Genomic DNA, 57,671 nt, shown 5'->3' with positions numbered 1-57,671 from the left:
GCGGGCGAACACCGGCAGGATGAAGGCGGCCAGCGCCGACACGCCGCTGTACACCGCGAACATGATGCCGACCCAGTTGCCGGCGTCCTGGTAGGCGCTCGATTGCGCATCGACCGTGCCGTAGACGTTGTCGGCGATCGCGGTGCCGGTATAGATCCACATCGCGAACAGCGCGATCCAGGTGAAGAACTGCACGAAGGCCAGTTGCACCATGGTGCGCGGCATCTTGCCGAAGCCGCCCAGGATCTCGACGAACATCGTGCCCACGCCGCGCGAGGCCTTGCGTTCCTTATGGAAGGCTTCCATGTCGGGCGGCGGCAGTTCGTCGGCGAACAGCACGGTCCAGCTCACGGCCAGGAAGAACACCAGGCCGCCGGCATAGAACGAGTAGCGTACGGTGTCCGGGATCACGCCGCCGACGGCGGCGTTCGATACGCCCATGCTCTCGAAGAAGGTCGGCAGCAGCGACGCGATCACCGCGCCGCAGCCGATGAAGAAGGTCTGCATCGCATAGCCCGCGGTCTGCTGGGCCGGGTCGAGCTTGTCGCCGACGAAGGCGCGGAAGGGCTCCATCGACACGTTGATCGCGGCGTCCATCATCCACAGCACGGCGACTGCCATCCACAGCGCGGTGGAATTGGGCATCAGGAACAGCGCGATCGCGGCCAGCACGGCGCCGATGAAGAAGAAGGGACGGCGGCGGCCCCATTTGGGGTGCCAGGTGTTGTCGCTCAGGTAGCCGATGATCGGCTGGACCAGCAGGCCCGTGACGGGCGCCGCCAGCCAGTACAGGGCCAGGTTGTCGGGATCGGCGCCAAGGGTGGCGAAGATGCGGCTGGTATTGGCGTTCTGCAGCGCGAAACCGAACTGGATGCCGAAGAAGCCGAAGCTCATATTCCACAGCTGCCAGAACGACAGGCGTGGCTTGCCCACGGTCGATTGCATATCCATTGTGTGTCCCCAATCTGGCCCGACGTCAGCGGGCTTTTCTCGTGTGTGATTGCATGGCCGCTCGACGATGAGCGTACCAAGAGTGCCTTGTGCAGGATGCAGCGCGAGGCCGGAAGGGACGAAAAGAAGCGACTACAGTCCGGCTAGCGTATCTGTAGCAAAATAACATGGAGGTTTCTAGGTGTCAATCGCGGCGTTCTCATAGTGAGGACGCCGCGACAGCCTACGGTAAAGACAGAATTTTGTAGTCAAACAACAGCTCTAGGCTTTACCGTCTGTCCGAATGAGCTCGCCGCCAACTATCACCGCGTCGTCGGCGAAGCCGTCAACCCTACCCTTTGCGATGCGGCTTCTTGCCGGCCGGCTTTTCGCCCAGGCGACGTTCGACGCCCTTGGCGGCATACGGCTTCTTGGCCGGCGGCGTGGCCGGGGTTTCGCCGTCGCGCGTGATGGCCAGCTGGCGGCCCGCGACCCAGATCGTCTTCAGGTGCTCGACCAGGTCCTTCGGCATATCGTCCGGCAGGTCGAGCGTGCTGTAATCGTCATAGATCTCGATACGGCCGATGTGCTTGGACGGGATATTGGCTTCGTTGGCGATCGCGCCGACGATATTGCCCGGCTTGGCGCCATGGGCGAAGCCGACTTCGATGCGGAAGGTGGCCATGCCCGGCTCGGGGTCGCGCATCACGCGCTCTTTCTTGATGCCCGGCTCGCGCGCCGGACGCGCCGGACGCTCTTCCCAGTCGCCGCGCGGTGCGCGTGGCGCGCGCTCCTGCACGCCGCCGCCAAATTCGCGCTGCGACGGCACGAACTCGGGACGCGCTTCACGATCGGGCTTGGTCAGCAGCAGCGGCTCGTCGCCGCGCGCCAGCTTGGCCAGCGCGGCCGCGATATCGATCGCCGGCACATTGTCGTCGCGCTCGATATCTTCGATCAGCGAACGGAACACTTCCAGGCCGCCTTCGGCCAGGGTAGCGCGGATCTGGTCCTTGAAGCGGGTGACGCGCACTTCGTTCACCGCCTTGATGGTCGGCAGCTCGAGCGGCGCGACCGGCTGGCGGGTGGCGCGCTCGATCGCCTTGAGCAGGCCTCGCTCGCGCGGGGTGATGAACAGGATCGCGTCGCCGCTGCGCCCGGCCCGGCCGGTACGGCCGATGCGGTGGGTATAGCTCTCGGGGTCGGACGGCACGTCGTAGTTGATCACGTGGCTGATGCGCTCGACGTCCAGGCCGCGGGCGGCAACGTCGGTCGCCACCAGGATGTCGATCTTGCCGTTCTTGAGCTGCTCGATGGTGCGCTCGCGCTGTTGCTGGGCCATGTCGCCGTTGATGGCGGTGGCCGCGAAGCCGCGCGCCTGCAGCTTGGTCGCCAGTTCTTCGGTGCCCAGCTTGGTACGCGCGAAGATGATCATGCCGTCGAATGGCTCGGCCTCGAGGATGCGGGTCAGCGCGTCGAGCTTGTGCATGCCGGCCACCAGCCAGTAGCGCTGCTTGATATTGTCGGCGGTGCCGGTCTTGGCGGCAACGGTCACTTCTTGCGGGTCGCGCAGATAGGTCTTGGCAATGCGCTTGATGGCCGGCGGCATGGTGGCCGAGAACAGCGTGGTCTGGCGGCCTTCCGGGGTTTGCTGCAAGATCTGCTCGACATCGTCGATGAAGCCCATGCGCAGCATTTCGTCGGCTTCGTCCAGCACCAGGGTGGTCAGCTTCGACAGGTCGAGCGAGCCCTTCTGGATGTGATCGATAACGCGGCCCGGGGTGCCGACGACGACGTGCACGCCGCGGCGCAGGCTCGACAGCTGCGGGCCGTAGCTCTGGCCGCCGTAGATCGGCAGCACGTGGAAGCCCTTGATGTGGGCGGCATAGCTCTGGAAGGCTTCGGCGACCTGGATCGCCAGCTCACGCGTCGGCGCCAGCACCAGCGCTTGCGGCGCGGTCTGCTTGACGTCGATATTCGACAGGATAGGCAGTGCGAATGCGGCAGTCTTGCCGGTCCCGGTCTGCGCCTGTCCCAACACGTCGCGCCCTTCCAGCAGCATTGGAATGGTGGCGGCCTGGATTGGCGACGGCGTTTCGTAGCCGACATCTTTCAATGCTTTCAGGACGGGCGCCGAAAGATTGAGGTCGGAAAACGATGGGATTGGGGTGTCGGACATGTAGAAGTTGCTCTTAAATAAGTAGAAACGAAAGCGATAGTTTACACCGTCGCCAAGCGCAAGGCGCTAAATAGAACTGGATGCGTACTAAACAGGCGCGGATCCGCGGCCAAAACCACAGAATCCGAAAAAGACGAAAGCCCTTGCAGGCAAGACCTGCAAGGGCTGTCAGCTGCCGTGGTGGGCGGCGTGCCGTAGTGCAATGCGGTACTTACAGCTTGTAGTTCAGGCCCAGCAGCATCTGGCGGCCGTACTTGCTGTAGCCGCGCGGACGGTCTTCGGTACCGGCGTAGCTGCGGAAAGCGGTGTCGGTCAGGTTGTTTACCTGGAACAGCACCGACAGGCCTTCGATCTGCTTGAAGTCGTAACCCAGTTGCAGGTCGACTACTTTATCAGCTTTCACGTAAGTCAGCTCGGTTGCACCGCCGATGCCGCCAATTTCACCCACGAAATCGCTACGGTAACGCTGGCTGACGCGGGCGGAGAAACCGTCTTTCTCATAGTAGGCAGTGAGGTTGAACACGCGCTTGGACAGGCCCGGCAGCGGGATCGCGAGGCTGCCGAAGCGCTGGTCGACGATCGAGATTTCGCTGCTGGTGAACGAGGCGTTGGCAGTCACGCCGAAGCCGTCGAGCATAGGGTGGATCATGTCGAGCGGGGTCGAGGCCGCGAATTCCAGGCCTTTCAGGGTGCCGCCTTCGCCATTCATCGGCTGGGTCATGGTGCCGATATTGGTCAGCGCGCCCTGCAGGTTGAACTCGGAGAAGTCACGCGGCACGGTCACGCTGTAGATATACGAGGACAGGTCCTTGTAGAAGCCGGCGGCCGAAATGTAACCCTTGTTGCCGAAGTATTTTTCATACGACAGGTCGACCTGCTTGGCGCGCCATGGATCGAGCTGGGCATTGCCACCGTTGCCCCATGGGGTGCCGGTGGTTTGCGCGGTCAGGCCCACTTCAAGGGCGGCGTTCAGCTGGTTCAGCTTGGCGCGCGCCAGGGTCTTGCCGGCGCCAAAGCGGATGAATTGCTGGTCGGGCAGGCTCCAGGCCAGGTTCACGCTCGGCAGGTAGTCGGTGTATTTCTTGCCGTCGGTCAGCGGCACCAGGTCGGCGAACGGCCAGGCGCGCAGCGTGTTCGCGGTCGAGCTCTGGTCGGTCTCGATGACTTGCATGCCGATATTGCCGCGCAGCGGCATCGACATCAGTTCGGTGTCGATGTTCAGCTTGGCGTAGCCGGTCTTGACCTTCTCTTCGATCGACCAGTTCTTGGTCGCGCCCCATGGCACCAGGACCGATGGGGTGAATGGGCCGAAGTTGTTGGCCAGCACCGAGTCGATGTCCCAGCTCAGCGCGTTCTGCAGCGCATAGAGACCCTGCGAATTGTTCAGTACGCCGGGCGCGAAGGTGCCGTCGCCGATCTTCGAGAAGCCGGTTTCCAGGTGTTCCTTCTCTTTTTCGCGCTTGGAGTGGTTGTAGCCGACTTCGAGGCTGCTGAACGGACCGTCGGCGAACTTGCGCTCGAGGCTGACGCGGAACGACGTCATCTTGTCGGTCATGTTCGGGGCGTTCACATAGCCTTCGCCGAACTGGCCGCCGATGGCGATCTGCGACGGATCGTCGTAGGCGCCGGACAGGGTCAGTTGCGGGATGGTGCCGCCGTTGTAGCTGTAGTCCAGGGTCTGGCGGGCGGCGCGGCCGGCGTTGATCTCGATCAGCTGTTCCTTGTGGTCGGCCTTCGAACGGCTGATGTCGACGATACCGACCCAGTCGCCCGAGCTGTAGCGGTTGTTCCAGCCGAAGGCGGTCAGCTTGTCGTCGCGCGTCATGCGGTTGTTGCGCACGACCGGATTGACGTTGTTGGCGGTGCCGGCGATGGCGGTGCCATTCACCACGGTCGCGTTCGAGAAGCGCACTTCGCCATCGTCCTTCAGCGGGATCTCGATGCCGCGGCGGATTTCTTCCTGGTCGAAGCGCGAGTGATAGACGTCAAAGGTCGAGCTGAAGTTGCGGTTCGGACGCCATTCCAGCACACCCATCAGGCCATCGCGTACCTGGTCGCCGGTGGTGGCCATCGACTTGATGCCCTTCGGCACTTTGACGGTCGAGCCCGGCACTGCATTGGTGTCGTCCACCCAGTCCCAGGTCTCGAACTGCTGGTGCACGTTCGGCTTGTCCTGGCGCGCGTAACCGATCGCCACGCCGATGGTGCGGTCGGCGAACTGGTCGATGTAGGAGGCGCTGATGCGGCTGCCGGTGTCGGGCGAGCCGGCGCTGATCTCGCCTTTCGAATTCTTCTCACCGCGCACATTGACGCTGATGGTGCGCTCGCGCAGCGACAGCGGCTTGATGGTCTGCAGGTTGACGGTGCCCGACAGGCCCTGGCCGATCACGGCGGCGTCACCGGTCTTGTACACGGTCACGGCATTGATCAGTTCGGATGGGTACTGGTCGTATTCGACGCTGCGGTCCGAGCTGGTGGTGACCTGTTCGCGGCCGTTGAGCAGCGCCGTCGACAGGTCGCCCGAAGTACCGCGGATGCTGATCTGCTGGGCCTGGCCATTGACGCGCTGGGCCGACAGGCCCGGCAGGCGGGCCAGCGATTCGGCGATCGACACGTCCGGCAGCTTGCCGATGTCTTCCGAGGAGATGGCTTCGACGATGCCGGTCGATTCGCGCTTGACGGCGATCGCATCTTCGATCGCGCGGCGGATGCCGGTGACGGTCACGGTGGTGACCGGCGCATCCGGATTCAGGGCGGCGGTCTCACCGGTACTGGCGGTTTGCGCATGCGCGCTACCGGCCAGGACCGTGACAAAGATTGCGCAGCCGGCGGCAACCGGGCTCAGCTGGAATGCGGCACGCTTGGTGGCGATGTTTTTCATGTGTCCCCTCAGAACGATGTGGTCCCGAAAACAGCGCATTGGCCGGACCGGGATCGGTTTTTTGCGACAAAATCAACCTTGGGCTGGATTCTGTATTAAAACTAGATGCACTGTCAACGGGAGTTACTTGTAGCAATGATCATGGCACGATTTTCGCCAAGTGGCTGTAAATCCAAGGGATTTGCGTTGTTTATGAGCTACATGACAATTTAGCAGTTCTGTAGTCGCGCTACAAATGCTCTGATAACCGGCATGATTTTGCCGTAATGCACCATTACGGTGCATGTCTTGTAGTAAATCGTTCAGATCGATTGAATCGCCACAACAACGCTGAAAATTTGCTACAAGTAAGCCGCTCCCCACGCAAGTTGCCGAAGACGGGACGAAAAAAAAGCCGCCCATCGGGGCGGCTGCCTGGCGGGGTCGGCCGTGGCCTACGGCTTGCGCGCCGCGCAATGCTTCGCAATGTACTCGTCATGCGACGGCATCACGTCCACGCATTTGCGGATGACGTCGCGCACGCTTTCCATGTACTCGGCAATATCCGCTTCGGACTGGGTATCGGCCAAGGGGTGGTAGCCGTCGATCGGCATGTTCTGCCCTTCGAGCACCTGCAGCCAGCCCACTTCGGAAAACAGCTCGTTATCGACCCGCACGATCTTGCCGCGCGAGCGGTACAGGTCCATCTTCTGGCGCAGGGTCTCGGGAATCGCCATGTGCGCGCACTCGGTCCAGTACGCCGAATCGGTGCGCTGGTTGAGGTGGTAGTGCAGGATGATGAAGTCGCGCACGCGCTCGTACTCGAAGCGCGACTGGCGATTGAACTCGATGCGGTCGGCTTCGCTGAAACGGCGGTCCGGGAAGAATTCGACCAGGCGCGCGATGCTCGATTGGATCAAGTGGATGCTGGTCGACTCGATCGGCTCCAGGAAGCCGCCCGCCAGGCCGATCGCCACCACATTGCGGTTCCAGGCCTGCTTGCGCATGCCGGTGCGGAACTTGATCATGCGCGGCTCGGCCAGCGCGCGGCCATCCAGATTGGCCAGCAAGGTGGCCGCCGCCTCGTCGTCGCTGATGAAACGGCTGCAATACACATGGCCGTTGCCGGTGCGGTGCTGCAGCGGGATGCGCCACTGCCAGCCCGATTTATGCGCCGTGGCGCGCGTAAACGGGGTCCTGGCCGGCACCGATTCGCAGGGCACGGCCAGCGCGCGGTCGGCCGGCAGCCAGTGGTGCCAGTCTTCGTAGCCGGTCTCCAGGGTCTGCTCGATCAAGAGGCCCCGAAAGCCCGAGCAGTCGATGAACAGTTCGCCGTCGACGCGCTGGCCGCTCTCCAGTTCGACCGCCTCGATGAAGCCATCCGGCTCGCGCTGGATGGCGCGCGCAATCTTGCCCTCGATGCGGATCACGCCGCGCGCCTCGCACAGCTTTCTCAGATACTTCGCATACAGGCTGGCGTCGAAGTGATAGGCATAGGCGATATCCCCCAGCGGAGAATTCGGCACGTCGGTGCGCGCCGGCATGAACTTGCCGGCCTTGGCAGCCATGCGCGTGATCGAATATTCCTCGAGCGGCGCGGCCTTGCCCAGCGCGCGCATCTTGTGCCAGTACTGCTCGAACGGCACGGTGGCCAGGTCCTGGCCCATGCGGCCGAAGCCGTGCATATAGCGCTCGCCCAGCTTGCCCCAGTTGACGAATTCGACGCCCAGCTTGAAGGTGCCCATCGTCTCGCGCATGAACTCCGCCTCGTCGATGCCGACCACGCGGTTGAAGCGCTGGATCATCGGGATGGTCGCCTCGCCCACGCCGACGATGCCGATCTCGTCCGACTCGACCAGCCGGATGTTGTAGCGGCCATTGAGCATGCTCGAGAGCGCCGCCGCCGTCATCCAGCCCGCGGTGCCGCCGCCGACGATGACGATGTCCTTGATTGCCTGGTTTTCCATATTTTTCTACCCTAGTCTCTTCCAACGAAAAACAACCCCCGGGGCCGGGGCCGCGAGGGTTGCATTGTAGTGCGATCCGCAGTGCCTGCTACATCAGAACTTGTAGTTGGCGCCGAACTGGTAGGTGCGGCCGTACTCGACGCGGCGGGTGATCGAATCGCTGCTGTCCGTGTACTCCAGGAACGGTGCATTGTTCCAGTTGTTCGCCTGGGCGAACACCGACAGGCCCTTGGCGAAGCCCGACTGGATCTCGTACGAGACCTGGAAGTCGACGATGGTCTCGCCCTTCACGAAGGTGTACTGCAGCGTGTCCGAGAAGTCCGGCGACTGGCCCAGGAAGTCCGAACGCTTGCGCGCCGCGGCGGCGATCTGGAAGCCGTTCTTCTCGTAGTACAGGCGCAGGTTGCTCACCTTGCGCGACAGCCCCGGCAGCGGGATGCTGGTCGCCGCGACCTGGACGTTGCCGAAGCCCAGGGCCGGCAGGTCGATCTTGGAGCGGGTATCCGAGTGGTTGGCCAGGACGCCGAAGCCGTCCAGCCATGGATGCACCATCTCCAGCGGCACGTTGATCGCCAGCTCGTAGCCGCGGATGCTGCCGCCCTCGCCGTTTTCAGGACGGTTCAGCACGCCGATGGTCGAACCGGCATTGGCGCCGGTGCTCGGCAGCGGCGTGGTCGAGGTGATCCACGGCGCGAAGTCGTACTCGGACGGGGTGCGCAGGATGAAGGTGTCGAGCTTCTTGTAGAAGCCGGCCACGCTGACGTAGCCCTTCTTGCCGAAGTATTTTTCGTACGACAGGTCGAAGGTCTTGGCCTTGAACGGCTCGAGCGTCGGGTTGCCGCCGCCGCCGCTCAGGAACGGGTTGGTCACGCCGGTGTTCACGCTGAAGCCGATGCCGCCGCGCAGGTCGTCCAGGCTCGGACGCGACAGCACTTGCGCCACGCCCATGCGCAGCACCTGGTCGTTCTTCAGGTCGAACGACAGGTTCAGGCTCGGCAACACGTCCCAGTAGTCGTGTTCGCCGATGGTGCGCACCACCGGGCAGCTGTCGGCGGTCTCGCCGGTGCAGTTGCCGCTGTTGTAGCCGCCGCCCATCTGCTTGGTGTGCACGAACTGGGTGCCGACGTTACCGCGGTATTCGAAGCCGAACAGCTCGCCGTTCAGGTCGCCCATGACGTAGGCGGTCTGCACGGTTTCCTTGACATCCCACATCTTGGTGAGGATGTCGGCATTGACCTTCGGGGCCAGTTCGTACACCGAGCCGAGCGAACCGAGCGGGTTCCAGGTCGAGATCGGGATGCCGCTGGTGCCGGCGGTGCTCGTGGAAGCGCCCGGCATCGGGACGGCGCCGAAGCGGTCGCCGCCGATGATCATCAGGCGGCCTTCGTCGCCGCTGCGGGTCTTTTCGCGATCGGTGAAGTTGTAGCCGAACTGGATCGCCGAAACCGGGCCCCATTCGGTGTTGCGCTTGGCGTTCAGGCGGATCGATTTCAGCTTGTCGTCGATATACGGCTGGGCCAGGTAACCGGCCTGGGCCAGCGGATTGTCGGCCGTGCCCGACCAGCCATTGACGTCGGTCAGCTGGGCGATGTTCGGGTCGGCGTAGTTCGCGCCGGTACGCCAGGCGATGTCGGTGAAGTTGCCGCCATTGAAGCCGGTCCACGAGATCGTGTCCAGGTTGGCGGCATTGCCCGGCAGGCCGGCGGTGGTCTCGTAGCGCGAACTCAGCTTGGTCGCCTTGGACCAGGTGATGTCGGCGCTGGTGTTCCATTCGCCCAGTTTCAGCTCGTTCTTCCAGCCGACGGTTTTCAGGTCGTCTTCGGCGGCCTCGATGTGGTTGCGGACCACGCCCTTGTAGTTGGTCAGGGTGCCGCTGGTGGCGATGCCGTTCTGCACCACGACGTCTTGCAGCACGCCGGCCGGGTCGTACAGGCCCGAGGTGTTGGCGCCGACCGCGCCTTCCAGGCCGCTGCGCTTGAAACCGGTTTCGCCGGCCGAGTAAAACACGTCCAGGGTCGAACGGAAGTTGCGGTTCGGACGCCATTGCAGCGAGGCGAAGGCGCCGTCGCGGTTGTGGTAGCCGGTCTCGGTGTCGGCCGTGAAGCCCATCGGCAGGATCACGTCGCGGCCCTGGTAGGGCAGCACCGAGGTCTGGCCGCCCCAGGCGTCGAACTTGCGCTGCTCGCCGCCGGTCTCGTCGTACGAGGTCAGGCCGACCGCCACGCCCAGGGTACGGTCGGCGAACTGGTCGATGTACGACAGCGAGAAGCGGTCGCCATCGCCCTCTTCGGCGGTGCGCACGCCCAGGCGGCTCTTCTTGTAGTTGACGGCGATAACGCGCTTGCCGAAGTCGAGCGGCTGCACGGTTTTGAGGTCGATGGTCGCGGCCAGGCCCTGGCCGATCACGCTCGCGTCCGGGGTCTTGTAGATTACGACGCCGCCCATCAGCTCCGACGGGAACAGGTCGAATTCAGGATTGCGGGCGTTGCCCGTCGAGGCCATTTCGCGGCCGTTGAGCAGGGTGCCGTTGAAGCTTGGCGACAGGCCGCGCACCGAGATCTCGGACGCGCGTCCCGAACCGCGGCTGCGCTGGGCGGTCACGCCCGGCAGGCGGGCGATCGACTCGGCCACCGAGGAATCGGGCAGCTTGCCGATGTCTTCGGCCGAAATCGCTTCGACGATGGAGTTCGAATTGCGCTTGACCGAAATCGCCGCCTCGATGCCCTGGCGGATGCCGGTCACGGTGACGGTGGAAACGCTCGGGGCCGGCGCCGGGGTGGCGATGACTTCGCTGGTGGCGGCGGCGGTCGGGGTGTTCGGTGCGACGGCGGTCTGCGCTTCGCTGCCCGATGCCTGCGCGAAGGCCTGACCAGCCAGTGCCGACAACAGGACGGCGCAGCCCGCGGCGAACGGGTTCAACGGGAATGCGGTACGCGCCGACTTGCCGGCGCGCCTGGTGGCGGTAGCTTTCATGTGTCTCCTCGGTGGAAGGCTGGTCCCGCAGCATGCCGCTGCCGGACTATTGCCTCAACAATTTTTATCAGCTCCGATCACACCTCTGTACTTAAACTAGATGTTGCAATCGAAAAACTGTGTGTATCGACAATAATGGCAGGTTTCAGAAAAAACAGTATCGCGCGCGTTGTAACTGAGCTACAGAAACTGCTATTTTTTTATGTAGCAGCACTACATCAACCCTATTTCTGAAGCAAATCTTAAGATTTGACCTGGGTGCAGGTTGTAGTCAGACTATAGGCCGCGCAGGGTGTATTGATTGTTCATCGCTAGTTTCTATAGTACGCTTTCGCCTACACAACAACTCTTAGTGCCTGTTTTCGTAGCCTTCTGAATGGGTTTGTAGTCTTACTACCTGTGCGGGCGGCGACGGCGGCGGCGCTCAATAATCATGAGACAACTCCTCGCCAGCATCGTGCTCGCCGGCGCTTCGCTTGCCGTCCACGCCCAATCCACCGACATCGCCCGCATGGAACCGCCCTTCTGGTGGGCCGGCATGCAGAACGAGCAAGTCCAGCTGATGGTGTATGGCGACAAGATCGCCGACCTCGACCCGTCGCTGGCGTACCCGGGCGTGCGCATCGCCTCGGTCACCCGCACCCCGAACCGCAACTACCTGTTCATCGACCTGGTGCTCGATCCGAAGGTCAAACCCGGCAGCTTCGACATCGCCTTCCAGGGCGCCGGCCGCACGGCCAGCTACACCTATCGCCTGCTCGAACGCGAACCCGGTTCCGCCGCGCGCCAGGGTTTTTCCAGCAAGGATGCGATCTACCAGATCATGCCGGACCGCTTCGCCAACGGCGACCCGTCCAACGACAGCGTCGAAGGCATGCCGGACAAGCGCGATCGCAAGGGCGGCCTGGGCCGCCATGGCGGCGACATCAAGGGCATCATCGACCGCCTCGACTACGTCGCCGGCCTGGGCTTCACCCAATTGTGGCCGACGCCGCTGGTCGAGAACAATATGCCGGGCTATTCCTACCACGGCTATGCAGCCACCGACCTGTACAAGATCGATCCGCGCTACGGCAGCAACGAGGATTTCAGGCGCCTGTCGCAGGAAGCGAAAAAACACGGCATCGGCATCATCCAGGACGTGGTGCTGTCGCACATCGGCAGCCACCACTGGTGGATGAAGGATTTGCCGGCGCCGGACTGGATCAACTACAACGACAAGTTCGTGCCGACCCACCACTACCACACGGCGGTGCAGGACCCGTACGGCTCGACGGAAGACGCCGACAACTTCACGCGCGGCTGGTTCGTCAAGAGCATGCCCGACATGAACCAGTCCAATCAGCTGGTGGCGAACTACCTCATCCAGAACAATATCTGGTGGATCGAGTACGCGGGTTTGTCGGGCCTGCGGATCGACACCTTCGGCTATTCGGACAAGCCCTTCCTGGCCGAGTACACCAGGCGCCTGATGGCCGAATACCCGAACCTGAACCTGGTCGGCGAGGAATGGTCTACCAAGGTGCCGGTGGTGGCCTACTGGCAGCGCGGCAAGCAGAACTTCGACGGCTACCAGGCCCACACGCCGAGCCTGATGGACTTCCCGGTGGCCGAGGCCATGCGCCGTGCGCTGGCCGATAAAAAAGGCGGCAACGTGTTCACCGACGTGTATGAGACGCTGTCGCTCGACTACCTGTACCCGGAGCCGGGCAACCTGGTCCTGTTCGCGGACAACCACGACATGTCGCGCATCTACAGCGAAGTGGGCGAAGACTTCGACAAGTACCGCATGGCGATGATCTTCATGATGACGGCGCCGCGCATTCCGCAGTTCTACACGGGCGACGAGATCCTGATGACCAGCGCCGTCGGCGAGCGCAACGACGCCACCTACCGCACCCCGTTCCCGGGCGGCTGGGCCGGCGACAAGGTCAACGCCTTTGCGGGCATTGGCCTGTCCAGCAAGCAGCGCACCGCACAGGATTTCGTGCGCAAGCTGGCCAACTGGCGCAAGGGCCAGCCGGTCATCCATCACGGCAAGATGATGCATTACGGGCCGCAGGACAACACCTGGGTCTACTTCCGCTACAACGATGAAAAGAAGGTGCTGGTCGCGTTCAACAACAACAGCAAGGAGATGTCGCTGGACGTCGGCCGCTTCAGCGAGATGCTCTCCGGCGTGGCCAGCGGGGTCGACGCCCTGACCGGCAAGACCCATGACCTGCGCGAGAAGCTGGTGCTGGCGCCGCGCGCGGCCATCGTCCTCGAACTGGCTGCACCGCAATGAAGCGCCGTGCCATCGCCCTGGCCGCCCTGCTCTCCTGCAGCGGGTTGCCAACGCAGGCCCTCGCGCAGGACGTCGACGGCCTGTACGTGCGCGGCGCCTTCAATGGCTGGGGCACCGCCAGCCCGCTCGCGGCCAGGGGCGATGGCATCTACCAGGCCGATGTCGAGGTCATGCCCGGCAACCACGCCTTCAAGCTCGGTACCGGCGACTGGAGCGCGGAGTGGGTGATCGATCCGGACAAGAGCACCAGCGTCAAGCCCGATACCGGCTATCGCCTGGAGCAGCAGTCCGGTCCCGAGACCTTCCTGTTCGTGCGCCAGCCGGGCACTTACCGCTTCACGGTCGATGCCCGCGACAAGTCGGCACCGGTACTGAAAGTGGCGCGCATCGCCGACGCCCGGCGCGATAGCGGCGTCGATCCGCATGCGGGCCACGCGGTCCGGGCGACCCAGCAATGGCCGACCTGGGACGGCAAGGTCGAGACCGTGCGCTACTCGACGCCAGACGCGCAGGCGCCCCTGCGCCGCTACGTGCAGTCGAGCACCATGCTGCTGCGCGATCCCGGTCCGCAGCACGTCGCGTATGCCGAAGAAGACGGCCTGCCGCGCGTACGCAGCGGCAATCTGGCCTTCGACGCCCTGTTCGCCATGGCGGGCCGCGAGATGCGCCAGAATTCGGTCAGCCAGATCAATGACGGCAACTACAACGGCGGCAATGCGATCGACTGCGCCTGCTTTGCCACCGGCGAAAAATGGGCCTATGTCTGGACCCGCGACCTGTCGTACGCGGCCGACCTGGGCCTGGCCCTGCTCGACCCGCAGCGGGTGCGCAATTCACTGGATTTCAAGCTCTCGGGCTGGCGTCCGGACATCACCGCCGCGCCGCAGATCCCGGGCACGCCGGACGGCCTGCAGATTGTGCAGGATACCGGCAGCGGCGGCAGCTGGCCGGTCAGCACCGACCGCCTGACCTGGGCGCTGGCGGCCGAGGAAACGCTGCGCACCCTGCCCGCTCTTGACCGCGCGCCGTTCGCCGCGCGGGCATTGAAGGCGCTGTCGAACACGATCGAGATCGACCGCGTGGCGGCCTTCGATCCGGTGACCGGCCTGTACACGGGCGAGGAGTCCTTCCTCGACTGGCGCGACCAGACCTATGCCGCCTGGATCCCGGGCGACCTGGCCTCGATGGCCAGCTCGAAAGCGCTGTCGACCAACGTCGTCTACTACCAGGCACTGAACCTGGCGGCGAAGCTGGCGCGCGAACACAAGGATGCGGACAAGGCGCAACGCTACGCGCGCTGGGCGCAAGAACTGAAGCGGGCGATCAACGAGCGCCTGTGGTTGAAAGACGCAGGCATGTACAGCAGCCTCACCGCCGGCCACCTGGACGGCGCGCCGCTGCACAAGTTCGACTGGCTGGGCCAGGCGCTGGCCATCGTCAGCGGCGTGGCCGACGACAGCCAGGCGCGCTCGATCCTGGCGCGCTATCCGCATGGCCCGCTGGGCGCGCCGATGATCTGGCCGCAGCAGATTGGCGCGCCGGTGTATCACAACCGCTCCAGCTGGCCGTTCGTGACCGCCTATGGCCTGCGGGCGGCTGCCCTGGGCAAGAACGCGGCGGTGGCCGACGTCGCCTATGCCTCGCTGATGCGCGGCGCGGCGGTCAACCTGTCGAATATGGAAAACCTCGAGTGGCTGTCCGGCCAGCCGCTGCTGCTCGACGAGAACAACCCAGGGCTGAGCGGCCCGGTGATCAATTCGCGCCGCCAGCTGTGGTCCGTGGGCGGCTATCTCGGCATGGTGATCGGGAATGTGTTCGGGGTGGAGACGCTGGACGACGGCATCGCGTTCAAGCCCTTCGTCACCGGGAAGCTGCGCCGCGAGACCTTCGGCGCCACGAACCAGATCGCGCTGCACGACCTGCGCCTGCACGGCAAGCGCATCGACGTGCGCCTGCAATTGCCTGCCGCGAGCGCGCAGGATGGCTATTACGCGGTCGAGCGCATCGCCCTGAATGGCAAGCCGGCGAAGGACACGATCGGCCTGGCGGAACTGGCCGCCAGCAACCGCATCGAGATCGTGCTGGGCAAGCTGGTGGCGGGGCAGCAGGACATCCGCCGCGTCAATGCCAACCCGTATGAAGAAGCGAGCGCGGTCTTCGGTCCGCGCGAGCCGACCATCGACAGCCTGTCGCGCGCATCCTCGGGCCCGGCCACCCTGCAGATCGGCGCCAACGGCAATGCCGCCAACGTCAGTTACCGCGTCTACCGCGACGGCAAGCTGGTGGCCGACAAGCTGCCGGCCGGGGCCTGGATCGATCGCGCGGCGGCTGCCACGTCGTGCTATGCGGTCGAGGCGCTGTTCACCGACAGCGGCAATGCGAGCCATCACAGCCAGCCGCGCTGCGTCGATGCGGGGATCGAGATTCCCGTGACCGATGCGCGCGTGCGTTCGAACCTGCAGGCGGCCGCGCCCGATGCACGCTTTACCCGGGCCCATTTGAAAGACTGGGGCAAGCCGGACGACAGCTTCACCGTCGAAGGCATCGCCATCGAGCGGCCGGGCGACTACCGGATCCAGGTGCGCTACCACAACGGCGCCAACCAGGTGAACCTGGGCATCAGCGGCGGCGTGAAATGGCTGGCGTTGAAGGATGCCAATGGCAAGGTCGTGGCCCAGGGCGTGATCCAGCTGCCGCATGCGCCGCTGCTCAAGGAAAACACGCCGAGCGTGTATTCCACGCCGCTGGCGGCGCGCGTCAAGGCGGGCAGCTACCGCCTCGAGATGACGGACTTCTACAATATGAGTTATCTCGAGAGTAACCGCAGCTTTACCGGGGCCGGTGGGGCGGAGCCATCGAACCGATTCGATATCTATGGCGTGCGCTTGTTGCGGGTGGAATGATCATTCCACCGGCCGCGGCTCGCCGCGCCCCTGCTCCGACACCAGCAACTTGAGCCGCCCTTCGAGCACCTTGAATTCGAAGGGCGTCGCCATCTTGCTCACCTCGCCGTCGACCGCCACCTTCAGGCGCTTGCGGCCATAGAACGACGGCGTCTTCACCGTCATGCGCTTGAACGGGAAGGCGATCACATCGTCGCCCGCACCGAGCTTGCCGAACGCCCCACGGATCAGCAAACCCAGTAGTCCGAGCTTGCCCATCGGCTTGGGCGCCAGTGCCACCAGCTGCCCTTCTTCGACCGCCTCGGTCAGGTCTTCCATGCCGACCTGCTCCATCTGCAGGCGGTTATTCCCCACAAACAAGGTCGTGGTGCGCAGGCGTTTTTCCTTGCCGTCGAGCTCGAGCGTGATGCGCAGGTGGCGGTGCGGGCGCAAGGCCATCTTGATCGCCGACAGGAAGGCGACCACACGGCTGCGGCCATACTCGCGCTTGTCGTGTTCGCGCTCCTCGAGCAAGGCCGGATACAAGCCCACGCTGGCATTGACCAGGAAGATCTTGTTGTTGAGCATGCCGATCTGGACCGGCCTGACTTCGGCGCGCAGCATCGCGTACACCGCCTCGGCCAGGTCTTCCGGGATGCCGTGGGTGCGGCCGAAATAATTAAAGGTTCCTTGCGGCAGGACGCCGAACAGGCAGCCGGCCAGCACCGCCTGGTGCGCCACCGTGTTGATGGTGCCGTCGCCGCCGGCGGCAACCAGCACGCCGCTGCTGGCGAGGGCCTTGGCGGCCATCTCGCGCGCGATGTCTTCCAGCCGTTCCGGCTTGTCCACCACTTCCAGGTGGCAGACCCGGCCCGACTTGTCCATGACCTCGCGGATCGTCGAGATGCGTTCTTCGGTCTCGGAATGCCCGGAACCCGCATTCAAGACTATGTAGAAATGGGCATCAGGGAGCAACTCGGTGGATGGCATCGCGGTTCGATTCGATAAGACAAGCGTTGAGGATGCGCCATCGTAACACCGTCAATACCGCGCGCAAGGTGCGCTACTCAACCATCGAGCTCGGCCAGGTAGACGTTGACCGGCGGCTGGTCGGGCGCCAGGCTGGCGCGGCGCTCGAAGCGCAGGCCCAGGCGCTGCAGGAGCGCGATCGAGGCCGTGTTGGCCGGCGAAGCGATCGCCGCCAGCTTCCGGATACCCAGCGCCGCCGCATGGCGCACCACCGCCTGCCCGGCCTCGAAGGCATAGCCGCGTCCCCGGTGCTCGGGCATGAAGGCATAGCCGATGTCGACGTATTCCAGCGTATCGCGCTTGACCAGGCCGGACAGGCCGAGCGGCGCGCCGTCTTCCAGCCGTTCGACCAGGTAGAGCGAGTGCCCATGCCGCGCCTGCATCGCGATCGGTCCTTCGCGCAGGCCGCGCAGGGCGGCGTCGACGGTGCGCAGCTTGCGGTCGCCGATATGCTCGATGAAGGCGGGGTCGTTCGCCAGCGCCAGGTAGAAGGGAGCGTCATCCTCGGTCACGAGGCGCAGGCGCAGGCGGTCGGTGGTGAGAATCTCAGTCATGACCGGGATCATACGCTTGCTTATTTACTTTCGACTACTCGTCCGCGGTCGGCCAGTGGTCGGGATCCTGCAGCAGCTGGTACATCACATAGGCGTCGACATAGCCGAGGCGCTGGTGGCGGAAGGCCTTGGGCAGCGTGCCGACGATGGAAAAGCCGAGCTTCTTCCACAGGCCGATGGCGGCGGCATTGGTGCTGACCACATGGTTGAACTGCATCGCCAGGTAGCCATGGCTACGCGCTTCGGCCAGGCTGTGTTCGCCCATCAGGCGGCCGATGCCGGCCCCTTGCGCCGACGGGCTGACCATGTAGGACGCATTGGCCACGTGGTGGCCGCGCCCGACCTGGTTCGGCACCAGGCGGTACATGCCCAGCACCCGGCCAGCCGCGCTCACGGCGACGAAGCTGCGCACGCCCTGGCCCAGCCAGTAATGGTGACCGGCTTCGCGCGAGGTCGCGATGGTGAACACATAGCTCTCACCGGCCACGATGTGGGCGCAAAAAATGGTCCAGATGGCCTCGAAGTCGGCTTCGGCGGCGGGGCGAATTTCAATATCTTTCACAACAATCAGTATGCAGATGCCATAACCCGGCGGTCAGTTATTTTGCCTGAAAACTCACAAATAATCACGGAGACCCCGGATTTACCGCTTTATTGCCCTGGGGCAGCCTAAAGTCGACCGCTGCGGGCCGTCCCTCCAGGTGCAGGCGGCTGGCGGCCGGCGGCGCTTCGGCCACCACCCGGCCGCGGCGCAGCACCAGCCGGCGCGCCGCGCGCAGGCGGATCGCCTCGACCGTCGAGCCAGCGTCGAGGATGACCAGGTCGGCATGGCAGCCCGGCGCCAGGCCATAGCCCTCGAGCCCCAGGATACGCGCCGGCGTTTCGGTGATCGCGCCATAGCAGGCCTGCATCGCCTCGAGCCCCGTCATCTGCGCCACGTGCAGGCCCATGTGCGCGACCTCGAGCATGTCGCCCGAACCCATGCCGTACCAGGGGTCGAGCACGCAGTCGTGGCCGAAGGCGACGTCGACGCCGGCCGCCATCAGCTCGGGCACGCGGGTCATGCCGCGCCGCTTGGGGTAGGTGTCGTGGCGGCCTTGCAGGGTAATGTTGATCAGGGGATTGGCGATCGCGGCCACGCCGCTTTCCGCGATCAACGGCAGCAGCTTGCTCACGTAATAATTGTCCATCGAGTGCATCGAGGTCAGGTGCGAGCCGGCCACCCTGCCCTGCAGGCCCAGGCGCTGGGTTTCATGGGCCAGCGTCTCGATATGGCGCGACAGCGGGTCGTCGCTCTCGTCGCAGTGCATGTCGACGTAGAGGCCGCGCTCGGCCGCGAATTCGCACAGCAGGCGCACCGACTCGGCGCCTTGCGCCATCGTCCGCTCGAAGTGCGGGATGCCGCCGACCACGTCCACGCCCATGCCGATCGCGCGCTTCAGGTTGTCGAAGGCGGTCGGGCTGCGCAGCAGGCCGTCCTGCGGGAAGGCCACCAGTTGCAGGTCGAGGTAGGGCGCCACCCGGCGCCTGACCTCCAGCAGGGCTTCCACCGCCAGCAGCCGGTCGTCGCACACATCCACATGGCTGCGGATGGCCAGCAGGCCGCGCGCCACCGCCCAGTCGCAATAGCGCAGCGCGCGCTCGACCAGCGCGTCCTGGGTCAGTTCCGGTTTCAATTCGCCCCACAAAGCGATGCCTTCGAGCAGCGTCCCGCTGCGGTTGACGCGCGGCAGGCCGTAGCTCAGCACCGCATCCATGTGGAAGTGCGCGTCCACGAAAGGCGGGCTGACCAGGTCGCCGGCGGCGTCGATTTCTCGCACGCCATGGGCGGCCAGGCGCGGTTCGACGGCGGCGATGCGCCCGTCGACGATGCCGATGTCGGTCTGCTGGCGGCCGTCGGGCAGCGTGGCATTGCGGATCACGAGGTCCATGGTGACTCCATACAAGGGAGGCAATTGTAGCAATTTCGGCAAATTGGCTTTGAAGCCAAACAAACAATGCTGCAACGCAATATTACCCGTTATAAATAAGCCATGATTGTGCATTGCAACACCCGCCAATCGTGGGTACACTGGCTGATATTGCAGCGCGCCATACTGACCGATAGGAAATCCAATGACTTCACTTCCCGAGCAATTGTCCGCAGCATCTACCAGGCAACTGAGCGCCCAGCTGGATGCGCAGTTTCGCTTCTTCAATACCTTTGCCACCCAGGCGCTCGACAATGCCAGCCGCATCGTCGCGCTCAACCTGTCGGCCTCGCGCGATTCGGTCGAGCGCTCGTCGCACACCCTGCGCCAGCTGATCGACGCAACCCAACCGCGCGACCTGCTGGTGCTGCGCACCCATGCCGAAGAGCAGGTGCGCAGCCTGTTCAACTACGGCCGCGAACTGATCAACATCGGCGCCAACGCCCAGCCTTACGGCCTGCGCACGATCATGCAGACAGCTGCGCCGCCGGTTGCCGCTGCGGCAGCGGTCACCGAAGCGCTGGTTTCCGAGGCGCCGCAGCAAGCCCGCGAGGCCTCGGTCGAGGCGACCGAAGTGGTTGCCGAACAGCTCACCGAACAGCTCACCAAGCAGCCCACCGAGCAGCCCACCGAGCAGCCCACCGAGCACGTCGCGCAGGCATCGGCGCAGCCGGCCGATCCGGCACCGGCGCCGGCGTCGGAACCATTCGTGGTCGAGCAAGCCGAGCCGGTCACAAGCGCGGCCGAGGTACAGGCGACCATCCTCCAGGAACCTGTTCCCGTGTCCGAGCAGAAGCCGATCGCCAAGGCCGTCGGCAAGGGCGCCTCGAAGGCTGCCGCGGCGGCGCAACCGCTTGCGGCCCCGGTCGAGGACAAGGATTCGGCCACCGTCACCCGCATCGGCAGCCCGCCCAAGCGCCGCAAATAGCGTCCCGAATCAGCGCCGAATAGGCAAAACGACTACACTAGCGGGCTCTGGCCCGCTTTTTTTTCGGGCGCATTTCCAAGGATTTCGAATGAGTTTGTCCAGGCTGATCGGCGGCTTCGTGCGCCGGCATTGGCAATCCTATGCCTCGTCGGCCTTCATGCTGGTCGGCGTCGCCATCTGTACCGTCCTCATCCCGCGCAAGGTCGGCGCCCTGGTCGACGCCCTCGCCGCCAACCGCCTCGGCCAGCACGAGCTGCTGGTCGGGATCGCCCAGTTGATCGCACTCGGCGTGGCGATCTACGTGCTGCGGGTCTGCTGGCGCATCCGCCTGTACTCGGCCGCCTACAACCTGGGCGTCGAGCTGCGCACGCGGCTGTACGCGCGCCTGGCGGCGCAAGGCCCGGCCTTCTACCAGCGCCAGCGCACCGGCGACCTGATGGCCCTGGCCACCAACGATATCGACGCCATCGAGATGGCCGCCGGCGAAGCCTTGCTGGCCGCCTTCGACGGCACGCTGACCCTGGTGATGGTATTGGGGATCATGATGCTGGGCGTCGACTGGCGCCTGGCCTTGGTGGCGCTGCTGCCGTTCCCGCTGATGGGGCTCGCGTTCTGGTATATCTCGACCCATATCCACACCGCCGAAGGCGATGCGCTCAAGCGCTTCTCGGCACTCAACGACCACGTGCAAGAGTCGCTGTCCGGCGTACGCACCCTGCGCGCCCTGGGCCTGGAAGGCCGCAGCGCAAACCAGTTCGGCGAGCTGGCCGGCAATGCCGCGCAAGCCAGCCTGACGGCGCAGAAATGGGAAGCGGCATACGAGCCGGCGGTCGGCCTCACCCTCACCGCCGCCACCGGCCTGACGCTCGGCCTGGGCGGCTACCTGGTGTGGCAGAACGAACTCACGGTGGGCGCGCTGACCAGCTTCACGATGTACCTGGGCCAGCTGATCTGGCCGATGTTCGCGGCCGGCTGGGTGCTGACCCTGATCGAACGCGGCCGCGCCGGCCTGGCGCGCCTGCAGCCGCTGCTCGACGCCCCGCTCTCGGTGGAAGACACCGGCACGGTCGAACAGGTCGGCCAGGGCCCGCTGGTGCTCGACAACGTTACCTTCGCCTATGGCGGCGCGCAGGCGAACCTGCAGCAGCCGGCGCTCGACGGGGTGTCGCTGCGCCTCGAGCCGGGCCAGACCCTGGGCCTGGTCGGGCCGACCGGTTCCGGCAAGTCGACCCTGCTGCGGGTGCTGCTGCGCCAGGCCACGCCGCAGGCCGGCCGCGCCGAGTGGGCCGGCCAGGCGCTGGACGCCTACCGCCTGTCGGCCCTGCGTTCGGCCACCAGCTGGGTGCCGCAGGAATCCTTCCTGTTCTCGGCCTCGATCGCCGAGAACATTGCGCTGGCCCGTCCCGGCGCCTCGCGCGACGAGGTGATGGCGGCAGCCCAAATGGCCGACATCCACGACGACATCCTGCGCTTCCCGCACGGCTACGACACCCCGGTCGGCGAAAAAGGCATCACGCTGTCGGGCGGCCAGCGCCAGCGGGTCGCGATCGCGCGCGCGCTCCTGGCTGCCAGTAACCTGCTGTTGCTGGATGACGCCCTGTCGGCGGTCGACACCGGCACCGAGACCCGCATCCTCGAACACCTGGCCGCGTTGCGCCAGGCGCAGCCAGGACGCGCCGCCATCATCGCCAGCCATCGCCTGTCGGCGGTGGTCGCGGCCGACCACATCGTCGTGTTGAAAAGCGGCCGGGTAGTCGAAGCCGGCACCCACGATCAACTGCTCGCGCTGGATGGCTGGTATGCCAGCCAGTGGCGTTACCAACAACTGGAGGCCAGCCTCGATGCAATCTGAAGCAAAGCCTGACAAATCGGTCGAGCGCGGCGAACTGCGCGACCAGGCCAGGCTGGCCACGCGCCTGCTGCGCCGCGCCGCCGCTCCCGAAAAACGCCACCTGGCCGTCGCCACCCTGTGGCTGATCCTGGCCGCCGCGTTCGAAGTCCTGGGCCCGCTGCTGGGCAAGGCCCTGATCGACGACCACCTGCTGCCGCGCCACCTCGACTGGCCGCAGATGATCCTGCTGCTGGGCGGCCTGGTCGTCACCGGCTGGATCGCGAGCTGGGTGCGCTACCTGCAGCTGATCCGGCTGTCGGGCCTGGCGATGCGCTCGGTGCAGCGCCTGCGCGAATGGGTCTATGGCCATGTGCTGCGCCTGCCGATGGCCTTCTTCGACCGCGCCATCACCGGCCAGCTGGTCAGCCGCGTGACCAACGACACCGAGGCGGTCAAGACCCTGTACATCCAGGTCCTGTACGTCATGCTCGACAACTCGATCGTCCTGGTCGGCACCATGATCGCGATGGCCTGGCTCGACTGGCGCCTGATGCTGATCGTGCTGACGCTGGTGCCGGCGGTGGTCGGCATCGTCTGGCTCTACCAGCGCCTGTCGGCGCCGGCCGTCACCCGCGCCCGCGCCCTGCGCAGCGACATCAACGCGCAGATGGCCGAATCGATCGGCGGCATGAGCGTGCTGCAGGCCAGCAATGCCGAACTGCGCTTCGGCGAGCGCTTCCTGGGCACCAACCGCAAGCACTACACGGCGCGCGTGGCCGAGCTGCGCGCCAACGCCTTCCTGCTGCGGCCCGCGCTCGACCTGCTCAATGTGGCCCTGCTGGCGCTGGTGATCTTCGCCTTCGGCCAGCGCCAGGTCGGCGCGGTCGAGGTGGGCGTGCTGTACGCTTTCGTGAGCTATATCGCGCGCGTGGTCGAGCCGCTGATCCAGATCACGATGCAGTTCAGCGGCTTGCAGCAGGCGGTGGTGGCGGCGGCGCGCGTAAACACCCTGCTCGACGAAGCGGGCGCGCCGGAACACGACCCGAAACGCGCGCACGACGACACTTCTTTCTCGGCCGATGCGCCGGCAGTGCGGGTGCGCAATGTCGAATTCGCCTACGTGCCAGGCCAGCCGGTGCTGCACGACCTGTCGCTCGACGTGCCGCAAGGCGCCTTCTTCGGCATCGTCGGCCACACCGGCAGCGGCAAGTCGACCTTGCTGTCGCTGCTGCTGCGCTACTACGTGGCCGATAAGGGCAGCATCGAGATCGGCGGCCTGCCGCTGGCCGGCATCGGCAACGAACGCTTCCGCAACGAGGTCGGCCTGGTACCGCAGGATCCGTTCATCCTGGCCGCCACCGCGCGCGAGAACATCGACATGGGCCGCGGGTTGCCGCTCGCGCGCCTGCAGGCGGCGGCGCGCGCCGCCCACGCCCACGATTTCATCTGCGCGCTGGAAGACGGCTACGAGACCCAACTGGGCGAAGGCGGCTCGCGTTTGTCTTCGGGCCAGAAGCAGTTGATCGCGATCGCGCGCGCGCTGGCGGGTGAGCCGCGTATTTTGCTGCTGGACGAAGCGACGTCGCGCATCGACAGCGCCACCGAGCAGATCGTGCAAGAGGCGCTGGAAGAATTGCGCGGCAAGGTGACCATCATCGCCATCGCGCACCGCCTGTCGACCATCCGCGAGGCCGACCGCATCATCGTGCTCAATCACGGCAAGATCACCGAGGCCGGGCCGCACGAGGAACTGATGCGGATCGAGGGCGGCTTGTATCAGCGGCTGTATCTGTTGCAGCAGATCGCCGTCTAGATTCGGCTCCAGTTGAAACAACCGGCCGGCGCGCCGCTGCCGCTGACCAGCAGCGCGCCGTGCCGGTACAGGTGCCAGCGGCGCGATTCGGGCACCGCCATCACGACTACGCCCATGGCGCGGTCGCTCCATACCAGCCGGCCGTCGACCGCGTCGAGCGCGGCGAACACTTCGCGCGGGCCGGCGCCGGGGTGGAATACGACGGTGGCCAGTTCTTGCCCCGGCGGCGGCATCAGCGCCCAGGCGCCGGCGCCGGCCGTGCCGGCGGCCAGCAAGGCCATCGCCGCGGTCGCGTTGCGCATCCCGCCGCCGCCGCCCTGGCGGCACAGCCAGCGCCAGCCCAGCACCAGCGGCACGATGCCGAACGCGGCCAGCCATGAGAGGTCCCACAGCAGCGGGTTCGGGCTGTCGATGCGGATACGGTGGATGCCGAGCAGCCAGTGCGACAGCAGCGCGTCGATCGCGTGCCAGGCGCCGAAGCCGACCAGCATCGCCCCCGCCAGCGGCCGGCCCCAGTCGACCCCGCCGCGCCGCTGCGCGCGCCACAGGCCAATCAGGCCGGCCAGGGCGACGATATACATCAGCAGGTGGAAGTAGCCATCCCACAGCACCTGCAGGCGCAGGTCGTCGAGGCCTGCGACCAGGCTGAGGAGATGGTGCCACTGCAGGATCTGGTGCAGCAGGATGCCGTCGAAAAAGCCGCCGAGCGCGAAGCCCAGCGTCGCGCCCCACCTGGCCCAAGGCGATCTCAACATGTCCCTCTCCTCATCGATGTCGTGCCTCCAGTATAGGAGGTGGGGTCAAACGACATCGCACCGTTCCCTCAACAAATAATCTGTGATTTAGTTATCGGCGGCATATGCGGATCGTTGACAATCCATCTCCTGACGACTGGATGGACAATGGCGCGTTTTGCCTGGATTGACGGGCTTTCTGGACAAACGGCATGGGCTTGGCCGACGGTCCCGAGCCTGTGTCATTTTTGTGACATTTAAATAGAAAGTGAAATTTCTACTTTGCAACAGCCATATAATGGGCCAAACAACTTCCGCCGGATTACACCGGCGCGACGAGAAACGGCATGTTGGCTGTCCTGCACTGCGCATTCGCGCGCTCCCGCTCCCACGCACTGACGCTGGCCCTGTGCGCGGCATCGGCGTGGGCGTTCGCCGATGACGTCGCGCCGCTGGACCAGCGCATCGCCGAGATCCGCGAACTGAACCGCTTCGTCCCCGAGCGCGCCCTGCCGAAGCTGGAAGCGCTGGAGCCCGAGGCCCGCAATGCGCCGCTGGCGCAGCGCATCGAGTTCCTGAACCAGCTTGCCGTGGCGCGCCATGGCCTCGGCCACCATGCCCAATCCTTTGCATTGGCCAATGAGCTGATCGCCATCGGACGCGAGCACGACCACCCTGGCGCGTTGGCCAAGGGCCTCCTGATGCAGGGCTATTCCGCCTTCGCCCAGCATCGTCCGGGAGAAGCGCACCGCCTGGTCTGGGAAGCCGAAAAGCTGGCCAATACAACGCAAGACATGGACCTGCGCGTGCGCGCAATGATCTCGTCCGGCGAGTCCCACGCGGAGGACGGCAACCTGCCGAGCGCCCTCGAGCGCTTGCAGGCAGCGGCCGCACTGGCGCGCAAGAATGGCGATCCGGTCCATATCGTCATGGCGCTCAATTCGCTGGTACGCCTGTATGCCAAGATGCGCGAGCCCGAAAAAGGTTTTGGCCTGATCGACGAAGCACTGGCTGCGGCGCAGAAAGCGAATTCCCCCGGCCGCATGGCAACCATCAAGAACGCCGAGTACTGGCTGGCGATCGATACCGGCCAGCGCAAACGCGCGCTACGCGCACTGCAAGAAGGACTGGCCCTCGAACGCTCGATCGGCGCCAACAAGCGGATCGTGGTATCCCTGATCAACTTGTCCGACTTCTATCTCAAGACGGGGGACTTCAAGAATGCGGCTTCCTACGCCGAGCAGGCGGTCGCGGCAACCGGCCCCTTGAACGACCGCGCGCTGAACGCGACCGCGCACTTGAACCTTGGCCAGGCCTACCTCGGCATCGGCCGCGTGGCCGAAGGCAAGCGCCAGATCGAGATGGGCATGGCCGGCTACGAGGAAATCGGCGACAAGCCTGAGCTGCAGACGGCCCTGGTCGAATACGGCAGCGCACTGGAACGCGTGGGCGACCTGCCGGGCGCGCTGCAAGCCTATCACCGCGAGCGCAAGATCTCGAACGAGCTGTTCGAACGCCGTCGCCAGCAGGCCATGCTCGAGCTGCAAGAGAAATACGAGACCGACAAGAAGCAGCGCCAGATCGAGCTGCTGCGCAGCGAGAACCTGATCAAGTCGACCGAGATCGACAACCGCCGCCTGCAGCAGCGCGTGTGGTGGCTGCTGGTGGCGGTGTTCGCGCTGGCCGCGACCGTGGTCGGCCTCTTGTACCGCAAGGTACGCCATGCCAACGCCCAGCTGCACGAAAAGAACCGCGAGCTCAAGCAGCAGAGCGTACGCGATCCGCTGACGGGACTGTATAACCGCCGCCACTTCCTGGAGTTTATGCGCACGCCAGCGCCGGCTGGGCAACAGGTCGACGGCGGGGCATTGTTCCTGCTCGACGTCGACCACTTCAAGAACATCAACGACACCTATGGCCACGCGGCCGGCGACGCCGTGCTGACCACGATCGCCGCCCGCCTGTGCGAGATCCTGCGCGAGACCGACATGATCGTGCGCTGGGGCGGCGAGGAATTCCTGGCCTACCTGCCGACGGCGCCGGCCGGCAAGGAGGGCCTGGACGAAGTGGCCGGGCGCATCCTGGCCGGCATCGGGGCCACCGTCATCGACCATGGCGGCACGGCGCTGAGCGTGAACGTGTCGATCGGTTACGCGCCCTTCCCGCTATCCGTGGGCAAGCAGGCCCTGGCGTGGGAACGGGTGGTGAACCTGGTCGACATGGCGCTGTACCTGGCCAAGTCGCACGGGCGCAACCGGGCCTATGGCGTGCGCGGTTTTGCCGACGACAGGCTGGCCAGCATCGATGCGATCGAGCAGAACCTGGAACATGCGTGGCGCGCGGGGCAGGTCGATTTGTCGACCGTGATGGGGGAGCGGGAGCCGTTGAGGGCGGCGAACGGTTGAGGTGTGTGCGTAGAAGACCGCAGTGATTTGCTGTCGGCAGACACGCTGGTCAGGGTCCAGTCCCCAAGCCGCGTAGCGCCGCGCAGATATGTTCATGGACGATGAGTTCTATTGTCATCCACGGCAAAAGGTTTTAATTCAGAAATGAGATCACTCCAACGGCCGCGCTCAAACACGGTAATGGCCTTCTGATCAATATCATTGTCGTGAAACCCGGTCAATGTGATACCTAGCTGGATGCGGGCGTGCTGGCGGTCGCGCAGCAGTTCTTGCAGATGCAGGAGGAGCGTGCCCATGCGGATTCCTTGTACGCATCATGACGTTGTTTGCATTGCAATCATGTCATGTGCGCACAAGCTGTTGCTGAGCCAGCTGGGACGAATCCCTCTCCCTTGTGCGGGTTCAATCGTGCGAAGATTTGCCGGCCGCAAGAGTGTCAACCCTCGCGGCCGGCGGGTGAGGAAAACCTCAGAAGGCGTACTGCACGCCCGCCGATACGACGTCGGCCTTGGCGCCCCTGTCCTTGTCCTTGCCGTAACGCTCATACTCGCCGACCAGCGATACGTTCTTGGTCAACGCGTACTGCAGGCCGACCGCGCCATACAGGCCGGTGTCGTGATCGGTCCAGTTGGTATTCCTGTAACCGCCCTTGCGCTCGTTATACGAGGCGCCCAGCTTGCCGTAGGCCGACAGCGCCCCGTTCAGCGGCAAGGTGTACTTGGCCGCGAGATAGCTGCTGTTGCTCTTGACGAAAGCGTCGTTCCCGCCCGCGCCCGAGGTGGCACGGTAATCCTGGCTGTCAAAGCGGGTGTGGCCGGCTTCGACCGCCCAGTTCTGGTCGAAGTTATAGCCGGCAAAGACCTTGCCGCCGGCCTTCCAGTCGTCGATGGTCTGATTCTTGGCGCCGGCAACGCTGGCGCCGACATAGACGCCCGCCAGTGGGTTGCCATTGGCGACGACGCCCTGGGCTTGTGCGGAACCGATGGCGACCAGGCTGGCCGCGAGAGTGATGAGCAGTTTGTTCATGATGTCCTCTGTATTTCGTCTGGTTCGCAATTCCTCATGAATTGCGTACTGGAAAGATACACCCGCGCCAAGCGTAGATGAATAGTCCATAAGTAAGCATTTGTAACTAGGATAATCCTGATCGGAGTTACACGCGCTGATGACTGGGATATGTCGGTACATTCCCTACTGTTGCATGCACGATCCCAGCCGATACCACGTATGCACTCGGTTACTTCTGGATACAAATATCCATTGCCGTGCCGGTCAATGCCGGTGCTGGCCCTCGGCTGGCGCCGGCACGACAAGCTCCACCGTCTGGCTTGTGATGACCTTGTGCGTGGGGTCGGCCAGTTCGAGCAGCACCTTGTGCGGGCCGGGCGGCAAGCCGACCAGCACGATCGGCTCGTTGCTGGCGTCGGCCCAGTGCCATGGCGTGCCGTCCACCGTTACGTGCAGGTGGCCGATGCGCGGCGACACGTCGAGCGCACCCTTGCCATACACCGGCACGATGCGGATGTTCTCGGTGCGGTAGCCGATGAAGACCTGGCCTTTCGTCAGCGGCCCTGGCAGCGGCTGGTCGACGAACAGCCTGGGAGCCGCCTCGTTCTCGATCGCCACCACGGCGATCGGGCGGGCGCCGCCGACATCATGCGCCAACACCGGCAGGGACAGGGTGGCGGCAAGGCCGAGGATCAGGGCAGGAAGTAGTCGCATGATGTTCTCGCCATGTTCTCTTAAACGAGGTTGATGTCGACGTCGATATTGCCGCGCGTCGCCTTCGAATACGGGCAGGTCTGGTGCGCGGTATCGACCAGCGTGCGCGCCGTGTCCTGGTCCAGGCCGGGCAGGTGCACGTTCAGGCGCGCCTGCAAGAAATAGGCGCCGTCGGCATTGCACAGGTCTACTTCGGCGTCCACCGCCAGCCCGGCCGGCAGCTTCACGCCCAGCTTGTTTGCCGCGAGCCCGATCGCGCCGATGAAGCAGGCCGACCAGCCGGCCGCGAACAGCTGCTCGGGATTGGTGCCCTCGCCTTTCGAACCGGGCGAGGACAGTTGCAGGTCGAGGCGCCCGTCCGAACTGCGGGCCGCGCCATCGCGTCCGCCCGAGGTGGTGTGGGTCTTGCCGGTATAAAGCACTGTTGCATTGGTGTTCATGGTCGATCTCCTTACATCCATTTGGCGACGTCGAGGATGGCCTGGGCGAATTCGCGTGGCGCTTCCTGCGGCAGGTTGTGGCCGACACCCTTGGCCAGGTGGCGGTGCTCGTACTTCTTCAGGAATTTCCTGGCGTAGTTCTTCGGGTCCGGATGCGGCGCCCCGTTGGCCTCGCCCTCCATCGTGATGGTCGGCACGGCGACGTCGGGGAACCTGGCCAGGCGCCGCTCGATGTCTTCGTATTGCGGCTCGCTCGGCGCCAGGCCCAGGCGCCAGCGGTAGTTGCTGATCGAGATGGCGACATGGTCCGGGTTGTCGAGCGATTTGGCCGAGCGGGCGAAGGTCGCATCGTCGAACTTCCATTCGGGCGAAGCCAGCTCCCAGATCAGGCGCGCGAAGGCGTGCGTGTTTTCGCGGTAACCGCGTTCGCCGCGCGGGGTGGCGAAGTAATACTGGTACCACCATTGCAGCTCGGCCTTCGGCGCCAGCGGCTTGATATTGCCCTCCTGGCTGCCGATCAGGTAACCGCTGACCGAGACCAGCGCATTGAAGCGCTGCGGCCAGAGTGCGGCCAGGGTGGTCGCGATACGGGCGCCCCAGTCGAAGCCGGCGACGATGGCGCGCTCGATCTTGAGTTCATCCAGGAAGGCCACGGCGTCGGCGGTGAAGCTGGCCTGCTGGCCGTTGCGGAGCGTATCGGCCGACAGGAAGCGCGTGCTGCCGTAGCCGCGCAGGTGCGGCACGATCACGCGGTAGCCGGCCGCGGCCAGGATCGGCACCACGTCGATGAAGGCATGGATGTCGTAGGGCCAGCCGTGGAACAGCACGATCGGCGTGCCGGTGCGCGGCCCGGCATCGACATAGCCCACGTCCAGCACGCCGGCGCGGATCTGGCGGATGTCGGTAAAGGTGTTGCTGGCCGGGGAAATCCCGCTGCCGGCCGCGCCGGCGCCGGCCTTGGCGCCGGCGGGCGCAGCCTGCACGGCGCCCATGAGGCTCGATTGAAGCGCGACGAAGCCAAGCGCCGTCGTGTTTAAAAAGCCCCTGCGTTCCAGGTTGGTGGTGGGTTTCATGATGTTCTCCTTCTGGTTCACAGCGACATGCCGCCGTCGATGGTCAGGCTGGCGCCGGTCATGTAGCCCGAGTCGGGGCCGGTCAGGTAGGCCACCAGGCCGCCGATCTCGGCCGGCTGGCCGACGCGCTTGACCGGGATCAGGGGCGTGATCATCTCGAGCAGGTCGGCCGTCATGTCGGTGGCGATCGGGCCGGGCTGGATGTTGTTGATGGTGATGCCGCGCGGCGCCAGGTCGACCGCCAGGCCCTTGACCATGACCTTGACCGCGCCCTTGGTCATCGAATACACGCTCGAACCCGGGTGGCTGGTGCGCTCGGCGGCATTGCTGCCGATGGTGACGATGCGGCCGCCCTCTTCCATATGCGGCAGCGCAGCCTTGATCGCCAGGTAGACGCCGCGCACATTCACGTCGAGCATGCGGTCGAGGTTCTCGATGCTGAACTCGGCCACGTCGGCGATGTGCAGGATGCCGGCGGCGACGACGACGATGTCGATGCGGCCGAAGCGTTCCATGGCCTGGCGCACGGCCGACTGCAGGTCGGCGGCGTTGCCGCTGTCGGCCTGGATCGCCAGCGCTTCACGGCCCTCTTGCTCGATGGCGGCGACCACCTCGTTCGCCTTGGCGGCGGCCGCGGCATAGGTCAGGGCGACGTTCGCGCCTTCTTGTGCCAGGCGCAGCGCGATGCCGGCGCCGATGCCGCGCGAGCCGCCGAAGACGAGTGCAGTTCTGGTGTGTGCGGTGCTGGTGTTCATGGTGGTTCTCCTTCGTGGGTTGAAAAAATGCTTATGCGGCTTCGGCAAGCAGGGCCTGGATCTTGGCTTCGGTCTGCTGGTAGGCGCCTTCGCCGAAGTGGGTGTAGACGATGCGTCCGCGCTTGTCGATCAGGTAGACGGCTGGCCAATAGCGGTTCGAATAAGCTTCCCAGGTGGCGTAACGGTTGTCCTGGGCGACCGCATACGGGATCTCGAAGCGCTTGATCGCGGATTGCACGTTCGAGGTCGAGCGTTCGAACGGATACTCGGGGGTATGGACCCCAACCACGACCAGTCCCTGGGTTGCATACTTCTCGTGCCAGCGCTTCACATGGGGCAGCGTGCGGATGCAGTTGATGCAGGTGTAGGTCCAGAAGTCGACCAGCACGACCTTGCCGCGCAAGCCCTGCATGGTCAGGGGCTGCGAATTGAGCCATTTGTCGATGCCCGTGAATTCAGGGGCGGTCTCCGCCCTGGCGAACGGCGCGCCATGGGACGAGGCGGCGTTGAAGAAGGTGGCGCCGGCGAGCAGCATGGTGAACAGGCGTTTCATGATGGTTCCTTTCAAAACGAGACGAAGTTGGCGAGGTGGGCGTACAGCAGGACGTCGTACTGGAAATAGATGGCAGCGGCGGTGGCCAGGATCAGCGCGCCGAACAGCTGTTGCAGGCGGTCGGCATGGCGGGCCACGGCGCGGATCCGGGTGCGGACGAACTGGCCGCCGTAGGCGATGACGAGCATCGGGATGCCGGCGCCGATGGCGTACAGCACCAGCAGGCCCGCCGAGCGCCCGATATCCCGGGCCTGGGCCACCAGCACCAGGATCGAGGCCAGCACCGGCCCGGCGCAGGGCGTCCAGACCGCGCCCAGCGACATGCCCAGCAACAGGCCTCCCAGGTTGCCGGCGCGCGCCTCGCCGCCAGCGGGTGTCAAGCGGCTCACGAAGGCGCTCAAGTGGTTCATCAGCGCGGCATACGGCGCCTTCCACAGCATCGCCACGCCCAGCACGGCCAGGATGGCCAGGCCCGCATGGCGCAGGGTTTCATGGGCCAGCACGACGTGCTGCGAGGCGCTGGCCAGCAGCATGCCGAGCGCGGCGAACGAAATGACGAAGCCGGCCACGATGAACAGCGGGCGGGTATTCCGCTGTCCTGCGGCGCGCTCTTGCAGGGTGCCGCCCAGGACGATGGGCAGGATCGGAAGCACGCAGGGCGAGGCGATGGTCAGCACGCCGCCGAGCAGGGCAAGTGGTGCGTCGATGGGAGTTGTCATGGTACGGTCCTCCTGTTGGGATGACCGTATTGGACCGCCGTGGCGTATCCGGGATGTGTCGGGAATGGGCGTTCTTGCAATGTACTGTACCCAGCCTGGGCCCAGATACATTGGCATACAAAAGTGGGCGATAGTTGAGATATAAAGACGGCACTGCTACCCTTGAACAGACTTCTGCCAGGTACCGACCATGGAACATACCGACCATATCCTGATCGTCGACGACGACCTCGAGATCCGCGAACTGCTCGCCAGCTACCTGGAAAAACAGGGCATGCGCGCTTCCACCGCCGCCAATGGCCGCCAGATGCGCGCGCTGCTGGAACAGCACCAGTTCGACCTGGTGATCCTCGACCTGATGCTGCCGGGCGAGGACGGCCTGGCCCTGTGCCGCGACCTGCGCGCCGGCAAATGGCGCGCGCTGCCGATCCTGATGCTGACCGCGCGCGACGAAGAGACCGACCGTGTGGTGGGTCTCGAGATGGGCGCCGACGACTATCTGACCAAGCCGTTCGCGGTGCGCGAGCTGTTCGCCCGCATCCGTTCGGTGCTGCGCCGCGCGCGCATGCTGCCGCCCAATTTCGAGGTCAAGGAGCCCGGCCGGTTCCTGGTGTTCGGCACTTGGCGCCTCGACACCGTCGGGCGCCACCTGCTGGACCGTGACGGCACCATGGTGGCCCTGAGCGGCGCCGAATACCGCTTGCTGCGGGTCTTCCTCGACCATCCGCAGCGCGTGCTGTCGCGCGACCAGTTGCTGAACCTGACCCAGGGCCGCGACGCCGACCTGTTCGACCGCTCGATCGACCTCCTGGTCAGCCGCCTGCGCCAGCGCCTGCAAGACGATGCGCGCGATCCCCGCTACCTCAAGACCCTGCGCAGCGAAGGCTATGTGTTCTCATCCGCAGTCGAGGTCGCGGACGGCGAGGCATGAGCGCCCCCCTGTTGCGCTGGCCGCGCACCCTGTTCGTGCGCCTGGTGCTGATCCTGTCGATCGGCCTGGCGATCGCGCATGGGCTGTCCTATGTGCTGATCATGAGCGAACGGCGCGAAGCCACGGTCGGCCTGATGCTGGGCTACCTGGAGCAGGACGTCGCCAGCTCGGTGGCCTTGCTCGACCGCCTGCCGGCCGCCGAGCGCGCCGCCTGGCTGCCGCGCCTCGAGCGCCGCACCTACGGCTTCTCGCTCGGCCCCGGCGACCAGGGCTACCCGCCCGACAGCGCGCATGCGCGGCGCATCGCCGAGGCCTTCACGGATGCCATCGGCAAGGAGTACCAGGTCACCGCCCGCGCCGTGCCGGGCTACCCCAACCGGGTGCAGGCGACCGTGATCCTGGGCGACGGCACGCCGCTCACGATCGACATGCGGCCCGCCGGCCTGCCGGTATCGAACTGGCTGCCGGCCGTGCTGCTCGGCCAGCTGGTGCTGCTGGCGGCCTTCACCTGGGCCGGCGTGCGGCTGGCGACCCGCCCGCTGGCCCAGCTGGCCGACGCCGCCGACCGCCTTGGGCCCGACCTCAAGTCCGCGCCGCTGCCCGAATCCGGCCCGCAAGAGGTCACGCGCGCGGCCCGCGCCTTCAATGCCATGCAGGCGCGCATCGCCGGCTACATGACCGAGCGTACCCAGATCCTGGCCGCGATCTCGCACGACCTGCAAACCCCGATCACCCGCATGCGCATGCGCGCCGACATGCTCGACGACAGCGTCCAGCGCGACAAGATGAACCGCGACCTGCTCGAGATGGAAGCGCTGGTCAAGGACGGCGTGGCCTATGCGCGCACCTTGCACGGCACCCTGGAGGCGCCTTGCCGCATCGATCCCGACGCGATGCTGTGCAGCCTGGTCGGCGACTACCAGGATGGCGGGCGGGCCGTGACCCTGCATGGCAAGGCCGGGGCCTCGATCGCGACCCGTCCCCACGCGCTCAAGCGCATCCTTGGCAACCTGGTCGACAATGGCCTCAAGTACGCGGGCGAGGTCGAAGTGAGCGTCCAGCAGCTGGTGGATGGCGAGCTGGCGATCGTGGTGCGCGATTTCGGCCCCGGCATCCCCGAGGCCGAGCTGGAGAAGGTATTCGAACCCTTCTACCGCCTCGAAGCATCGCGCAACCGCGATACCGGCGGCACCGGGCTGGGGCTGGCGATCGCGCGCCAGCTGGCGGCGACGCTCGGTGGCAGGCTGACCCTGGCCAACCATCCCGAAGGCGGGCTGCAGGCCAGGCTGGCGATCCGCGACCTGGCCCAGGAGTAAGGCGACGCCGGACAGCTGGCGCAAATCGAGCGCTCCCTGGCCCGCGAAGCCGCCAGGCGCATCTGCAACCCGGCGACCGGGTCCGCCATTCGAGCAACTACCTCGGCTGGATCGACGCGACCGTCGTCGCCGACAAACAAGCCCAACGACATTTCGTCGACAAGCCTGCCGCATAGTGCAGCCATTCACCCAGCGACCATCGACAGGACCATCCATGAAGCTCATCTCTCTTTTCGCCTCTCTCCTCGCCGCCTCGGGCCTGGCCAATGCGCAGCAGCCGCCGCGCTGGGGCCTGGGCTTCGGCGCCGCCGTCTCGGACTCGGTATATGCCGGCGAAGGCACGCGCGTCACGCCCTTCCCGCTGGTGTCGTACCAGGGCGAGCGTTTCTACTGGCGCGGCATTAGCGGCGGCGCCCATCTCGTCAAGCGCGGCGGCTTCTCGCTCGACGCAACCCTGTCGGCCCGCTTCGACGGCATCGACAGGGACGATTTCGGCGTGCCTGAACTGGCCGGGCGCGGCATCGACCGCGCCCTGCTCGAAGACCGCGACGACGCCTTCGACCTGGGCCTGGCCGGCAGCTGGCGCGGCGCGATGGGCCAGCTCGACCTGGGCGTCAAGGGCGACATCACCAGTACCAGCAAGGGCTACGAGGCCAACCTCACGTACTCCTATCCGGTCCAGTGGGGGGCCACGCGGATTTCGCCCAATGTGGGCGTTTCGCACCTGTCGAAGAAACTGGCCAATTATTACTACGGCATCTTGCCGGAAGAAGTGGCGCGCGGTGTCGCCAGCTACCAGCCGGGCAGCGCCGCCGTGGCGCGCATCGGCGTCGACGTCATGCGCCCGTTTGCCGGCAACTGGGTCTTCATCGGCAACGTCGCCTACCGCAAGCTGCCGACCAGGCTGTCCGACAGTCCGCTGGTGGAGAAGGACAAGGACGGCTCGGTATCGGCCTTCATTGGCTTGAGCCGCGGTTTCTGAGCATGTGCCCGCGGACCGGTCGCGCAGGTTTGATGCGATACTGGTCCGCCCGATTCAACCGACATTCGGTAGCGCCCAGGATGACCAAGCAGCCACTCAGCATTCTCATCATCGAAGACAACGCCGGCCTGGCCGCGAACATCTACGACTACCTGGAAGCCTGCGGGCACCAGCCCGACGCCGCGCCGGACGGCGAGTCGGGCCTGGGCCTGCTTGCGATCAATCGCTACGACGCCATCGTGCTCGACTGGATGATGCCGCGCATGGATGGCATGACGATGCTGGCCCGCCTGCGCCAGGACAGGAAATCGCGGATACCGGTGATCGTCCTCACCGCCAGGGACCAGCTCGAGCACAAGCTGCATGGTTTCCTGACCGGCGCCGACGACTACGTGGTCAAGCCGGTGGCGCTGGCCGAACTCGAAATGCGCCTGCGGGTGCTGGTGCAGCGCACGCGCGGCGCCGTGGCCGAGTCGCAGGTGCTGGAAGTGGCCGACCTGCGCTTCGACCTCGGCACGCTCGAAGTCAGCCGCGCCGGCAAGACGCTGGCGATGACGCCGGTGCGGCGCCAGCTGCTGGAACTGTTGATGCGCCGCTCGCCCGGCCTGGTGCGGCGCGAAGAACTGGAAACCCTGATCTGGAAGGACGACGTGCCCGACAACGACGTGCTGCGCTCGCATATGCACATGCTGCGCAAGGCGGTCGACGGCGACGCGCCACGCAAGCTGCTCAAGACCATCGCAGGCAGCGGCTATCGGTTGGGACTGAGCGATGAGTGAACGCCTACTGCCGCGCATGTCCAGCCTGCAGCGCAAGATCAGCGCGGTCTTCGTCCTGTTCGGCCTGCTCATGGCGCTCGGGCTGGCCGTCCAGGGCAACCTGAGCCAGAACCTGATCGTGCATCCGCTGTGGGAAGAACTGTTAAGGTCGAGTACCGCCCAGTATGTCGCCGATGGCAGGCTGGCGCCGGGCATGCAGTTGCCGGCGACAGGCCGGATCCGGGGCTGGCGCCTGGACGATACGGCGATACCGGCCGACATGCCCGCCTGTTTCGCCAGGCTGCGTCCCGGCTACTACGACGAGCAGCAGATGGACAGCTACGAATCGGACCGCAGCCATGCGGTGCTGGTCACGCAGGTCAACGGCGGGGAACGCATCGTGATGGCGGTCGACATCACCGAACTCGAGGATTACCAGAACACCCTGGGCATGGTCAGCGCACTGATCGCGGTGCTGAGCGGCGCGATGATCGCCGGCTCGATCGCCTGGGTCTACCGCAGCCTGCACCGGCCAATGGGCGTGCTGGCCCAGCGCATGGAAGAACTCGATCCCGAGCAGCCGTCGCAGCGCCTGGCAACCGACTTCGCCCTGAGCGAACTGCACGACATCGCCGTCATCGTGAACGGCCACCTGGAACGGGTCGAGCGCTTCATCGAGCGCGAACGCAGCCTGCTCGACCAGGCCAGCCACGAATTCCGCACGCCGATCGCCGTCATCGCCGGCGCTGTCGACGTGCTCAGGCTGCACGAGCTGCCACCGGCGGCGGACGCGCCGCTGGCGCGCATCGCCTCGACGGTCGAGAACCTCACCGAGATCATGGCGGCGCTGCTGTTCCTGTCGCGCGAAGACGGCAAGGCGCCAGTGGAAACCACGCGCCTCGATTCACTGGTGATGGCGCTGATCGACGACCACCAGCACCTATTGGAGGGCAAGAGCGCGCACTTCGTGGTCGAGGCATTGGAGCCCCTGACGGTGAACAGCCCGGAAGCGATCGCGCGCATCGTGGTGGGCAACCTGCTGCGCAATGCGGCCGAGAACAGCTACCAGGGCGCGATCCGGGTGAAGCTGATGGAGGGGCGCCTCTGCATCCAGGACAGCGGCGAAGGTTTCGACACGGTCGCCGCCGCGCGGCGCTACACGCAGGCGCTGCGCAAGTCGGCCAAGCAGGGCGGCGGCCAGGGCCTGGGGCTGTTCCTGACGCGGCGGGTGTGCGAGCGCTTCGGGTGGACGCTCAGCATATCGTCCGACCCCGCGCACGGCACGCTGGCGGAAATGACGTTTACCTGACCTCACTGCCTCCCGGGATCGGTCGACGGTCAGTCGTCGTCACCGATCTCGTCCGCTTTCTCCTGGATTTTCTCGCCGGCGCGTTCCACCGACTTGCCGACTTCCTCGGCGGCGCGGTCCAGGCCGCGCCTGGCTTCCTCGGTCGCGTCCTCGACCTTGTTGCGGGCATCGTCGACCGCATCGTCGACCTTGGCCAGTTCGTCCTGCACCGAATCGCTCACCTTGGCGTTGGCCTCGTCCAGTGCCTTGCCGATGCGCTCGGCCGGGCCGGCGCCGTCCTCGTCGCGGCTGCAGCCGGCCAGCGCCAGGAGCACCAGCGGCACCAGCAGCGCCTTGGTCATGCTTGCCTTCATTCTCCACCTCTTGCGGTTTTCTCAACGCCTTGAATGATACACCGGGCCGTGCGGCATGGATGTCCTTACAAGGTCAGCCGCCGCGCTTCGGATCGGCCAGCGGATGGCTGCGCCGGCGCCGTTCCTCGCGCGTGCAGGCGGCAGCCGCCGCATTGAGCGCATCCTGCACCTTGCGCAGTTGCTGTTCGCTGGCGCGCGTCTTGCGCAGCGCGATCAGCTCGTCCTGCGCGTCTTTCGGCTTGCATTCCTTGGCCAGCGCGATCGCCGTGCCCATGCGGCGTTCGATGCGTGCCTCGGTCGGCTTGGTCAGCATCCAGGCCAGCCACAGGATGCCGAGCGCGATCAGCCACCAGCGCAGGCGGATCGGCTTGCGTGCGGCTGCGGCCGGCCGCGGCGGGGCGCTGGGGCGAACGGGTGGCGCCGCGGGGGCCGGCATTGGTGGCGCTGGCGGCGGCGCGGCCTTGGCCGCGACTGGTGGCGGTGGCGCGGCCTTGGCCGCGACCGGTGGCGGTGGCGCCGGCGGCGGAACGACCACGGGCTCGGGGCGTTTATCCGGGACTGGCGCCGGCACTGGCGCAATGGCCGCCTTCACCGCCACCTGCGCCGTGCCGCACCAGGGACAGAAATCCACCCGGCGCGGAAAGGCGCGTCCGCAGCCGACGTTCACGCAGCGATGGCTGGACTGGGCTTGCTCCATACCCATCCTTAACCCGGATCCGGCACGCCGTCGTCGGGATCGGGTATCCCTTCGTCCCGCGTTCCACCCAGCGCCGCCGCCAGTTCCGGCAGCTCTCCCACCGTGCTCCATTTGCCGATCTTCGGATGCCAGCGCATGTCCCAGGCGCGGGTGGCATGGTCGATCTCGCCGCGCGCGGCCTGCTGCGCGATCTCGTCGACCGTGAATGGCCCGCGTTGAAAGCCGCCGACGAACAGCTTGAAGCGCGGCGCCGTGGCCGGCAGCGGCGGCGGCGCGACATGCGCCGGGCGCGGCGCCAGGGCCTGCGCCGCCGCTGCCTCGTCGGCCAGCAGTGCGGGCAGGATCACGCGCTTGTCGACCGCGCGCTCGACTTCCCAGTTGTAGGCATCCTGGCTGGAGCCCGGCACGGTCTCGGTCCAGCGTTCGACATGACCCAGCAAGGCTTCGATCCGCGCCGGCTGCAGGCCCGGGTCGGCCGCCTGCGCGCGCCGGATCCAGCTGTCATAGAGGCGCCGCGCGGTGATGTTCGGCAGCGATGGCGACGGCAGCTGGGCGCCGGTCTCGTCGACTTCGAGCCGCGGTTCGTAGACGCGCAGCTGGTAGTGGCGCATCAGCGCCGCCAGCAACACCAGCCGCTGCGGACCGAGGGCCGCCAGGCGCGCCTGCACCGCCGCGATCACGCCTTCGCGGTAATACGGCGGCAAGCCGTTGGAGCGGATCGCGAACTCATTGCCGATCTGGAGCCATTCGCCGGAGCCCGGTTCGACCTCGAACAGGTACTGGCCGCGCGGCTGGAACGCAGCCTCGCGGTCGCCCAGCTCGGGCTTACGCCGGATGACGCCCAGCGCGATCGCCTGCAGATACCACTCGTAGTCGTCGGCCAGCCGTCCCAGCTCGTCCATCGACGGCGAGATCGGATGACGAAAGCGCGTAGCGTCGAAATGCAGGTGGGTCGGGATCTTGGGGTTCTCGATCTGGTAAGAGGCGCGCCAGGTCGGCAGGCCGCGCAGCACCGTCATCGGATAGCCGGACAGCTCGATATAGCACACCGCCCTGCCGCTCACGCCGGTGTTGACGATCGAGACCAGCTCGCCATGGAAATACCCGGTGGGCACGGCGGCGCGGATCTCGGCCTCCATGCGCCGCCAGGCGACCGGATCGCCCACGCCGATGAAGCACTTGAACTGGTCGGCGTTCGGCGTGAACTCGGCCGAGAAGCGTGCGTTCACCCACGGCATGGCGCTGCGGATCCACTCGGCGAAGATGCGCTGGCGTTCCTGCGGCGACAGGCCCGACAAGCGCTCGAGCAGCGGATCGACGAGTTCCTGCTGAGTCAACTGCTGTTCCAAGCCCTGGCTCGACAACTGCAGTTGCGCGCGCCGGAACAGTTTCAACAGCAGCTCGTCGCGCAGGCGCTCGTCGCCCAGCTGCGGGAACAGGCGCGCCGAGCCGCCGAATTCGAGCAGCACTTCCTCGCTCCAGATGCTGGTGTCGCCCGTCAACCGAACCGGCGCCGGCGCCGTCTCGACGCCGAGCTTGATCGTGGTCGCATGCTCCTGGCGGGCGTCGGCGCGCAACTGGCCGATGCGCTGGTCCACCGCACCCAGCATCGCCTGCACGGCGCGCCGGCCTTCCTGGAATTCGCCAGCGATGCCGCTCCATTGGGCCTGGCCCTGTTCGTCGGTCGATTGCGGTTCGCCCAGCCAGGCCGACATCGTGCGCATCACCTCGATCGACTGGCCGGCGGCAACCGCCAGCAAATGAAAGCGCAGGTAGTCGGCCAGGTCGCGCTTGAGGTGGCCCATGACTTCGCGCGCCTGCGGCTCCTTGCCGAACAGGCGGCCGGCGGCCTGGCCCAGGTTGTTCAGCGATTCCCCGACCTGGCGCGTGCGCAGCGCATCGCGGATATCACGGTAGCGCCGGCCATTGCGTTCGGCATGGCCCAGGTCGCGCTGCAGCAGGCGGGCCTTGACTTGTTCGAGCAGCGACAGCACGAATTCCAGGCCGCCCTGGCGGCGGTCGTCGAGCAGGGCGTACAGGCGCTCGCGCACCCTGCCCTTCAGGCGATTCGACAGTTCGTCGGTATGGCGCTTGATGCGGTCTTCGCTGGTCTCCGCGGTGGCGCCGGCTTCGCGGATCGCGTCGCGTTCCAGTTGCGGCAGCAGCTCGGACACCTTTTCGCGCCACAGCTTGATGTCATAGGACGCCATGATGCGGTCCATCTCGATCTGTACGCGGCTCTCGACCCGCTCGAGCAGCGAGCGGCCGTCGCGGTCCAGCAGCAATGCATTGGTCAGCGCATATTCGGTGAACGGCGTCACGTCGACCGAGCCTTTGCGCAGGTCGGGGAATTCGTCGAACGGCCTCTCGGCCATCTCCATCTGTTCGCGCATGAAGACATCGCGTTCGGCGTCGCCGGCGCGCCGCGCCGCATTGTTGCCACCTATGCCATCGCTTCCCGCCAGGCCGAAGAACGCCTTGACCATCAGCGCCGCCAGCTCATAGGCGCGGATATCCTCGTGCAGGCTTTGCTGGGTATCGAGCACCGACTGGCCGAAGCTGGAAAACACCTTCGAATACGATAGCCGCATATCGCCGAAACGCGCCTCGGGCACGCGCGGGTTGTACGGCCCCAGCTTGTGCTGCTGCTGGTTGACCGCCACCGAGCGCTTGCGGTTGGCGAAATCGGCCGAGGCGAAATCTTCGAACAGCGTGTCGGCCACCATCTGGTAGACGTCCTTGACGTCGAGCGTGGCCTTGTTGGCCAGGTTCGCCGTATCGACGAAGTACACGTCGTCGAACGGCGCGCCGCGGCCCGCGATGCTGTCCGGGTCCATCCACGCGACGTTGGCGTTCATGTCGCGCATCGCGGTCTCGAGTTCCATCAGCGTCGCGTAGGCATTCGCCTCGGTGCGTTCCTTGTTGGCCTTGGCGAAACCGGACGGCATCAAGAGCACCAGGTCGACCTGGCTGTCGGACACTTCCTGGCGCGCGATCGCCTTCGACAGCCAGCCGAGATCGAGCACGCTGCCCGCGCCGGTGCCGCCGGCGCTTGATGCGATGACGACGATCCTGAATTTCGAGGTATCGACCTGCAGCCCGAGGCGCTGGTAATTCTCCTTGCGCTCGATACCGGCATTGCTGCTCAGATAATTCAGGGCGCCCTTGATCCGTCCGCGCAGCTTCGGATACTTGTCGAACAAATACAGCCGCGCCAGCGCGCGGATCTGGCCTGCGCCTTTCGACGGGTCGATCCCCAGCGAACGCAGCTTCTTGGGCCGCAGCGGCATCCAGCTCTCGATCAACGGGAAGCGCGCCAGGCTGTCGTCTGACTCGTGGTATTGCGGCAGGTCGAGCGGTTCGACCAGGCGTTCTTCTTCGCTAAGACGCACCAGCTCGTACCAGGGATCGGTGCGCTGCGATTTTCCCTCATCGATGACGGCATTGTTGTCGAGGTCGAAGTGCAGGAAGCGCGCCACCGGGAAATCGGCGATCGATTCGACCCGGGTCGGATGGCGCCGGTTCCAGACCGCCGACAGGATGCGGCGCCGGATGCGCATCATGACTTCCATGCCGGTGCCGCCGGCGCCGATGAACAAGGTCGGCCGCAGGTCGACCTTCAGTTCGGCCGGGCGGGCATTGATGCTGGAAGGGTTCGGGATTTCTGCCATGGTGTGGGGACTCCCTTTTTTAACGACGGCCGATGAACAGCGAAGCGACCAGCGCCACCAGCCCCACCGCCACCAGCGGGCCGGTCACGGCGAAGGTCAGGAAGCGGCTGGCGTTGATGATGGCCAGCACCGCCGCCGCCGACAGGAAGCCCAGGCCGACGAACAGCAGCCAGCCCGCATTGCCGGCCGAGGAAGGCGCCACGCGCTTGCGTACCAGGTGGTGCACATAGGCGCCGCGCACGAAGAAGTAGACGCTGATCAGGATCAAGAACACGATGCCGCCGATCGCCAGGTCGCGGTCCGAGGTGTCGGCCACTGGCAAGGAATGCGGGCGCCCGGCGTAGGGGTCGACCGGCATCACCTCGACCGGGCGGGTGGCGGTGCCTGGCAGCGTGCGCGGCAACGAGTCTTGCGGCGAGGCCGATTCCTCGGGCAGCTTGAAGCCGGGATCGGCGGGGGATGGAGCATCAGTTGGTGGCTGGGTTGCCTGCATGGAGTCTTCCTTCCTTTTTTATCAGCGGCCAAGCCGCACTTGCGCGCCTTCGCGCACATCGAGCAGGCGATGGCCGAACAGCGTGGTCTTGAGTTGGGCAACCGTCTCGCCGTGGCGGTCATGCACCGGCTGGGTGGTGCCGGGACGGCCGCGCAAGGTACGCACTTCTTCGTCCACGACTACCTGCGCCGTGCGCGGACGCGCCCAGGCCCAGGCGGCAGCCGCCAGCGCCGCCAGCAGCGCCAGCAAGCCACCCACCAGCGCCAGCATCGGCCCCATGCCATAGTGAACGCGCACCTCGACCGGCAGCACCGCCGTCGACGCCTGTACCCGCGCCGGCGGAATGAAGATGTCGGGCAGCGGGTCACCCGGGAACAGCGCCGCCATGCGCTGGCGGAAGGCCTGCGACAGCACCAGCTTCTGGTCGGCCAGGTGCAGCTCGATGCGGCCCGGCAGCACGTAGGCGGAACCGGCCGACCTGAGCGCGGCCAGCGACCATTTGTCGGGGATCTGCGCCACCGGCAGCGCCATGCTGGAGCCCAGCGGCGCCGGCTGGCCGGGCGCCAGCGCGCGCACCTGCTTCGTATCGAGCGCGATCGGGCGGCTCTCGCCGGCCAGGGTCGAGCGCGCGCTCAGGGTGGCCGCATCGATCGTGTAGGGGTACATCGTGTTTTCCAGGTTCCACTCGATGCGCGCCTGCGGCGTGCGTGCATCGGGCGCCACGTCGGCGCGCAGCACGCCGCCCGCGCTGGCGAAAGAGACGCCCGGCGCATTGACGACGCGGCGCGGCGCCAGCTTCACCGTGTCGCGGTCGAGCGGCTTGAGGCGCGCCGGCGGTTCGGTGATCACCTGGGCGATGCGTCCCGACGCCAGCAGCGCGTCGAGCGCCGCCGCGCCTTCGGCGCCCACCGCGAAGGCATACACCATCAGGCCGTTCGCGCTGTAGTGCTTTCCCTGTACCGGCATGCGCAGCGGGAAGGCCAGCGCCTTGGCGATCGCATCGCCGCCGTGGATCAGCGCATAGAATTCGCGGTTGCGGGTGGCCGTGGCCTGGTCGTTGTTTGGGCTGTTGCGGTTGTTCGTCACCAGCCACACGATGCCGGCCCGGCCCTTGAGCACCTGCCCGGTCGCGGCGCGCACCGCTTCGCCCAGGTCGGTGTCGGCCAGCGCCGTGCCGCCCGGCTTTGTTGCGGTATCCAGGTCGGCGATGGCCTGGGCCACGCGGGCGCGCACCGGCGTTTCGCCGGCCTTGAATGACAGCAGCGCGCGCGGCGACGGCGCTCCGTCCCGGGCTTGATTGAAGCTTGCCAGCACCAGCGCCTCGCCCGGCTGCACCACGCTGCCCGCCAGCGCCGCCACCAGCGGCTTGAACGGGGATGTGGGGTCGCTGTAGAACGGCTCCATCCAGCCCGAGTTCTGCACCAGGAAGACGTGAGGGACCGCCTGCGCGCACATGGAAGCACAAGCGAGCAGGGCCGCCGACAGCGGGCGCGCGACGGTCCTCATCGCGCCAGCTCGTCCAGGCGCCAGCCGCGCATCTGGTTCCAGTCGGGGTGGTGCAGCCACAGGCAGCCGCCCGCCACCACCGGCACGCACTCGAGTGGCCGCGACAGGCGCGCGATCTCGTCCAGGATCACGTTGCGGCGCCCGATCCATTCCACCGTGGCGCGCGGGATGATCCTGTCGCCCAGCGCTTCCTCGGCACGGAAGTTGGCCTTGTGGAAGCGCAGCACCAGCCCGCTCGGCTGGCTGCGGTTATTGTTAAAGCTGCGCAGCAGCGGCAGCACCAGGGTGTCGTCGTGGTGCGGGTCTTCGACGTGCTCGTTCGACCAGGGTTCGTCCAGTACCGGATGCCCGCGCCGGAACAGGAAATTGGCGAAGCCCAGGCGCGCGCCGTCGATCGCCATGCGCGCCGGCAGGTGTTCAAGGCCGGCGCCGAGTTCGAGGTAGGAATAACCCTGGCCGTCATGCCCGATCTGCCACAGGCGGCCGTCGCGGCTCTGCGTCGGCCCGCCGAAGTCCAGGCGCGGCTGCCAGTGCAGCGGCCAGGGCGTGAACTGCGGCGCCTCGCCCGGCCGCCACGCCAGCTGTCCCTGCGCGTGCAGCCAGAACAGCCGGCCGTCGTAGCCAAGCGGGCGGCTCCAGCCGGCCGCCGGCGCATCGACGCAGGCATATTCGTGCACCTCGTCCAGGTCGAGGCGCAGGCTCCACAGGCGCACGCCGTCGTCGCCCCCGGCCAGGCAAGCAAGATGGCGCCGCATGAGGCCCGGCGCCGCCACGATGGGCGCGGCCAGCACGCTCTCGGTGCGATAGGTTTCGCTGACCGGGTCGATCCATATCCGCTGCAAGCCATCGAGGCCAGGCACGACGCCGGCCTCGCCGCGGCGCGGCTCCAGCGCGGCAATCCACGTATGGCTGGACGCGGTGAACACCAGGCTGGCGGCGCCTGCCTCGGGTGTGAGCACATGCCAGCTGCCGCCCAGCGGATCCCAGTATTGCAGCACGCCGCGGGTGTGCGCCAGCGCCAGCAGCCGTTCGCCGGGAAAGCCGAAACCGGCGGCGGCGAATACCGAGCAGGCATTGGGCGGCGCCGGTATCGTCAGGTCGCAGCGGCCCGGCGCGGGGGCGGCCGGCCGTTCTTCGAGGCTGTCGCCGAGCGGCGTCGAGGTCACTGGCAAGCCATGCGGCACGTGACGCGGCAGGACGTCGTCGGCGCCCGGTCCCCACCAGCCGCGTGTGCGCGCCGGGGTGCCGCCCAGGCGCAGCAGCGGGCGCCCGCAGCGCGGGCAATAGGCGAAACCTTCGGGATAGATCGGCGCGCAGCGGCAATCGAGGGGCAGCGAGGCGCCGAGCACGTGGGCGACGTCGGGCAGGCGCTGGCGCGCACGGCCCTGCCAGTCGACCGGCCCCAGGCCCTCGCTGGCGAGCAGCGAAAATTCGCCGCTCTTGTCGTCTTCGTGCCAGATGCTGGCAGGCGTTTCCCATCGGTACGTCATTGCTGCCTTTCGCTCGGCCATATGATTTGTCGAAACACGACCCACAGGCCGCTCCGTTGTCCTTGCTATTGCTCAAATGATAGCTCCGCGAACTGTCCCGCGGCGCGCCGTTCACGAGGTAGCGCGGTGCGATCCCGGACGGATCAATAAGTGAGCTGAAAGCGGGCTCATGGCCTGGCTGGACGGGAGCTTTCGCCTGACGTACGTATAATGGCCGCCTGCCGTTCCACCTTTTTGTTGCGCTTCCCGATTCCGCCATGACCGCTGCCGCTGCCGACTCCCACGACCACGACCACGACGACCTTCCCATGCACGCCGTCGATGCCGCCACCCGGCATCTGGCCGATGTGCTGACGATCGCGCTCGAACACGGGCCCGGGAACAAGGCGCTGGTGGTGTACGACACCCGCACCGGCCTTTCGCGCGCCCTGCTCGACGCCTACCGGCGCAACCTGCCGCAAGCCACCTTCGTCGACTTCGATGCCGTGGCGCCAGACGCTGTACTGGCGGCCTTTCGCACCATGGCGGCGGGCGAGCTGGTGGTGCTGCTGCAGTCGTCGAACTTCCGCCTCGACGGCTTTCGCATGCGGGTCGAGCTGTTCAAGCTCGACCTGAAAGTGATCGAGCACGTGCACCTGTCGCGCATGCCGGGCATCCAGGGCGAGCACTACATCGATGCGCTGGCCTACGACCCGGCGTACTTCAGGGGCACGGGACGTGCGCTCAAGGAGCGCATCGACCGCGCGCCGCATGGCCGCGTGGTCGGCGGCGGCGAGACGCTCACCTTCGCCTCGCCGTTCGAGCCGGCCAAGCTCAATATCGGCGACTACAGCGACATGAAGAACGTCGGCGGCCAGTTCCCGATCGGCGAAGTGTTCACCGAAGCGCTCGACCTGGAAGCGGTGCATGGCCGGGTGCAGATCCACGTGTTCGGCGACACCAGCTACCGCTCCAACCGCCCCGAGGTGCCGGTGACCCTGGTGATCGAGGGCGGCCGCGTGGTCGATACCGAGAACGCGACGCCGGCCTTCCAGCAGGTGCTGGACAATATTCGCGCGGACGAGGGCGAAGTCTGGGTGCGCGAGCTGGGCTTCGGCCTGAACCGCGCCTTCACGCGCGAACTGCGGGTCGACGATATCGGTACCTACGAGCGCATGTGCGGCATCCACCTGTCGCTCGGCGCCAAGCATGGCGTGTACCCGAAGCCCGGCTTCAAGCGCAAGGATGCGCGCTACCACATCGACGTGTTCGCGGTGACCGACGCGGTCTACCTGGGCCAGGAGCGGGTGTACGAAGACGGGCGCTGGCTGGCCTGATGCCGGCCTGGGTTGGCCTGGCGCGGGGCAATCGCGTGGTATGATGGCCGATTGTAAAACGGGAGCCCATCATGCCGGACTCGCTATCGAGTCATGTGAGGGAAATCCAGGCCATCGCCGCCGTGCCGCGGATGCTGGAAACCGTTGCCGCGCTGACCGGCCTGCGCTTCGTCTGCATCGCCCACGTCACCGCCAGCAGCTGGACCGCCTGCGCGGTACATGACCGCCTGGGATTCGGCCTCGCCCCCGGCGCGGCGCTGGACGTCACTACCACGCTGTGCGAGGAAGTGCGCGATTCCCGGCAGGCGGTCGTCATCGACTGCGTGCGCGACAGCGCATGCTACCGCGATCACCATACTCCGCGCATCTACGGCTTCCAGAGCTATTTTTCGATCCCCATCTTCCGCCCCGACGGCTTTTATTTCGGCACCTTGTGCGGTCTCGATCCGGAACCGGCCCGGCTGAGCGACGGTCCTACCATCCCCGCCCTGACCCTGTTTGCCGAACTGGTGTCGCGCCAGCTCGAAACGGAGCGCTCGCTGAGCGCGGCCCGCAGCGCGCTGCTGTCCGAACGCGACACCGCGGAGCTGCGCGAACAGTTCATCGCCGTGCTGGGCCACGACCTGCGCACGCCGCTCTCGGCGATCCTCACCGGCGCCGAGCTGCTGGCGCGGCGCCACGATGACCCGATGACCCGCCAGGTAGTGGAGCGGATGCGTGGCAGCGCGCTGCGCATGTCCGGACTGGTCGATAACGTCGTCGATTTCACGCGCGGGCGCATGGGGTCGGGCCTGGCGCTCGACATGGCCCGCCATTCCGACGTCGACCGGGTGCTGGAACAGGTGATCGACGAGCTGCGCAGCGTGTATCCCGGTCGCGCCATCGCCAGCAGCATCGCGCGCGGCCTGACCCTGCACTGCGATCCCCAGCGCCTGGCGCAACTGCTGTCGAACCTGCTCAAGAACGCGCTGGTGCACGGCGCCGAAGGGTGTCCGATCGAGGTACGGGTCGACATCGACGACAGCCGTTTTGTGCTGGAGGTGCGCAACCAGGGGCCGGACCTGGGCCGCGACGTCATCGCGCAACTGTTCAAACCCTACTGGCGCGCCCGCTCGCGCAGCAGGGACGACGGCCTGGGACTGGGCCTGTACATCGTCGACCAGATTGCGCAGGGGCATGGCGGGACGATCGGCGTCACATCGCGCGATGGATGGATCGCCTTCAATTTCACCATGCCGCTCGGCTTATGAGCACCACACCCATGGTTATGCGCGATGCGCATGTTTCAATATTTTTACAAATACCTTAAGCAGTTGATGTGTATCAGGATTAGAATTCTTTTCTAATATCAACTAAAAACCCAGGGGAACCATGTTCCGTTTGCCCATAGGCGTGGCAGCGCTATGCTTCGCCGCTTCGGCGTTCGCCATCCCGGCGCACGCGGCCGCACCCTTCGACGACAAATTCCGCCAGCTCGACGAGCTGCTGCCGACGCCCGGCGCGGTGCGCACCGCCTCCGGCGCGCCGGGCCACGCCTACTGGCAGCAGCGCGCCGACTACACGATCCGCGCCACGCTCGACGAAAGCAAGCGCGCGCTCTCCGGCGCCGGCACGGTGACCTACCATAACAATTCCCCGGATACGCTCAAGTACCTGTGGCTGCAGCTGGACCAGAACATCTACAAGCCGGGGTCGGACGCGCGCCAGGGCGCCACCCTGCCCTCGCGCGGCGCTTGGACCGGCGCCACCGCGCAGACCGGCCTGAAATTTGACGGCCTGCGCACGCTGCTCGAGCAGCGCACCTTCCCCGGCGGCTTCGACATCCTGGCCGTCAAGGATGTGAACGGCCGCCGCCTGCCGCACACCATCAACAAGACGATGATGCGGATCGACCTGCCGCAGCCGCTGAAACCCGGCGCGCGCGTGACGTTCAGCGTCGACTGGCGCTACAACATCAACGAGCAGAAGGTGCTGGGCGGGCGCGCCGGCTACGAGAAGTTCGACGACAACAACGACCTGTTCGAGATCGCCCAGTGGTTCCCGCGCATGGCCGCCTACTACGACGTCTATGGCTGGCAGCACAAGCAGTTCCTGGGCGCGGGCGAATTCACGCTCGAATTCGGCGACTACGACGTGCGCATCACCGTGCCGGCCGACCACGTGGTCGCCTCGACCGGCGAGCTGCAGAACCCGGGCGACGTACTCACTGCCGCCCAGCGCGATCGCCTCAGGCAGGCGCGCACGGCGAACAAGCCGGTGATCATCGTGACCCAGGCCGAAGCCGAAGCCGCCGAGAAGGCGCGCAGCGCAGTTGGCACCGGCGCCAGCAAGACCTGGCACTTCAAGGCGAAGAACGTGCGCGATTTCGCGTTCGCCTCGAGCCGCAAGTTCATCTGGGACGCCCAGGGCGTCAACAGCGGCCCGCATCAGGTATTGGCGATGTCGTACTACCCGAAGGAAGGCAATCCGCTGTGGGAGAAGTATTCGACCCAGGCGATCATCCACACCATCGAGCAGTACAACAAGTATTCCTTCGACTACCCATACCCGACCGCGATCTCGGTCAACGGCCCGGTGGGCGGCATGGAATACCCGATGATCTCGTTCAACGGCCCGCGTCCGAGCAAGGACAAGAAGACCGGCGAGATCACGTATTCGCAGCGCACCAAGTATGGCCTGATCGGCGTGATCATCCACGAAGTGGGCCACAACTACTTCCCGATGATCGTCAACTCCGACGAGCGCCAGTGGACCTGGATGGATGAGGGCCTGAATACCTTCGTGCAGTACCTGGCGCAGCAGGCGTGGGAAGAGAACTGGCCCGACAGCCGCGGCGAGCCGCGCCGCATCGCCGACTACATGAAGAGCCGTAACCAGGTGCCGATCATGACCAACTCGGAGTCGCTGCTGCAGTTCGGGAACAATGCCTATGCCAAGCCGGCCGCCGCGCTCAACGTGCTGCGCGAAACGGTGCTGGGCCGCGAGCTGTTCGACTTCGCGTTCAAGGAATACGCGCAGCGCTGGAAGTTCAAGCGCCCGACCCCGGCCGACTTCTTCCGCACCATGGAAGACGCTTCCGGCACCGACCTCGATTGGTTCTGGCGCGGCTGGTTCTACACCACCGACGCAGTCGACGTCAGCGTGGACGGCATCACCGAATACACGGTCTCGAGCCAGGATCCCGACGTCGAGAAGGCCTTGCTGCGCGCGCGCCGCGCCGGAGAACCGGTCTCGGTCACCCAGCAGCGCAACCAGGCTCTGCCCCGCCGGGTCGATGCGCATCCGGAGCTGAAGGACTTCTACAACGAGAACGACGACTTCACCGTTACCAACAAGGACCGCAACCGCTACCAGGAAAAGATGGCCGGCCTGGAGGATTGGGAGAAGGCGCTGCTCAAGGAAGGCAAGCACCTGTACCTGGTCGATTTCACCAATATCGGTGGGCTGGTGACGCCGCTGGTGGTGGAGATCGAGCTCAAGAGCGGCAAAAAATATATCGAGCGTATTCCGGCCGAGGTGTGGCGGTATTCGCCGACCAAAATCACCAAGCTGTTCGTGACCGATGAACCGATGGTGGGGCTGACCCAGGATCCGTATTGGGAGACTGCCGATATCGACGTCAGCAACAATAGCTGGCCGCGGAAGGCGACGCCGTCGCGGCTCGAGTTGTTCAAGACCGAGCGGGATCCGAATAATCTGATGCGCGATGCTAATACCAAGCTCAAGGAGAAGGCGGACACGCCTTCGGCAGAGTGATCGTCGGCTTGGCTTCTTGTTGAACGCGTCGGCGGCGTAGCCGCCAACCCTACGCCGGTGGTGCCATCGCGCCGCCGGTGTTTTACTTCTGGCTGTCATTTACATGAATCTCAAGCACCTGCAGGCGACCCTCGCCGCCCTCGTTCTTTCCGCTTCCGCCAGCGCCGCCGGCCCGGTCTTCGACGACAAATTCCGGCAACTGGAAGAATTGCTGCCGACGCCGGGCGAGACCCGCAACGCGGCCGGCGCGCCGGGGCACAAGTACTGGCAGCAGCGCGCCGACTACCGGCTGCAGGTCGCGATCGACGAGAACAAGCGTTCGCTGTCCGGTTCCGGCACCGTTACCTACCATAACAATTCGCCGGATACCCTGTCCTACCTGTGGGTGCAGCTGGACCAGAACATGTTCCGCAACGATTCGGACAACCGCACTATCTCGACGCTGCCGTCACGCGACGCCTGGCAGGCGCGCGGCAATGATGGCGTCAAGTTCGACGCCCTGCGCCTGACGCTCGAATCGCGCAAGTTCGACGGCGGCATCCACATCGCCAGCGTAACCGGCAGCGACGGCAAGCCGCTGCGGCACACGATCAACAAGACCATGATGCGCATCGACCTGCCGCAGCCCCTGAAGCCCGGCGCGCGCACGTCGTTCAACGTGGCCTGGAGTTTCAATATCCCCGAGATGAACGTGCTGGGCCGCCGCATGGGCTTCGAGCGCTTCGACGACGGCAACGACATCTACGAGATCGCCCAGTGGTTCCCGCGCATGGCCGCCTATTACGATGCGGCCGGCTGGCAGAACGCGCAATACCTGGGCGACGGCGAATTCACGCTCGAATTCGGCGACTACGATGTGCAGATCACGGCGCCCGCCGACCATGTGGTGGCGTCCACCGGCGAACTGCAGAACCCGGGCGACGTATTGAGCGCCGCCCAGCGCGAGCGTCTCAAGCAGGCGCGCACGGCCGGCAAGCCGGTCATGATCATCACCCAGGCCGAAGCGCAGGCCAATGAAAAAGGCCGCGCGACCGGCACCAGGACCTGGCGCTTCAAGGCGCAGAACGTGCGCGATTTCGCCTTCGCCACCAGCCGCAAATTCATCTGGGATGCGCAGGGCATCAACAGCGGCCCGCGCCAAGTGATGGCCATGTCCTATTACCCGGCCGAGGCGAATCCGCTGTGGGAAAAATATTCGACGCCGGCCGTGATCCACACCATCGAGCAGTACAACAAGTACTCGTTCGACTATCCGTATCCGGTCGCGATCTCGGTCAACGGCCCGGTGGGCGGCATGGAGTACCCGATGCTGTCGTTTAATGGGCGCCGGCCGGTGAAAGACGCCAAGACCGGCGAAGTGACGTATTCGAAGGCCGCCAAGTATGGCCTGATCAGCGTGATCATCCACGAGGTCGGCCACAATTACTTTCCAATGATCGTCAACTCGGACGAGCGCCAGTGGACCTGGATGGACGAGGGCATGAACAGCTTCGTCCAGTTCCTGGCCGAACAGGCGTGGGAAGAAGGCTATCCGGCGCGCCGCGGCGAGCCGCGCGACATCGTCTCGTACATGCGCAGCACAAACCAGGCGCCGGTGATGACCAATGCCGAATCGACGCTCCAGCGCGGCAACAACGCTTATGCCAAGCCGGCTACCGCGCTCAACATCCTGCGCGAGACCATCCTCGGCCGCGAGCTGTTCGACTTCGCCTTCAAGGAATACGCCGAGCGCTGGAAGTTCAAGCGCCCGACACCGGCCGACTTCTTCCGCACCATGGAAGACGCTTCCGGCACCGACCTCGACTGGTTCTGGCGCGGCTGGTTCTATACCACCGATGCCGTGGACATCAGCGTCGACGGCATCACCGAGTACACGGTCAGCAGCCAGGATCCGGACGTCGAGAAGGCGCTCCGCCGCGAGCGCGCCAAGGGCGAGCCGGTGTCGATCATGGACCAGCGCAACAAGGGAATGGCGCGCCGCATCGACGCCCACCCGGAGCTGAAGGACTTCTACAACGAGAACGACGAGTTCACGGTCACCAATAAAGACCGCAACAAGTACCAGGAAACCATGGCCGGCCTGGAGGACTGGGAAAAGGCGCTGCTCAAGGAAGGCAAGCACCTGACCCTGGTCGACTTTTCGAACAAGGGCGGGCTGGTGATGCCGCTGATCGTCGAGATCGAACTGAAAAGCGGCAAGAAGATCACCGAGCGGATCCCGGCCGAAGTCTGGCGCTATTCGCCGAAGCAGATCACCAAGCTGTTCGTCACCGACGAGCCGATCGTGGGCCTGACCCAGGATCCGTTCTGGGAGACGGCCGACATCGACACCAGCAATAACAGCTGGCCGCGCAAGACCACGCCGTCGCGCCTGGAACTGTTCAAGACCGAGCGCGATCCCAATAACCTGATGCGTGACTCCCTGACGCCGCTGAAGGGCGCCGCCGCACCGAAGGCGACGCAATGACCTTGCATGGTTTGAAAGCGCTGTGCGTCGCCCTGCTGCTGTGCCTAAGCACAGCGGCCAGCGCGCACCGCTTCCACTTCGGCATGACCGACATCTCGTACAACGAGCGCACCGGCAGCACCGAGATCGTCCACACCTACACGGCCCACGATATCGAAGCCCTGCTGCTGAACCTGTACCAGCGCCAGTTCGATCTCTCCGACCCCGAAGACCAGGACGTGCTGCGCAAATACGTCGAGCGCCAGTTCTGGATCGCTGGCCAGGACGCCACGCGCCTGCCGGCCAAGTGGATCGGCATGATGGTCGACGCCAACAGCGTCGTCATCTACCAGGAAATCGAGGACACGCCGCTCACCCGCGCCGCCACGATCCGCCAGGGCGTGCTGATCGACTTCCTGCCCGAGCAGGTCAACACCGTCAACCTGAACACCGGCGGCGCCGTGCGTTCCCTCACCTTCAACCGCCAGGCGCTCGAGCAGCCGGCCCGGTAACAAAGTCCTTTTCCAGGCTTTCCATGATCCTGCGTCCCATTCCCTGCGTGCTGGCCGCGCTGTTCGCCACGCCCACCGTCCATGCCGACGACTTCCAGCTCCAGCGCGTGCTGGTCGAAGGCGCGCGCGCCAGCCAGCTGGGCATCGCCGACTCGGCCGGCGCCGGCAGCGCGGGCGCGAAGGACCTGGCGGGCCGCATCGCCTACCGTCCCGGCGAACTGCTCGAAGTCACGCCCGGCCTGATCGCCAGCCAGCACAGTGGCGAAGGCAAGGCCAACCAGTTCTACCTGCGCGGCTTCAACCTCGACCACGGCACCGACCTCGCGACCTGGGTCGACGGCATGCCGGTCAACCAGCGCAGCCACGCCCACGGCCAGGGCTGGACCGACCTGAACTTCCTGATCCCCGAACTGGTCGGCCGCCTCGACTACCGCAAGGGCCCGTACTCGGCGCGCGAAGGCGATTTCTCGTCGGCCGGCGTGGCCTCGCTCACCTATGCCAACCGCCTGGTGAAGGATATCGCCTCGGCCACCGTGGGCCAGGATGGCTACCGGCGCGCGATGGCCGCCGGCTCGCTGGACGCGGCCGACGGCAGCCTGCTGTACGCACTGGAAGCGATGCACAACGACGGCCCGTGGACACGGCCGGACGACTACCGCAAATTCAATGCCGTGCTGCGGTTCAGCCGCGGCTACGCCAACAATGGCTGGAGCGTCACCGCGATGGGCTATCGCGGCGATTGGCACTCCACCGACCAGATCCCGCTGCGCGCGGTGCAGGACGGCCGCATCGGGCGCTACGACCTGGTCGACGACAGCGATGGCGGCCAGGCGCGGCGGTTCAGCCTGTCGGGCATCTGGCGCCGCACCGACGCCGACTCCGCCTCGAAAGTCAGCGCCTACGCGATCCGCAACCAGCTCGAGCTGTTCTCGAATTTCACCTATTTTCTGAACGACCCGGTGAACGGCGACCAGTTCGCCCAGCCCGACCGCCGCGTCACTACCGGCATCGACGCCACCCACACCTGGCATATGCACCGCAGCGCGGAGCTGTCGTCCGACCTGACGGTGGGCGCGCAGCTCCAGAACGACAATATCTTCAATGGCTTGTACGACACGCGCCGGCGCGAGCGAATCGCGACCACGCGCGAAGACCACATCGTCGAGACCAGCGGCGCCGTCTTCATCGAGCATGCCACGCGCTGGAGCGCTGCGCTGCGCACGGTGGCGGGGGTCCGCGCCAGCAACTACCGCTTCCGCGTCGATGGCGACCGGCTTGACAATGCCGGCAAGGCGCACGACACCCTGGTCACGCCGACCCTGAACGTCGTCTATGGACCATGGGCGTCGACCGAGCTGTATGCCAACTACGGGCATGGCTTTCACAGCAACGATGCGCGCGGCACGGTGGCGACGGTCGATCCGAAGACCCTCGATGCGGTCGATCCGACACCAGGCCTGGTACGCTCGCGCGGGGTTGAGCTTGGCATACGCACCGAAGCGATCCCCAAGATGCAGACCTCGCTGGCCATCTACCGTCTCGACTTCGATTCCGAGCTGACCTATATCGGCGACGCCGGCAATACCGAGGCGGGCGATCCGAGCCGCCGCCATGGCATCGAGTTCTCGAACTACTACCGCCCGCTCAAGTGGTTGTCGATCGACCTCGATGCAGCCTGGGCGCGCGCCCGTTCGCGCGGCGAGAACCTCGACGGCGATCGGATACCCGGCGCCATCGAAGGCGTGGCCCAGCTGGGCGTGACGGTGGACCCGGGCGGCCCGTGGTCGGGCTCCCTGCGCCTGCGCTGGTTCGGCCCGCGCCCGCTGATCGAAGACGACAGCGTGCGCTCGAATGCGAGCCTGACGCTCAATGGCCGCATCGGCTACCGGCTGGCGAACGGCCTGCGGCTGGAACTGGAAGGCTTCAACCTCACCGACCGGCGCGCCTCGGCCATCGATTACTTCTACGAATCGCAGCTGCAGGGCGAAACCGCGCCGGTGGCGGACGTGCACTTCCACCCGATCGAGCCGCGCTCCTTGCGCCTGACCCTGGTCAAGCAGTGGTAGTGACGGGCCGGCATTGACATTTGGCGGCGCGCGGCCTGTAATGAGGTCATCCTTCGACTTCTCGGGATGACCGCCATGCCGCTACGCTCCCTGCTCGCCATCGTCTGGCTCAGTACCGGCATCTTCAGCATCTATATCGCCACCTTCTACGGCGGCGCGATCCTGGCCGGCACTCTCGAGAAGGACTGGAACGAGGTGCTGCCGCGCCTCTACGAACCCGGCTCGATCGCGGCCGCCACGATGATCGGGATGCACTTCATCGCCGGCTCCAGCGTGCTGCTGCTCGGCCCCCTGCAATTCATCCCTTCCCTGCGCGCCCGCCATCCGCGCCTGCACCGCTGGACCGGCCGCGTCTACCTCGTCTCGGCCCTGCTGGCCGGCACCGGCGGCCTGGCCTACCTGGCCCTGAAAGGCGCGGTCGGCGGCATCGTGATGGAAATCGGCTTCGGCCTGTATGGCGTGCTGACCGTGCTGGCGGCGCTGCAGGCCTGGCGCCATGCGGCCGCGCGCCGCCTCGAGCTGCACCGCGCCTGGGCGATCCGCCTGTTCGCGCTCGGGATCGGCTCCTGGCTGTACCGCATGTACTACGGCATCTGGCTGAAAGGCCTGGGCGGGGTCGGCCATACCCCCACCTTCGACGGGCCGTTCGACATGACGATGAGTTTCTTCTTCTATGTGCCGAACCTGCTGGTGGCCGAATACTTCATCCGGCGCCAGGCGCAGCCGGCCCTTTCGATGCCGCGCCGGGTGCTCGGCCAGGCCGGCATCGTGGCGCTGGTGCTGGTGCTGCTGGCGGCGACCTGGCTGTTCGCCCATGCCTACTGGTTGCCGCATATCGGCCGCCGCCTGGCCCCGCTGTTTGCCTGATTTAGAGCCTATCCCGGTAGGCGCGGCAAGAGCGACTCCCACCTACCGGGATAGGCTCTTAGCGCATCTGTCGTTCGGCGGGGGCGGTCACCCGTAAAGACGAAAAGTGCTACGCTAACGGGATGACTACACCGCAACTCCCCTATACCGAACCGTCGCAATTGACGGAAGCACTGCGCAGCACCGGTTACGCCGTCCTGCGCCCGACCGACGTCGCCCGGCTGGCCGGCTGCGGCATCGACGAGCTGGACACGCTCGTGCCGAGCTGGGACCGGCTCGAGCTCGACGAATACCTCAAGGATGGCGGCCGCTATCGCCGCCGCCGCCACTCCTGCTTCATCGACGACGACGGCACGCTCGCCCAGACGCCGCACCGCGCGCACTGGCAGCCGGTCGAGTACAACGCGCTGCATGGCGGCATGCACCGCCTGTTCGCGCCGATGGAAGCGGCCACCATCGCCAATCCGGCCTGGGAAAAACTGCTGTGCGCGCTGGGCGGCGTGTGCTCGGCGGTCGCCGGCCAGCAGCGCTGGTTCGTCGAGGCGCACCAGTTCCGCATCGATACCGCCGACGGCATCGGCCGGCCCACGCCAGAGGGTGC

General features: G+C 65.9%; 43 protein-coding genes (1 of these 43 running past the window's edge). 19 read left to right on the top strand and 24 right to left on the bottom strand.

The genetic code is table 11. The features are described 5' to 3' along the window. The 5 genes from E8M83_RS09470 to E8M83_RS09450 all read right to left on the bottom strand — a co-directional run. Positions 1 to 951, bottom strand: partial view of an MFS transporter gene (locus E8M83_RS09470; protein ID WP_137173121.1) — the 5' portion only. The gene continues 384 nt to the left of window position 1, outside the view; the window shows 951 of its 1,335 coding nt (coding positions 1-951); the start codon lies at positions 949 to 951; its stop codon lies beyond the left edge, outside the window. 331 nt (positions 952 to 1,282) lie between these two features. Next, the gene (locus E8M83_RS09465) at positions 1,283 to 3,106 is read right to left on the bottom strand and encodes a DEAD/DEAH box helicase (RefSeq protein ID WP_137173120.1); all 1,824 of its coding nucleotides are present in this window, start codon (positions 3,104 to 3,106) and stop codon (positions 1,283 to 1,285) included. 211 nt (positions 3,107 to 3,317) lie between these two features. Next, entirely contained in the window at positions 3,318 to 5,987 is a 2,670-nt protein-coding gene (locus E8M83_RS09460; protein WP_170976753.1) for a TonB-dependent receptor, read from the bottom strand. A 434-nt stretch (positions 5,988 to 6,421) separates the two neighbouring features. After that, positions 6,422 to 7,933: a tryptophan halogenase family protein gene (locus E8M83_RS09455; protein WP_137173118.1), complete on the bottom strand. Its 1,512-nt coding sequence runs from the start codon at positions 7,931 to 7,933 to the stop codon at positions 6,422 to 6,424. Positions 7,934 to 8,026: 93 nt separating this feature from the next. Further along, positions 8,027 to 10,906, bottom strand: coding sequence for a TonB-dependent receptor (locus tag E8M83_RS09450; RefSeq protein WP_137173117.1), 2,880 nt, complete (start codon positions 10,904 to 10,906; stop codon positions 8,027 to 8,029). Positions 10,907 to 11,339: 433 nt separating this feature from the next. On the opposite strand from E8M83_RS09450, the gene E8M83_RS09445 reads away from it, so the two are divergent. Together E8M83_RS09445 and E8M83_RS09440 are read left to right on the top strand one after the other, a co-directional pair. Next, on the top strand, positions 11,340 to 13,193 hold the full coding sequence (locus tag E8M83_RS09445; RefSeq protein WP_137173116.1) for a glycoside hydrolase family 13 protein: 1,854 nt from the start codon (positions 11,340 to 11,342) through the stop codon (positions 13,191 to 13,193). After that, positions 13,190 to 16,096 (top strand): esterase, encoded by a 2,907-nt coding sequence (locus E8M83_RS09440; RefSeq protein WP_137173115.1) that lies wholly within the window; start codon positions 13,190 to 13,192, stop codon positions 16,094 to 16,096. Before E8M83_RS09445 ends, E8M83_RS09440 begins: the two co-directional genes overlap by 4 nt. Here the strand turns inward: E8M83_RS09440 and E8M83_RS09435 are convergent, their stop codons facing one another. From E8M83_RS09435 to E8M83_RS09420, 4 genes are all read right to left on the bottom strand, one after another. Beyond that, complete coding sequence (locus E8M83_RS09435; protein WP_229491471.1) at positions 16,097 to 17,020, bottom strand: diacylglycerol kinase family protein; 924 nt, start codon at positions 17,018 to 17,020, stop codon at positions 16,097 to 16,099. It lies immediately after the preceding gene. Between the two features lie 122 nt (positions 17,021 to 17,142). Next, on the bottom strand, positions 17,143 to 17,658 hold the full coding sequence (locus E8M83_RS09430; RefSeq protein WP_229491470.1) for a GNAT family N-acetyltransferase: 516 nt from the start codon (positions 17,656 to 17,658) through the stop codon (positions 17,143 to 17,145). 34 nt (positions 17,659 to 17,692) lie between these two features. Then, positions 17,693 to 18,220, bottom strand: a complete 528-nt coding sequence (locus E8M83_RS09425) for a GNAT family N-acetyltransferase (RefSeq protein ID WP_137173112.1) — start codon at positions 18,218 to 18,220, stop codon at positions 17,693 to 17,695. A 64-nt stretch (positions 18,221 to 18,284) separates the two neighbouring features. Next, positions 18,285 to 19,589, bottom strand: coding sequence for an amidohydrolase family protein (locus E8M83_RS09420; RefSeq protein ID WP_137173111.1), 1,305 nt, complete (start codon positions 19,587 to 19,589; stop codon positions 18,285 to 18,287). A gap of 184 nt (positions 19,590 to 19,773) precedes the next feature. Here E8M83_RS09420 and E8M83_RS09415 point away from each other — a divergent pair, with 184 nt between their 5' ends. The 3 genes from E8M83_RS09415 to E8M83_RS09405 all read left to right on the top strand — a co-directional run bounded on the left by E8M83_RS09415 (position 19,774) and on the right by E8M83_RS09405 (position 24,200). Next, complete coding sequence (locus tag E8M83_RS09415) at positions 19,774 to 20,556, top strand: phasin family protein (RefSeq protein ID WP_137173110.1); 783 nt, start codon at positions 19,774 to 19,776, stop codon at positions 20,554 to 20,556. An 88-nt stretch (positions 20,557 to 20,644) separates the two neighbouring features. After that, complete coding sequence (locus E8M83_RS09410; protein ID WP_137173109.1) at positions 20,645 to 22,408, top strand: ABC transporter ATP-binding protein; 1,764 nt, start codon at positions 20,645 to 20,647, stop codon at positions 22,406 to 22,408. Further along, entirely contained in the window at positions 22,398 to 24,200 is a 1,803-nt protein-coding gene (locus tag E8M83_RS09405; protein ID WP_137173108.1) for an ABC transporter ATP-binding protein, read from the top strand. Before E8M83_RS09410 ends, E8M83_RS09405 begins: the two co-directional genes overlap by 11 nt. Here E8M83_RS09405 and E8M83_RS09400 read toward each other — a convergent pair. Beyond that, positions 24,197 to 24,955 carry a DUF2243 domain-containing protein gene (locus tag E8M83_RS09400; protein WP_137173107.1) on the bottom strand — a complete coding sequence of 253 codons (759 nt, stop codon included), beginning with the start codon at positions 24,953 to 24,955 and terminating at the stop codon, positions 24,197 to 24,199. The two genes, E8M83_RS09405 and E8M83_RS09400, sit on opposite strands and share 4 nt — an antisense overlap. A gap of 326 nt (positions 24,956 to 25,281) precedes the next feature. On the opposite strand from E8M83_RS09400, the gene E8M83_RS09395 reads away from it, so the two are divergent. After that, on the top strand, positions 25,282 to 27,339 hold the full coding sequence (locus tag E8M83_RS09395; protein WP_137173106.1) for a diguanylate cyclase: 2,058 nt from the start codon (positions 25,282 to 25,284) through the stop codon (positions 27,337 to 27,339). Between the two features lie 92 nt (positions 27,340 to 27,431). On the opposite strand, the gene E8M83_RS09390 is transcribed toward E8M83_RS09395, so the two are convergent. From E8M83_RS09390 to E8M83_RS09355, 8 genes are all read right to left on the bottom strand, one after another. Continuing rightward, the gene (locus E8M83_RS09390; protein WP_137173105.1) at positions 27,432 to 27,635 is read right to left on the bottom strand and encodes a hypothetical protein; all 204 of its coding nucleotides are present in this window, start codon (positions 27,633 to 27,635) and stop codon (positions 27,432 to 27,434) included. Between the two features lie 172 nt (positions 27,636 to 27,807). After that, positions 27,808 to 28,365, bottom strand: coding sequence for a porin family protein (locus tag E8M83_RS09385; RefSeq protein WP_170976752.1), 558 nt, complete (start codon positions 28,363 to 28,365; stop codon positions 27,808 to 27,810). 246 nt (positions 28,366 to 28,611) lie between these two features. Continuing rightward, positions 28,612 to 29,061 (bottom strand): DUF6130 family protein, encoded by a 450-nt coding sequence (locus E8M83_RS09380; RefSeq protein WP_137173103.1) that lies wholly within the window; start codon positions 29,059 to 29,061, stop codon positions 28,612 to 28,614. 20 nt (positions 29,062 to 29,081) lie between these two features. Then, complete coding sequence (locus E8M83_RS09375; protein WP_137173102.1) at positions 29,082 to 29,501, bottom strand: organic hydroperoxide resistance protein; 420 nt, start codon at positions 29,499 to 29,501, stop codon at positions 29,082 to 29,084. 11 nt (positions 29,502 to 29,512) lie between these two features. Beyond that, a complete protein-coding gene (locus tag E8M83_RS09370) occupies positions 29,513 to 30,574 on the bottom strand; it encodes an alpha/beta fold hydrolase (protein ID WP_137173101.1) in 1,062 nt (353 codons plus the stop codon). Positions 30,575 to 30,591: 17 nt separating this feature from the next. Then, a complete protein-coding gene (locus E8M83_RS09365; protein ID WP_137173100.1) occupies positions 30,592 to 31,329 on the bottom strand; it encodes an SDR family NAD(P)-dependent oxidoreductase in 738 nt (245 codons plus the stop codon). Positions 31,330 to 31,360: 31 nt separating this feature from the next. After that, positions 31,361 to 31,882, bottom strand: a complete 522-nt coding sequence (locus tag E8M83_RS09360; protein WP_137173099.1) for a thioredoxin family protein — start codon at positions 31,880 to 31,882, stop codon at positions 31,361 to 31,363. Positions 31,883 to 31,893: 11 nt separating this feature from the next. Further along, the gene (locus tag E8M83_RS09355) at positions 31,894 to 32,601 is read right to left on the bottom strand and encodes a cytochrome c biogenesis CcdA family protein (protein ID WP_137173098.1); all 708 of its coding nucleotides are present in this window, start codon (positions 32,599 to 32,601) and stop codon (positions 31,894 to 31,896) included. Positions 32,602 to 32,791: 190 nt separating this feature from the next. On the opposite strand from E8M83_RS09355, the gene E8M83_RS09350 reads away from it, so the two are divergent. The 5 genes from E8M83_RS09350 (at position 32,792) to E8M83_RS09330 (ending at position 37,897) form a co-directional block, all read left to right on the top strand. Next, positions 32,792 to 33,532 (top strand): response regulator, encoded by a 741-nt coding sequence (locus tag E8M83_RS09350; RefSeq protein WP_137173097.1) that lies wholly within the window; start codon positions 32,792 to 32,794, stop codon positions 33,530 to 33,532. Next, positions 33,529 to 34,848 (top strand): ATP-binding protein, encoded by a 1,320-nt coding sequence (locus E8M83_RS09345; RefSeq protein ID WP_137173096.1) that lies wholly within the window; start codon positions 33,529 to 33,531, stop codon positions 34,846 to 34,848. Before E8M83_RS09350 ends, E8M83_RS09345 begins: the two co-directional genes overlap by 4 nt. Before the next feature lie 214 nt (positions 34,849 to 35,062). Then, positions 35,063 to 35,830 (top strand): MipA/OmpV family protein, encoded by a 768-nt coding sequence (locus tag E8M83_RS09340; RefSeq protein WP_137173095.1) that lies wholly within the window; start codon positions 35,063 to 35,065, stop codon positions 35,828 to 35,830. An 80-nt stretch (positions 35,831 to 35,910) separates the two neighbouring features. Further along, positions 35,911 to 36,609 carry a response regulator transcription factor gene (locus E8M83_RS09335; RefSeq protein ID WP_137173094.1) on the top strand — a complete coding sequence of 233 codons (699 nt, stop codon included), beginning with the start codon at positions 35,911 to 35,913 and terminating at the stop codon, positions 36,607 to 36,609. Then, on the top strand, positions 36,602 to 37,897 hold the full coding sequence (locus E8M83_RS09330) for a HAMP domain-containing sensor histidine kinase (RefSeq protein ID WP_137173093.1): 1,296 nt from the start codon (positions 36,602 to 36,604) through the stop codon (positions 37,895 to 37,897). The genes E8M83_RS09335 and E8M83_RS09330 overlap by 8 nt, the downstream gene beginning before the upstream one ends. Before the next feature lie 29 nt (positions 37,898 to 37,926). Here E8M83_RS09330 and E8M83_RS09325 read toward each other — a convergent pair whose 3' ends face one another. The 6 genes from E8M83_RS09325 to E8M83_RS09300 all read right to left on the bottom strand — a co-directional run bounded on the left by E8M83_RS09325 (position 37,927) and on the right by E8M83_RS09300 (position 46,107). Further along, positions 37,927 to 38,250, bottom strand: coding sequence for a hypothetical protein (locus E8M83_RS09325; protein WP_137173092.1), 324 nt, complete (start codon positions 38,248 to 38,250; stop codon positions 37,927 to 37,929). A gap of 73 nt (positions 38,251 to 38,323) precedes the next feature. Then, positions 38,324 to 38,947: a hypothetical protein gene (locus E8M83_RS26055; protein WP_206077443.1), complete on the bottom strand. Its 624-nt coding sequence runs from the start codon at positions 38,945 to 38,947 to the stop codon at positions 38,324 to 38,326. A gap of 8 nt (positions 38,948 to 38,955) precedes the next feature. Further along, positions 38,956 to 42,618 carry a tubulin-like doman-containing protein gene (locus E8M83_RS09315; protein ID WP_137173091.1) on the bottom strand — a complete coding sequence of 1,221 codons (3,663 nt, stop codon included), beginning with the start codon at positions 42,616 to 42,618 and terminating at the stop codon, positions 38,956 to 38,958. Between the two features lie 19 nt (positions 42,619 to 42,637). After that, positions 42,638 to 43,111: a hypothetical protein gene (locus E8M83_RS09310; RefSeq protein ID WP_137173090.1), complete on the bottom strand. Its 474-nt coding sequence runs from the start codon at positions 43,109 to 43,111 to the stop codon at positions 42,638 to 42,640. Positions 43,112 to 43,132: 21 nt separating this feature from the next. Beyond that, positions 43,133 to 44,617 (bottom strand): hypothetical protein, encoded by a 1,485-nt coding sequence (locus E8M83_RS09305; RefSeq protein WP_137173089.1) that lies wholly within the window; start codon positions 44,615 to 44,617, stop codon positions 43,133 to 43,135. Next, entirely contained in the window at positions 44,614 to 46,107 is a 1,494-nt protein-coding gene (locus E8M83_RS09300; protein ID WP_137173088.1) for a hypothetical protein, read from the bottom strand. The genes E8M83_RS09305 and E8M83_RS09300 overlap by 4 nt, the downstream gene beginning before the upstream one ends. A gap of 257 nt (positions 46,108 to 46,364) precedes the next feature. On the opposite strand from E8M83_RS09300, the gene E8M83_RS09295 reads away from it, so the two are divergent. The 8 genes from E8M83_RS09295 to E8M83_RS09260 all read left to right on the top strand — a co-directional run. Next, on the top strand, positions 46,365 to 47,423 hold the full coding sequence (locus tag E8M83_RS09295; protein ID WP_137173087.1) for a hypothetical protein: 1,059 nt from the start codon (positions 46,365 to 46,367) through the stop codon (positions 47,421 to 47,423). Positions 47,424 to 47,494: 71 nt separating this feature from the next. Next, positions 47,495 to 48,673 (top strand): sensor histidine kinase KdpD, encoded by a 1,179-nt coding sequence (locus E8M83_RS09290; protein ID WP_137173086.1) that lies wholly within the window; start codon positions 47,495 to 47,497, stop codon positions 48,671 to 48,673. A gap of 121 nt (positions 48,674 to 48,794) precedes the next feature. Then, positions 48,795 to 51,179: a M1 family metallopeptidase gene (locus E8M83_RS09285; protein WP_137173085.1), complete on the top strand. Its 2,385-nt coding sequence runs from the start codon at positions 48,795 to 48,797 to the stop codon at positions 51,177 to 51,179. A gap of 103 nt (positions 51,180 to 51,282) precedes the next feature. Next, complete coding sequence (locus E8M83_RS09280) at positions 51,283 to 53,646, top strand: M1 family metallopeptidase (RefSeq protein WP_137173084.1); 2,364 nt, start codon at positions 51,283 to 51,285, stop codon at positions 53,644 to 53,646. After that, positions 53,643 to 54,137 (top strand): DUF6702 family protein, encoded by a 495-nt coding sequence (locus E8M83_RS09275; RefSeq protein ID WP_137173083.1) that lies wholly within the window; start codon positions 53,643 to 53,645, stop codon positions 54,135 to 54,137. The genes E8M83_RS09280 and E8M83_RS09275 overlap by 4 nt, the downstream gene beginning before the upstream one ends. A 23-nt stretch (positions 54,138 to 54,160) precedes the next feature. Beyond that, positions 54,161 to 56,203 (top strand): TonB-dependent receptor, encoded by a 2,043-nt coding sequence (locus E8M83_RS09270; protein WP_137173082.1) that lies wholly within the window; start codon positions 54,161 to 54,163, stop codon positions 56,201 to 56,203. 75 nt (positions 56,204 to 56,278) lie between these two features. Then, a complete protein-coding gene (locus E8M83_RS09265) occupies positions 56,279 to 57,070 on the top strand; it encodes a DUF2306 domain-containing protein (protein ID WP_137173081.1) in 792 nt (263 codons plus the stop codon). 122 nt (positions 57,071 to 57,192) lie between these two features. Continuing rightward, the coding region (locus E8M83_RS09260; RefSeq protein ID WP_137173080.1) for a 2OG-Fe dioxygenase family protein at positions 57,193 to 57,671 on the top strand (479 nt) is incomplete at its 3' end.

Source organism: Massilia sp. HP4, assembly GCF_005222695.1.
In the GTDB taxonomy this organism is placed as follows: domain Bacteria; phylum Pseudomonadota; class Gammaproteobacteria; order Burkholderiales; family Burkholderiaceae_D; genus Telluria.
The sequence above is the reverse complement of the archived record's forward strand: the minus strand, read 5'-3'. Positions and strand labels throughout refer to the sequence as shown.

What these genes read in the sequence shown, in the direction of transcription:
- E8M83_RS09300 (WP_137173088.1), bottom strand. Translation starts at nt 46,107, where the DNA reads ATGACGTACCGATGGGAAACGCCTGCCAGCATCTGGCACGAAGACGAC.
- E8M83_RS09415 (WP_137173110.1), top strand. Translation starts at nt 19,774, where the DNA reads ATGACTTCACTTCCCGAGCAATTGTCCGCAGCATCTACCAGGCAACTG.
- E8M83_RS09310 (WP_137173090.1), bottom strand. Translation starts at nt 43,111, where the DNA reads ATGCAGGCAACCCAGCCACCAACTGATGCTCCATCCCCCGCCGATCCC.
- E8M83_RS09400 (WP_137173107.1), bottom strand. Translation starts at nt 24,955, where the DNA reads ATGTTGAGATCGCCTTGGGCCAGGTGGGGCGCGACGCTGGGCTTCGCG.
- E8M83_RS09460 (WP_170976753.1), bottom strand. Translation starts at nt 5,987, where the DNA reads ATGAAAAACATCGCCACCAAGCGTGCCGCATTCCAGCTGAGCCCGGTT.
- E8M83_RS09405 (WP_137173108.1), top strand. Translation starts at nt 22,398, where the DNA reads ATGCAATCTGAAGCAAAGCCTGACAAATCGGTCGAGCGCGGCGAACTG.
- E8M83_RS09325 (WP_137173092.1), bottom strand. Translation starts at nt 38,250, where the DNA reads ATGAAGGCAAGCATGACCAAGGCGCTGCTGGTGCCGCTGGTGCTCCTG.
- E8M83_RS09305 (WP_137173089.1), bottom strand. Translation starts at nt 44,617, where the DNA reads ATGAGGACCGTCGCGCGCCCGCTGTCGGCGGCCCTGCTCGCTTGTGCT.
- E8M83_RS09440 (WP_137173115.1), top strand. Translation starts at nt 13,190, where the DNA reads ATGAAGCGCCGTGCCATCGCCCTGGCCGCCCTGCTCTCCTGCAGCGGG.
- E8M83_RS09385 (WP_170976752.1), bottom strand. Translation starts at nt 28,365, where the DNA reads ATGAACAAACTGCTCATCACTCTCGCGGCCAGCCTGGTCGCCATCGGT.
- E8M83_RS09345 (WP_137173096.1), top strand. Translation starts at nt 33,529, where the DNA reads ATGAGCGCCCCCCTGTTGCGCTGGCCGCGCACCCTGTTCGTGCGCCTG.
- E8M83_RS09330 (WP_137173093.1), top strand. Translation starts at nt 36,602, where the DNA reads ATGAGTGAACGCCTACTGCCGCGCATGTCCAGCCTGCAGCGCAAGATC.
- E8M83_RS09335 (WP_137173094.1), top strand. Translation starts at nt 35,911, where the DNA reads ATGACCAAGCAGCCACTCAGCATTCTCATCATCGAAGACAACGCCGGC.
- E8M83_RS09410 (WP_137173109.1), top strand. Translation starts at nt 20,645, where the DNA reads ATGAGTTTGTCCAGGCTGATCGGCGGCTTCGTGCGCCGGCATTGGCAA.
- E8M83_RS09380 (WP_137173103.1), bottom strand. Translation starts at nt 29,061, where the DNA reads ATGCGACTACTTCCTGCCCTGATCCTCGGCCTTGCCGCCACCCTGTCC.
- E8M83_RS09445 (WP_137173116.1), top strand. Translation starts at nt 11,340, where the DNA reads ATGAGACAACTCCTCGCCAGCATCGTGCTCGCCGGCGCTTCGCTTGCC.
- E8M83_RS09270 (WP_137173082.1), top strand. Translation starts at nt 54,161, where the DNA reads ATGATCCTGCGTCCCATTCCCTGCGTGCTGGCCGCGCTGTTCGCCACG.
- E8M83_RS09350 (WP_137173097.1), top strand. Translation starts at nt 32,792, where the DNA reads ATGGAACATACCGACCATATCCTGATCGTCGACGACGACCTCGAGATC.
- E8M83_RS09285 (WP_137173085.1), top strand. Translation starts at nt 48,795, where the DNA reads ATGTTCCGTTTGCCCATAGGCGTGGCAGCGCTATGCTTCGCCGCTTCG.
- E8M83_RS09295 (WP_137173087.1), top strand. Translation starts at nt 46,365, where the DNA reads ATGACCGCTGCCGCTGCCGACTCCCACGACCACGACCACGACGACCTT.
- E8M83_RS09355 (WP_137173098.1), bottom strand. Translation starts at nt 32,601, where the DNA reads ATGACAACTCCCATCGACGCACCACTTGCCCTGCTCGGCGGCGTGCTG.
- E8M83_RS26055 (WP_206077443.1), bottom strand. Translation starts at nt 38,947, where the DNA reads ATGGAGCAAGCCCAGTCCAGCCATCGCTGCGTGAACGTCGGCTGCGGA.
- E8M83_RS09365 (WP_137173100.1), bottom strand. Translation starts at nt 31,329, where the DNA reads ATGAACACCAGCACCGCACACACCAGAACTGCACTCGTCTTCGGCGGC.
- E8M83_RS09360 (WP_137173099.1), bottom strand. Translation starts at nt 31,882, where the DNA reads ATGAAACGCCTGTTCACCATGCTGCTCGCCGGCGCCACCTTCTTCAAC.
- E8M83_RS09340 (WP_137173095.1), top strand. Translation starts at nt 35,063, where the DNA reads ATGAAGCTCATCTCTCTTTTCGCCTCTCTCCTCGCCGCCTCGGGCCTG.
- E8M83_RS09315 (WP_137173091.1), bottom strand. Translation starts at nt 42,618, where the DNA reads ATGGCAGAAATCCCGAACCCTTCCAGCATCAATGCCCGCCCGGCCGAA.
- E8M83_RS09375 (WP_137173102.1), bottom strand. Translation starts at nt 29,501, where the DNA reads ATGAACACCAATGCAACAGTGCTTTATACCGGCAAGACCCACACCACC.
- E8M83_RS09420 (WP_137173111.1), bottom strand. Translation starts at nt 19,589, where the DNA reads ATGGACCTCGTGATCCGCAATGCCACGCTGCCCGACGGCCGCCAGCAG.
- E8M83_RS09390 (WP_137173105.1), bottom strand. Translation starts at nt 27,635, where the DNA reads ATGGGCACGCTCCTCCTGCATCTGCAAGAACTGCTGCGCGACCGCCAG.
- E8M83_RS09450 (WP_137173117.1), bottom strand. Translation starts at nt 10,906, where the DNA reads ATGAAAGCTACCGCCACCAGGCGCGCCGGCAAGTCGGCGCGTACCGCA.
- E8M83_RS09465 (WP_137173120.1), bottom strand. Translation starts at nt 3,106, where the DNA reads ATGTCCGACACCCCAATCCCATCGTTTTCCGACCTCAATCTTTCGGCG.
- E8M83_RS09275 (WP_137173083.1), top strand. Translation starts at nt 53,643, where the DNA reads ATGACCTTGCATGGTTTGAAAGCGCTGTGCGTCGCCCTGCTGCTGTGC.
- E8M83_RS09395 (WP_137173106.1), top strand. Translation starts at nt 25,282, where the DNA reads ATGTTGGCTGTCCTGCACTGCGCATTCGCGCGCTCCCGCTCCCACGCA.
- E8M83_RS09265 (WP_137173081.1), top strand. Translation starts at nt 56,279, where the DNA reads ATGCCGCTACGCTCCCTGCTCGCCATCGTCTGGCTCAGTACCGGCATC.
- E8M83_RS09370 (WP_137173101.1), bottom strand. Translation starts at nt 30,574, where the DNA reads ATGAAACCCACCACCAACCTGGAACGCAGGGGCTTTTTAAACACGACG.
- E8M83_RS09455 (WP_137173118.1), bottom strand. Translation starts at nt 7,933, where the DNA reads ATGGAAAACCAGGCAATCAAGGACATCGTCATCGTCGGCGGCGGCACC.
- E8M83_RS09430 (WP_229491470.1), bottom strand. Translation starts at nt 17,658, where the DNA reads ATGACTGAGATTCTCACCACCGACCGCCTGCGCCTGCGCCTCGTGACC.
- E8M83_RS09290 (WP_137173086.1), top strand. Translation starts at nt 47,495, where the DNA reads ATGCCGGACTCGCTATCGAGTCATGTGAGGGAAATCCAGGCCATCGCC.
- E8M83_RS09280 (WP_137173084.1), top strand. Translation starts at nt 51,283, where the DNA reads ATGAATCTCAAGCACCTGCAGGCGACCCTCGCCGCCCTCGTTCTTTCC.